At 70.9% G+C, this 57671-nt stretch carries 29 protein-coding genes; 13 read left to right on the top strand and 16 right to left on the bottom strand.

The features are described from left to right. The first annotated feature begins 1 nt into the window (after position 1). Complete coding sequence (locus tag H504_RS0118160; RefSeq protein WP_026423929.1) at positions 2-709, top strand: class I SAM-dependent methyltransferase; 708 nt, start codon at positions 2-4, stop codon at positions 707-709. Between the two features lie 8 nt (positions 710-717). Here the strand turns inward: H504_RS0118160 and H504_RS0118155 are convergent, their stop codons facing one another. Together H504_RS0118155 and H504_RS0118150 are read right to left on the bottom strand one after the other, a co-directional pair. Next, positions 718-6678: a WD40 domain-containing protein gene (locus tag H504_RS0118155; RefSeq protein ID WP_211239354.1), complete on the bottom strand. Its 5961-nt coding sequence runs from the start codon at positions 6676-6678 to the stop codon at positions 718-720. A gap of 149 nt (positions 6679-6827) precedes the next feature. Further along, entirely contained in the window at positions 6828-7562 is a 735-nt protein-coding gene (locus tag H504_RS0118150) for a hypothetical protein (protein WP_026423927.1), read from the bottom strand. Between the two features lie 216 nt (positions 7563-7778). On the opposite strand from H504_RS0118150, the gene H504_RS0118145 reads away from it, so the two are divergent. Beyond that, positions 7779-8960, top strand: a complete 1182-nt coding sequence (locus H504_RS0118145; RefSeq protein ID WP_211239353.1) for an ArsB/NhaD family transporter — start codon at positions 7779-7781, stop codon at positions 8958-8960. A 158-nt stretch (positions 8961-9118) separates the two neighbouring features. Here the strand turns inward: H504_RS0118145 and H504_RS35780 are convergent, their stop codons facing one another. Further along, positions 9119-9781: a hypothetical protein gene (locus H504_RS35780; protein ID WP_035304793.1), complete on the bottom strand. Its 663-nt coding sequence runs from the start codon at positions 9779-9781 to the stop codon at positions 9119-9121. A 129-nt stretch (positions 9782-9910) separates the two neighbouring features. Here H504_RS35780 and H504_RS0118135 point away from each other — a divergent pair, with 129 nt between their 5' ends. Next, a complete protein-coding gene (locus H504_RS0118135) occupies positions 9911-10219 on the top strand; it encodes a DUF6191 domain-containing protein (protein ID WP_026423925.1) in 309 nt (102 codons plus the stop codon). Positions 10220-10265: 46 nt separating this feature from the next. On the opposite strand, the gene H504_RS0118130 is transcribed toward H504_RS0118135, so the two are convergent. The 3 genes from H504_RS0118130 to H504_RS0118120 all read right to left on the bottom strand — a co-directional run bounded on the left by H504_RS0118130 (position 10266) and on the right by H504_RS0118120 (position 16074). Further along, positions 10266-13268 (bottom strand): DPP IV N-terminal domain-containing protein, encoded by a 3003-nt coding sequence (locus H504_RS0118130; protein ID WP_026423924.1) that lies wholly within the window; start codon positions 13266-13268, stop codon positions 10266-10268. A 66-nt stretch (positions 13269-13334) separates the two neighbouring features. Next, positions 13335-14927, bottom strand: coding sequence for an outer membrane protein assembly factor BamB family protein (locus H504_RS0118125; protein ID WP_157440497.1), 1593 nt, complete (start codon positions 14925-14927; stop codon positions 13335-13337). 385 nt (positions 14928-15312) lie between these two features. Next, positions 15313-16074, bottom strand: coding sequence for an SDR family NAD(P)-dependent oxidoreductase (locus H504_RS0118120; protein ID WP_026423922.1), 762 nt, complete (start codon positions 16072-16074; stop codon positions 15313-15315). A gap of 237 nt (positions 16075-16311) precedes the next feature. On the opposite strand from H504_RS0118120, the gene H504_RS0118115 reads away from it, so the two are divergent. Next, positions 16312-17094, top strand: a complete 783-nt coding sequence (locus H504_RS0118115) for a hypothetical protein (RefSeq protein ID WP_026423921.1) — start codon at positions 16312-16314, stop codon at positions 17092-17094. 172 nt (positions 17095-17266) lie between these two features. On the opposite strand, the gene H504_RS0118110 is transcribed toward H504_RS0118115, so the two are convergent. The 3 genes from H504_RS0118110 to H504_RS0118100 all read right to left on the bottom strand — a co-directional run bounded on the left by H504_RS0118110 (position 17267) and on the right by H504_RS0118100 (position 19891). Beyond that, complete coding sequence (locus H504_RS0118110; RefSeq protein WP_245614328.1) at positions 17267-18532, bottom strand: O-acetylhomoserine aminocarboxypropyltransferase/cysteine synthase family protein; 1266 nt, start codon at positions 18530-18532, stop codon at positions 17267-17269. Next, positions 18529-19524 (bottom strand): 2-oxoglutarate and iron-dependent oxygenase domain-containing protein, encoded by a 996-nt coding sequence (locus tag H504_RS43195; protein ID WP_084467852.1) that lies wholly within the window; start codon positions 19522-19524, stop codon positions 18529-18531. Before H504_RS43195 ends, H504_RS0118110 begins: the two co-directional genes overlap by 4 nt. A gap of 160 nt (positions 19525-19684) precedes the next feature. Then, a complete protein-coding gene (locus H504_RS0118100; RefSeq protein ID WP_026423918.1) occupies positions 19685-19891 on the bottom strand; it encodes a hypothetical protein in 207 nt (68 codons plus the stop codon). Positions 19892-20041: 150 nt separating this feature from the next. Between H504_RS0118100 and H504_RS0118095 the strand changes: the two genes are divergently transcribed. Beyond that, entirely contained in the window at positions 20042-21262 is a 1221-nt protein-coding gene (locus H504_RS0118095; RefSeq protein WP_026423917.1) for an exonuclease domain-containing protein, read from the top strand. Between the two features lie 10 nt (positions 21263-21272). Further along, on the top strand, positions 21273-21644 hold the full coding sequence (locus tag H504_RS0118090; RefSeq protein ID WP_026423916.1) for a VOC family protein: 372 nt from the start codon (positions 21273-21275) through the stop codon (positions 21642-21644). 101 nt (positions 21645-21745) lie between these two features. On the opposite strand, the gene H504_RS35775 is transcribed toward H504_RS0118090, so the two are convergent. After that, positions 21746-22336: a TasA family protein gene (locus H504_RS35775; RefSeq protein WP_051386008.1), complete on the bottom strand. Its 591-nt coding sequence runs from the start codon at positions 22334-22336 to the stop codon at positions 21746-21748. 159 nt (positions 22337-22495) lie between these two features. Here H504_RS35775 and H504_RS0118080 point away from each other — a divergent pair, with 159 nt between their 5' ends. The 3 genes from H504_RS0118080 (at position 22496) to H504_RS0118070 (ending at position 27524) form a co-directional block, all read left to right on the top strand. Further along, on the top strand, positions 22496-24196 hold the full coding sequence (locus H504_RS0118080) for a methyl-accepting chemotaxis protein (RefSeq protein ID WP_245614327.1): 1701 nt from the start codon (positions 22496-22498) through the stop codon (positions 24194-24196). 238 nt (positions 24197-24434) lie between these two features. Next, on the top strand, positions 24435-26999 hold the full coding sequence (locus H504_RS0118075) for an EndoU domain-containing protein (RefSeq protein WP_026423914.1): 2565 nt from the start codon (positions 24435-24437) through the stop codon (positions 26997-26999). Between the two features lie 3 nt (positions 27000-27002). Continuing rightward, complete coding sequence (locus H504_RS0118070) at positions 27003-27524, top strand: hypothetical protein (protein ID WP_026423913.1); 522 nt, start codon at positions 27003-27005, stop codon at positions 27522-27524. Between the two features lie 1187 nt (positions 27525-28711). Here H504_RS0118070 and H504_RS0118065 read toward each other — a convergent pair. Continuing rightward, positions 28712-29356, bottom strand: a complete 645-nt coding sequence (locus H504_RS0118065; protein WP_035304805.1) for a response regulator transcription factor — start codon at positions 29354-29356, stop codon at positions 28712-28714. 245 nt (positions 29357-29601) lie between these two features. On the opposite strand from H504_RS0118065, the gene H504_RS0118060 reads away from it, so the two are divergent. Then, the gene (locus H504_RS0118060) at positions 29602-30279 is read left to right on the top strand and encodes a CpaE/TadZ family protein (protein ID WP_084467851.1); all 678 of its coding nucleotides are present in this window, start codon (positions 29602-29604) and stop codon (positions 30277-30279) included. Between the two features lie 28 nt (positions 30280-30307). Here H504_RS0118060 and H504_RS38825 read toward each other — a convergent pair whose 3' ends face one another. The 3 genes from H504_RS38825 to H504_RS0118045 are packed head-to-tail and all read right to left on the bottom strand — an operon-like array spanning position 30308 to position 52543. After that, positions 30308-33220, bottom strand: a complete 2913-nt coding sequence (locus H504_RS38825; RefSeq protein WP_051386007.1) for a hybrid sensor histidine kinase/response regulator — start codon at positions 33218-33220, stop codon at positions 30308-30310. A 10-nt stretch (positions 33221-33230) separates the two neighbouring features. Beyond that, positions 33231-33713: a response regulator transcription factor gene (locus H504_RS0118050; protein WP_245614326.1), complete on the bottom strand. Its 483-nt coding sequence runs from the start codon at positions 33711-33713 to the stop codon at positions 33231-33233. Further along, a complete protein-coding gene (locus H504_RS0118045) occupies positions 33710-52543 on the bottom strand; it encodes a CARDB domain-containing protein (RefSeq protein WP_026423909.1) in 18834 nt (6277 codons plus the stop codon). Before H504_RS0118045 ends, H504_RS0118050 begins: the two co-directional genes overlap by 4 nt. A gap of 591 nt (positions 52544-53134) precedes the next feature. Here H504_RS0118045 and H504_RS0118040 point away from each other — a divergent pair. Beyond that, positions 53135-53968, top strand: coding sequence for an NAD(P)H-binding protein (locus H504_RS0118040; RefSeq protein WP_026423908.1), 834 nt, complete (start codon positions 53135-53137; stop codon positions 53966-53968). 15 nt (positions 53969-53983) lie between these two features. On the opposite strand, the gene cobS is transcribed toward H504_RS0118040, so the two are convergent. Further along, a complete protein-coding gene (gene cobS, locus H504_RS0118035; protein ID WP_026423907.1) occupies positions 53984-54736 on the bottom strand; it encodes an adenosylcobinamide-GDP ribazoletransferase in 753 nt (250 codons plus the stop codon). Further along, complete coding sequence (locus H504_RS0118030; protein WP_026423906.1) at positions 54736-55278, bottom strand: bifunctional adenosylcobinamide kinase/adenosylcobinamide-phosphate guanylyltransferase; 543 nt, start codon at positions 55276-55278, stop codon at positions 54736-54738. The genes cobS and H504_RS0118030 overlap by 1 nt, the downstream gene beginning before the upstream one ends. 48 nt (positions 55279-55326) lie before the next feature. Between H504_RS0118030 and cobF the strand changes: the two genes are divergently transcribed. Further along, entirely contained in the window at positions 55327-56094 is a 768-nt protein-coding gene (gene cobF, locus H504_RS0118025; protein ID WP_035304788.1) for a precorrin-6A synthase (deacetylating), read from the top strand. 267 nt (positions 56095-56361) lie between these two features. Next, positions 56362-57288 (top strand): M64 family metallopeptidase, encoded by a 927-nt coding sequence (locus tag H504_RS35765; RefSeq protein ID WP_035304787.1) that lies wholly within the window; start codon positions 56362-56364, stop codon positions 57286-57288. The last annotated feature ends 383 nt before the right edge of the window (positions 57289-57671 follow it).

Raw genomic sequence — 57671 nt, 5'->3', positions numbered from 1 at the left:
GGTGCGGCGAGCGCAGGCCAGGGCCACGGCGGCGAACCAGCGCGGTTACGCGGGCGGCGAGGTCGCGGGCTACCTGCGCGACCCGTACCACCGGCTGCGCGTCGGTCTCGCGCTCGACCTGCTCGGCGCGCACCTGCCCGGCGGCTCCACCGTGGTCGACCTCGGCGCGGGCGGCGGCGAGGTCTGCGCGCTGATCGCGGACCGGGGCCTCAACCCGATCGCGGCCGATGTCGTCGCGCTCGACACCGGGTTCCCCGGGCTCCGGTTGGACGTGGGCGAGGTGCTGCCGTTCCGCGACGGCGCGCTGGACGGGATCTTCGCCGGGGAGATCATCGAGCACGTCTACGACCCGGCCCTGCTGCTGCGCGAGTGCCACCGGGTGCTGCGGCCGGGTGGCGTGCTGGTGCTGACCACGCCGAACCTGGCCCCGCTGCAGGACCGGCTGCGGTTCCTGACCGGTCGGGCGCCGCGCCAGGTCAACCCGTTCCACGAGTACCTGCACCTGCACATCCGGCCGTTCACCTACCCCCTGCTGGCGACCGGGCTGCGGCTGGCCGGGCTGGTGCCGAGCAGGCCACGGTCCAACCAGGTCGTCTGGCGCACCCGGTTCGGCGAGCTGCGCTCCGCCTGGCTGGCGCGGCGGCTGCCCACCCTGGGCGGCTCGCTGGTGGTCGCCGCCATCCGCCCGCTGCGGCCCCGGCCGGGCTGACCCCGCGCTCAGAACGGCTCCTCGGGCGGTACCGCGTGCACCTCGCGCAGGACCGCGTCCAGCTCCCCCACCTCGAACCGGCACAGGCCGACGGCGTGCCAGAACTCGCCCGCGGTGGCGCCGTCGACCTTGTACCGGCCGTCCGGGGTGACCGCCGCCCACGCCTCGGGCAGGCCGATCATGGTCAGCCTTGGCAGCCGGATCGTGGTGTCGCCGAGGGGTGTGGTGGCGTCGAGCGTGGTGTCCCAGAGTCGGGTGGTGCCGTCGGCGGCGCCGCTGGCCAGGGTCCGGCCGTCCGGGCTGAACGCGAGCGACAGGACGCGCCGGGTGTGGCCGGACAGGGTCGCCAGCAGCTCCCCCGCCGTGTTCCACAGGTAGATCACCGCGTCGTCGCCCGCCGCGGCGAGGATGGTGCCGTCGGGGCTGAACGCGCCCGTCCACAGCCTGCCGCGCTGGGCGGTGAGCTCGAGCAGCCGGGTGCCGTCGGAGACCCGCCACAACACGGCCTTGCCGTCGTTGCTGACGCTGGCGAGGGTCTGGCCGTCCGGGCTGAAGCGGACGTCGTAGACGCGGTCGGTGTGGCCGTCGAAGACGGCGAGGCAGTCGCCGGTGTGCGCGTCGAACAGGCGCACTTTGCTGTCATCGCAGCCGGTGGCGACCCGGGACCCGTCCGGGCTGAACATGATCGACCGGACCCGGCCGCGGTGTTCGCGCAGCACCAGGGTCTCCCGACCGGTCGCCTGCCACCACAGCCGGACGGAGTCGTCGTCGTTGGCGGTGGCCAGCACCTCGCCGTCCGGGGCGAACGCGCTGGCCCACACGTATTCGGTCTCCACGTCGAGTTCCTGGTCGGCGCGCCAGGTGTTCAACTGCCACAGGTGGACGCCGCCGTCGTTGCTCGCGGTGGCCAGCAGCGGTTTGACCGGGTTGAACACGGCACCGGTGAGCTGGTCGTCGCGGCCGGTCAAGACACGAACTTGGCGCCCGGTGGTGGGGTCCCACAGCCGCACCACGCCGTCGTTGCCCGTGGCAGCGAGCAGGTCGCCCGCGGGGTTGAAGTACACCTGCGTCACGCGGCGACCGTGGCCGTGCAGCTCATGGCGCAGCCTTCCGCTGACCGGGTCCCAGAGCCGGACGGCGCTGTCGCGGCCGGTTGTGGCCAACTGGGAGGAGTCCGCGCGGAACGCCAACGGCCACACGGCACCTCTATGTGCCAAGACCTCATGGGTCTCTTGTCCCGTCGTGGTGTCCCACACGCGGAGCGTGCCGTCGCTGTCTCCACTGGCCAGCGTGCGGCCGTCTGGGCTGAACGCGAGGTGGTACACCGCCGTCGCGTGCCGGTGCTGCAAAGCGTTGAAGGTGGGCTTGCCTTCGGCCGGGAGTGTCCACAAGCGCACCGAGCCGACCGTGTCGCCGCTGGCCAGTAGCTTGCCGTTGGGGTGGAACACGGCGGAGTAGACGTGCCCGGTGTGACCGTCGAGTCGATGGACCTCGATACCGGTTTCGACGTCCCACAGCCGCAGTCCCGCGTGGCGACCACCGGCCGCGAGCAGCCGACCATCCGGGCTGAACGCGGCCGTGTAAATCGGCGCGGGTGTCTCCAACCGGTACTTCTCCTCGCCCGAGGCAAGATCCCAGACACGCACCACGCCGGCCTCGTCACCACTCGCCAAGAGGCCACCCTGGGGATGGAACGCCAACGCCCAGACACGCTCACCCAGCGCCGGGAACCGGAAGCGCAGGTCGCCGCTGGGTACGTCGCGCACGTAGGTCTCGCCGCTGCCATCTCCGTAGGCGACGGTCGAACCGTCCGGTGCGACGCGCAGCGGCCAGATCTGGGGGACGTGGTCGGTGATCACCGCGCCGGGCACCCCGGTCGCCGGGTCCCAGAACCGGACCGAACCGTCGGCCGAGGCGGTGACCAGGGCGGCGGCCCCGAAATCGACCGCGTAGACCCGGTCGAGGTGCCCGCTGAGGGTGCGCAGCGGCAGGCCCTTCTCCGGGTCGACCAGCAGCACACCGCCGTCGCCGCTGCCGACCGCGAGCAGCGAACCGTCCGGGTTGTACGCCAGCGGACGCGGCAACCGGCCGTCCTCGAACCCGAACTGCACGCCGACCCCGGCGGGCCGCAACCCGGTCAGAACGGGCTGACCAGGGGAGATCGCGGCGCCCGCGAGTTCGGGCGCGTCAGCCAAACCCGGGTCGGCGACCACGTTGATCAGCGCCGCGCGGGCCCACGTGCTGCGGGTGAGCACGGTTCCGCGCAGGTCGGTCTCCAGCAGCCGGGCTCCGGTCAGGTCGGCCTCGGTGAGGTCAGCGTCGCGCAGCACGGCCTGGTCGAGCCGGACACGGTGCAGGCGGGCGCCGCGCAGCACGGCGCGGGAGAGCTTGGTGCCGATCAGCAGCGCGTCGGTGAGGTCGGCGCCGGACAGGTCGACGCCGCTGAAGTCGCGGTGCGAGAGGTCCTCGCCACGCAGCACCGCGTCGCGCAGGTCGGTCTTGGCCGGGGTGCGCAACCGCTTGCCGATCTTGAGGGCGTTCGCGTCGGACACCGGGTCACCCGCGGGCCGGTCCGCCCACTCGGCCAGCCGCCGCGGCTCGGCCAGGTCGCAGAGGAAGTCCACGGTGAGCTGGGAGAGCTTGCGGCGGCCGAGCAGCGCGGGGCGGGCACCCGGGGTGTCGAGCTGCCGGGCGATCTCCTTGGCCACCAGCCACTCCATCACGGAGCTGTGGATGAAGCCGAACATCTCGTCGTCGGTGCGCACCAGGAGGCTGCCCGCGCCGATGGCGTGCGTGGCCTGCGGCGGCGACAGCGGCGTGTCAGCCAGCCCAGTGAGCGCCTCCGCGACCTCGGCGACGTCGTCGAGGCGCAGCAGCACGTCGTTGGACTCCCAGACCCGCAGCGCCAATGTGGTCACCGCGAACCAGAGCTCGTCGACCGACAGGCCCGCGGGGGCGCCCGCGGTGTGCGCGCGCTCGTACTCGTGGTCCAGCCAGGACCGCAGGATCTCCTGGTAGAGCCCGGCGGCGCTGATCGAGTCGCGGGCGGCGACGGCGGCCAGCCGCTCCGGGGCCAGCCCGGCGACGAAGCTGAGCATCCGCGGGTTGCGGGACAGGCCGCCGAGGTCCTCGACCCGGTCGATCAGCTCGACCCGCTCCCGGGCGGCGGCCTCGTCGGCGCCGAACCGGTTGAGCAGGTAGGCGCCGATCTGCTGCGGGGTGAAGTCCTCCAGCAGCAGGATCCGCCGCTGGGCCAGCACGCCGACCCGCTGGCCCAGCGCGGTGTGCACCTGGGCGTCGTTCTGGAAGTGCTGGGTGCGGCCGGTGACCACGATCTTGGCCCGGTCCTCGGCCGCGGCCAGCAACGTGGTCAGGTGCTCGGCGGCGCGGTCGTAGCTGACCCGGCTGGCCAGCTCGTCGAACCCGTCGAACAGCAGCACGACCCGACCCTGCCGCAGCAGGTAGCGGAAGGCGCGCAGGTCGATGCGGGACTCGCCGTGGTTGGCCAGGTGCGCGGCGACCAGGCCGTCGACGCTGTGTGCCTTGTCCAACGCGTGCAGCTCGATCAGGATCGGGATGACGCCGGGCAGCTTGGTGGGCAGGGTCATCGCGAGCTTGCGCATGGCGAACGTCTTGCCGCGACCGAAGTCGCCCATGAGCAGCACGAACCGGCCCTCGTCCGCGGAGAGCAGGTCGACCAGTTCGCCCACCACGTCCTCGCGCACGGCCACGTCCGATGACGTGGTCCCGGCGGTCTCGCGGAACCGTTGCGGCACATAGAGTTCTGGCGGGTACACGCGGTCTTGCCGTAGGCGGTCGGTTTGGGCGGCCACGTACTCGCGCAGGTCCAGCAGGCCTTGGAACTCGGTGAAGCTGCGCACTCTTACCCCGTCGCGCAGGGCTTCCGCGCGCAACGTGATGCCGGGGTGCTTGCCCTGGTAGACGAGTTCGGACGTGAGTTCTTCGCCGTTGCGCTGACGAACCCGGACCAAGGCGGCGACATCGCTCGCGGTCGGCTCGCCCACCTGGGCGGCGATGAGGAACTGCGGCACCAGGTCGCCATCGGGGTAGCTGACCCGCAGGACCGGTGGCCTGCCGGGCAGCCGCCGCACCCGGGCGCCGGGGTGGCGGACCTCGACGATCTCGGTGATCCGGCGCAGCAACTGGTCGACCGGGCTCTCCGACGGCTCCTCCACGACCCGTTCGCGCCGCACCTGCGGTCCGGTGTCGGCGTTGAAGGTTCGCGATGCGGCGTGCCAGCGCTGTCGGGTCTGTGCGACGCGCTGGAGGCTGTCGTGGTGCGGCAAGGACCAACTGTCCAGACCGTCTCGGGTGAGGTGCAGCAGGCGGGTTTCACCGGGCGGCGGTAGGACTGTCAGGCCGGACGGCAAGGTTGCGCTGTCTGTGCCGGTTGGGCCGTCACCCGCGAGGAGCAGGTTGAGATAACCGCCGAGGGTCGCGTCCAGCTCGTCCGTGTCTGCCAGCGCCCAACGGGTTTTCGCGGCTGCGGGTGTGTGGCTGGGGGTGTGGCCGACGACGCCGAGGCGGAGATAGCCGGCGTCGACGAACGGGGTGAGGGCGTTGGCGAACCAGTCGAGTTGCTCGGGGCCGAGCTTGCCGGGCTCGTCCAGGTTCAGGTGGGTGTGGGTGACCGTGGAGTTGAGGCGGGCCACCACGACCTTGAGGTCCGGCAACTCGATGAGCGACCACGGCTGGCTGGCGTCGAACACGGCACCATTAACGCCGTTTACTCCCGCGTAGAGCTCGTTGTGCAGGCGCTGGAAGTGCCGCCACTTGCGGAAGTACGGCGGTTCGGGGGCGAGGCCGTCGGCGCGGCAGTCGGCGAAGTACGCCTCGCACGCCGGTGCGGTGATGTCGCCGCTGCCCGGCACGATCATCAGCCGGTTGGCTTCGACGCCGAGCAGTGAGCGCAGACCGGTGAGGAAGCTCAACGCCTGGTCGAACTGTTCGCGCGTACCGGAGTCGGTGAGGCTACCGGCGACAATGACCAGTTCCGGTGCTGGCAGACCTGCCTCGTCGAGGTGGGCCAGTCCCCCGTCCAGTCCGGCAAGTCGCTCTACCGGGCCGCTGCCATCGGCGCCGAAGCGCGGTCCAGCCATATAGAGGACACCGAGTTGATGGCGCGTGTTGGCCGTTGGTGCTGTCTTGGGCGGGTACGTGATTTGCTGGCGTGGCGCGGGAATGGCGTCCTTAACAGGTGAACCGGGGAAGCGTGGGTTGTCGCCCGCCTTGGCACGACCGGTAAGCGCGTGTTCGAGCCTGCCCAACAACCGGTCCTTAGCGAGGGCGGGGTCATCGATGCCGACAAGGTCCACGAACGTGATGGGGGCAAGCAGTCCCTGTGGGAACACGTTCTCCACGCGCACCGGTAGCAGCAGCTTGGTCTCCGGCCGGTCGTGCGCGGCCTGCAACGCCGCCATCCACTCCAGCCTGCCGTAGCGGGACTCCAGGTAGTTGCTGGACAACACGGCGATGACGGCGGACGCCTCGCGGATACCACGGTCGATGAAGTCCAGGAAGTGCGTGCCCGGTACGAAGTCCCACGTCTGGATCATCACGTCGTAGCCCGCGGCCTCCAACTCGTGGGCGATCCAGGTGGCCCACTCCTCGTCGCGCAGCGAGTAGCTGATGAAGAAGTCGACCGGGCCGGACCGGGGTGGCCGCGGACCACGGACCGCCGCGCGGGGACCGGGCACCCGCGCGGGCGCCAACTCGGTGACCGGCACCGCCAACGCGGCCGCGAGCAGCGTGATCTCGTCGGCGGACGCCTCGCGCGCGCCGGACTCGATGGCGATGATGGCGGCGGCGTCCAATGAGCCCACTGCCGAGCCCGCAGAGTGCACCGCGTTGACCCGCGCGCACGCAGCGGCGAGGTCGGTGACCGCCCAGCCGCGCCCGGCCCTGGCCCGGCCGACCCGCTCCGCCAGTTCCGACTCGACCTCGGGCACCGGGCCTCCCACGGGTGGACGGTGTTCGGCGGGTCCGCACGGGATCGACTGCGTGGCCGCCCTGTCCGGCTATTCTCCGCCGGAACCGGGCGAAGAATGGCTGTTCAGCCTACCCGTCGCTTTTCCGCCAACGGATCCCCCGATCGGGGTCACACCGAAGGGTGCGGTGCCGAAAGGTGTGGTGCCGAGAGGTGTGGTGCGAACAGCGCGGTACCGAACAACGTGGTGCAGGTGCCGTGCGGGCTCATCCCGTACACGGCGAGTCCGGGCAGCACCCCGCTGAACTCGGCGGCGGGTGGCAGGTCCGCGAGGTCGACGGGGAACTCCGGGTCGATCGGCCAGGCCAGGGTGACGTGCGGGTTGAACCGGTCGGTCGCACCGCCGTCCCACGACTCGGTGATCTCGTCGTACCCGAACCGGGTGAGCTGGCCGCGTCGCGCCGGGTCCTGCGCCGGGTCCGCGATGAGCTCGGCGATCCGCTCCCCCGCCGGGTCGGTCTCGCGGAGCCTGCCGCGGCGCAGCGGCTCCACGCTCGCGACGACCGCGCGCTGCAACTCGATCCAGGCGCTGGACTTGCGGAAGTACAGCTCCGGCGCCCCAACCGGGTTGTGCCGGTAGAACTCACCCTCCGCGACAAGGGCGGGCAACTCCGCGGCGAGACGGCGGGTGGCGGTCACGACCTCGGGGACCTCGGTGCGGTCGACCGCGAGCATGAACAGCGACACGTGCGGCTCACACGGCCCACCTGTGCCCATCGGATCGCCGAGCCGGAACCAGGACGGGCTGCCCTGCTCGCGCATTCGCGCGGTAAGCCTGTCGCTGAGGGTTATAGCCGCGCTGTTCAGCTCGGGCGGCAGGATAGCGACGATGTCGACCGTCTCCATGGGGCTCTCTTTCCGCCGGGAGGGGAAACGCGGCCAGAGTAGTGCCGAGATCGGGCAGCGCACAGCGGTTCGGGGGTGGTCACAATCGCCAGTTCCCGCCTTGGTGGCCCGGATTACTGCATTCGTGGGACAGCCCTGTGGGAGGTCGTCGTGGGAGATCACGGTGACCGATGGGCCATCCCGGTGATGTCGGACCCGTGTGGCAGCATGACGCGCATGTCCAACGGCTCGCGCAGACTCCACCTGTTGGACTGGATAGCGCTGGGGCTGCTGCTCGTCGGCGTCGTCTGCGTGCTCGCGGGCGCTCTCCCGGTGTCGGACGCGAGCGCGACCGTCAAGCGGCTCGTCCCGCTGCTGCTGTTCCTCGGCACCGTCATCATCCTGGCCGAGTTGACCGCGGCGGCCGAGGTGTTCGACGTGGTCGCCACGCGGTTGTCCATTCTGGCCCGTGGGCACTACGCGGTGCTGTTCCTGCTGTGCGTCGCTCTTGCCGCGGGCACGACGATGGGCCTGAACCTGGACACCACCGCGGTGCTGCTGACACCGGTGCTGTTGGCACTGGCCACCAAACTCGCCGTGGAACCCTTACCGCTCGCGATGACAACGGTGTGGTTGGCGAACACGGCGAGCCTGCTGCTGCCGGTGTCCAACCTGACCAACCTGCTCGCGGCGAACCGGGTCGCGCTGGCGCCCGCCGCGTTCGCGGGCCGGATGTGGTTGCCGCAATTGGTCTCGATCGTGGTGACCGGGGTGTTCCTGTGGGTCTTCTACTGGCGCCGCGGCGGCTCCGAGTACTCGGTGCCGGTCCGGCATGAGCCTGCCGACCGGGTGCTGTTCCGGATCGCCGGGGTCGCGGTGCTGCTGTTCGTGGCGGGAATCCTGGTCGGGGTGCCGATCGGGATCGCGTCCTCGGCGGCGGCGGGCCTGCTGGTGATCGCGTTCGCCGCGCGCCGCCGGTCCACGCTGCGCTGGGCACTGCTGCCGTGGCGGCTGCTGGTGTTCGTGATCGGCCTGTTCCTGGTGGTCGAGACGATCAACCGGCACGGCCTTGCCGACTTGGTGCACGCGCTGATCGGGTCGTCGGACGGCGCGGCGGGTGCGGCGCGCGCGGCGGGCACCGGGGCGGCGCTGTCGAACCTGGTGAACAACCTGCCCGCGTATGTGGCGGGGGAATCCGTTGTGCCAGTGGGCAACCACAACCAGTTGCTGGCGCTGCTCGTCGGCACCAACGTCGGTCCGATCATCACGCCGTGGGCGTCACTGGCGACACTGCTGTGGTACGAGCGGTGCACAGCAAGTGGAGTACGCGTACCGATGAAGCGTTTCGTGTGGACGAGCGCGGGCCTCGCGGTGACAGCACTGACCGCGACCGTTGCCGCGTTGTTGGTGACGAGCTAGTGGCTCGACCCAGGGGGTTGGTTGGGTATCGGCCTGTCCACGGCGTTCCTGGCAAGGCGCCGCAACGGCCTCGTACTGGACGTACTTGGGCGTTTCGGCAACGCGGCCAGGGACGTCGTGGGCAGGTCGAGACCCGGCCAACCCCCTGGGTCGAGCCACTAAGTACCGCTGACGGGATGGGTGAGTGCGGTCAGCACGGTCTTGGCCGCTTTGACAGTCTCGTCGCGCGCGCAAACCTGACGGCGTACTCGGTGGCTCTTGGTGTGTAGGCCACCGAGGGAGAGGTCGGTGGCGTCGGGCACCATGACGCCGAGAGCGACTGTGGCGACCATGTCCTCGGTGTCGGGGACGATCGTCTCGTGGAAGACCCCGGCGGGCAGCGCGTACCGGTCACCCGCGCGGTGCGTGGTGGTCGCCACCGCCCGCGTGCGGACCAATCGATCGGTGGCCTCGATCGTGTCGCCCTCGGCGTCGCTGTTCACCCGGAACACCCGGTGCGTCGGCCGGGGACCGTCGTCGACGGCCAGGGTCTGGTTGCGCAGCCAGCCGACCAGGACCCAGCTCAGCAGTTCCCAACTGTGGCAGTGCGTCGGCGACGTCGTCGGCGGCGCCAGCCCCCGCGCGGGCTGCCACAGGTGCACGCACACACCCTCGGCGCCGTCGCGGACCACCGGCAGGCAGACGAACCCGAGCGGGTGCCGCACCGCGGACACCGGCAGGTCACCCGCGACGACCCCGTCCAGCGCCGCGCACGCCCAGCCGACCACCCGCTCGGCCGCACCGCGCTCGATCGCCCCGGACAGCTCGGCATAAAGCGTCATGGCAACGCCCCGGAGTTAGGCTCAAGGTGCGGAAAAGCCTAGCAACGCCCCGCCGCCCCCCGGAAGATCACCGACCGGATGTCCACGTTCTGTCCGGAACCCACGGGCACGCCCGGACGTTGACCGACCGTGGACACCCTGGAGACCGTCCTGACGCTGAGCGTCCCCGCGTCCAGCATCGGCCTGGTCGTCGCCGGGGTGTACGAACTGCGCCGCCAACGCCGCAAGGGCGGCACCGGCGCCCCGGTCACCGCGACCTACGTCAACGAGTTCACCGCCATCTTCTACGGCAGCAAACGCACCCAGCTCGACCACCGCGACTCCACCTCCCTGCTGCGCGACGACCAACACCAGGGCGACAAACCCTGGCCGGACGACCTCACCCAGGGCATCGTCCTGGAGCGCCGACCACGCCCGCCGGGAGACGCCCAGGCATGACGATGAGTGGGACACCAGCCGGTGTCCCACTCATCGCGTCAACGCCTTACTTGCGGAACGGGGCCGTCAGGTCCTCGACGGTGTGCGGGGTGCCGTTCTTGAGCACCCAGCGCACGTTGCTGAGGGTGTTGATGTCCTTGGAGGGGTCTCCGTTGACGATGAGGAGGTCGGCGAGTTTGCCGGTCTCCACGCTGCCCAGGTCCTTCTCCACGCCGAGTTGGCGGGCGGGCAGGAGGGTGGCGCTCTGCAGGACCTGGAACGGGGTCACGCCGTACTTGGCCATGGCGCGGAGGTTCCACTGCAGGGCGAGGGCGGTGACGTCCAGCGGGGCGTCGGTGCCCGCGAGGACCGAGCCGCCCGCGGCCAGGAGGTTCTTGATGACCTCGACGTCCCGTTTGGCGCCCGCGGCGTTGCCGTCGAGGAAACCGCAGGGGCCGGTGCCGAGGGCGCAGAGGACCTTGGCGTGCAGGGTGGCCTTGTCCTGCGTGGTGAACAGGGCGGCCACCCTGGGGTCGTTCTCCATCGCCGGGTCGTCGGCCAGGACCGAGGCGGCGCTGAACAGGGTGGTGCTGAACGGGAAGTGGCCCTGCGCGTTGAGCTGGATGACGTCGTTGTAGGGCCCGTGCACCGAGGACTCGCGGGAGAACCCGAAGCCCCACTTGGTGGGACCGTACAGGTGTTCCTTCATGTCGACGCCGTTGCCGATGCCCGGGTACAGGTAGTGCGACGTGGTGTTGACGCCCTGCTTGTGGGCGAACGCGGTCACCTGCGCCTGGAAGTCGGCGTCGAACCGGACGTAGGTCTTGACCAGGTCGTAGTCCAGGTCGTGGACCCGGGTGAGCTCCAGGTCGAGCTGCTTCTGGTCGCGGACCGGGCGGGCGAACTCCCAACTGAACCGGGTGCCCTCCAGCATCTCGCCGGTCATGAAGAACCGGGGGCCGACGCGGGCGCCGGAGGCCAGCGACTCGCGGTCCTCGACGCCCCGGTACACCTCGTCGCCGGTCGAGCGGGTGGAGGTGATGCCGTAGCTCAGCAGCAGCCTGCCCTGCCGGTCGCCGAAGATCTTCGACTTCATCTGCTGGTGGTTGTGGATGTCCCACAGGCCGGGGGTGACCGTCTGGCCGCTCGCGTCGATGACCTGCCAGCCGGTGGTGTCCCTGCCGTCCTGGTGCGGCTCGATCGACTGGATCCGGTCGCCGACCACCAGGATGTCCACATTGGACTTGGGTTCGGCGTTGCGGCCGTCCCACAGCCTGCCCGCGTGGATGAGCACCTTGGTGGTGGGGACCTGCTGGGTGTAGGTGAGCTTGGGCGTGACGTCGGTGGGTTTGCCGCCGGTCACCGGCACCGTGCGCAGGTTCCCGTTGTGCAGGTACAGGATCGTCTTCGAGTCGCCGGACCAGCTCGGCGCGTCGCTGGCCTCGCTGGTGAGGCGCCTGGCGCGACCGGTCGGGGTGCCGTCCGGGCCGACCGGCAGCACGTTGATCACGCTGTCCATCGAGAAGGCCAGCCAGTGCCCGTCCGGGGAGAAGATCGGGCCGTCGTCGCCGCGGGTGGACACCGAGTCCCACGGGGCGGGGTCGACGGTGCGCGCCTTGCCGGTGGCCACGTCGACCAGCTCGATCAGGTTGCGGTCGTTGCCGGACACCGCCAGCGCCAACGTCTTCCCGTCGGCCGACCAGCTCACCTTGCCGGGCACGCTGAACGCGCCGCCGCCGAGCACCTTGGTGACCTTGCCGGACGCGATGTCCACGGTCAGCGTCTGGTACTTCTCGTCCTGGAAGGCGATCACCTTGCCGTCCGGCGAGAACGCGGCGCCCACCTCGGCCCCGTCCAGCGAGGTCACCCGCTGCTCCTTCCGGGTGGCCAGGTCCAGCACGTAGATGTCCTCGGTGCCCGCCTTGTCCGACGAGTACGCGAGTTTCGCGCCGTCCCGCGACCACGCGGGGTCGATCTCGTAGTACGAGTCGTCGGTGACCTTCTTCGGGGTACCGCCCAGCGGCGACACCCACAGGTCGTTGAGCGCCTTGAACGCGACCGACTTGCCGTCCGGCGAGAGCTGCGGCCCGACGATCCCCTTGGCCTGCTGGGGTTTCGTCGAGTCGAAGTCGCGGACCTTCGGCGGGTACTTGTCCCGGTGCAGCGCGAAGGTCGCCTTGAACGGGACGTCGCGGGACTGGCCGCTGGTCGCGTTGGACACGACGATCTTGCCGTTGGCGCCGTAGAGGATATCGGTCGGCGAGGTCCAGCGGGCCGGGAACGGGAACACGTCGTCGTAGGTGCCGACCTGGTGCGACGCGCCCGCGGTCCACGCCCACAGGGTGCTGCCCCTTTGGCCGGATTGCAGGTACGACAACGACTTCCCGTCGGTCGACCACGACGGCGTGCTGATGAACGCCTGCTGCGAGCCCTGGACCAGCGTGGTCACCTTGCCGGACGCGATGTCCACCGACTCGATCGTGTTGCCCTGGGTGTACGCGATCTGCTTGCCGTCCGGTGACCACGCGGGCTGCGACTCGTCGGTCTTGGCGGTGGTGATCCGGTGCAGCGAGCCGCCGCGCACGTCGACCGTCCAGATGTCCTCGGTGCCGGAACGGGTCGAGGAGAACGCGATCTGCTTGCCGTCGGGCGACCAGGACGGGTACGTGTCGTCGTACTCGCCGCTGGTCAACGCGCAGGTGGACTTGCCGTCCGGGCTGATCAGCCGGACGTGGAACATGCCGTCGGCGAAGGACTGGAAGGCGATCTGCCTGCCGTCCGGCGACCAGGACGGCCAGTACGGTTCGAGCCGGTTGTCGCCGATGGCGGTCGCGGTGCCGCCGTCGCGGGGCACGGTGAACAACTGCCCCTGCAGGTCCATCACGATCGTGCCGTCCTTCGGCGACGCGGACGGCGCGATGTTCGTGCCCTCGGCGACGGTGACGTTGACGGTCTCGGTGCTGGTGGTCGGCGCGGAAGCGGGGTCCGCCTGGGCGGTGGTGATCGGCAGCACGGCGAGGATGGACACCAGTGCCGCGGCCCCCACCCGGCGGGGGTTCGCTGAGGTCATGTCGCTCCTAGACGCGCTCGGCGCACCGGTACCCGAGCGGGTACCGGTGCGCCGAGCTGTTCGGGGTCAGAGACCGAAGGCGAGAAGCACATTGCCCTTGTCGGTCGGGTAGTTGGGCCAGTAACCCGCCTGGACGTAGAGGATCCCGTTGGCGACGACGGCGCCGCCGTTGCCGGAGATCGCGCTGCCGTGGCCCTTCAGGCCGTTGACGCCGTCGAAGTCCTGCACGGTGTCGAAGGTCCACAGGACCTTGCCGTCCTTCGAGTCGTAGACCCGCATCTTGCCGTCGGTGCTGCCCTCGTAGACCAGACCGGGGCTGGACGTGACGGCCGGGGTGTGCGCGAGCTTGCACACGCCCGCCGGGGCCTTGGCCGCGCCACCGGTGGTGCAGCCGTCGGCCGGGTTCGCGGTCTGCCACACGATGTCGCCGGTGCTCGGGTTCAACGCGAACAGGGCGCCCGGGTTGCCGTAGTTGGTGGCGACGTAGATGTTGCGGCCGTCGAAGCTGGTGCCCCACTGGATGCCGGAGAGGCCACCGCCGGGCATCGGCGTCGACAACTGCCGACGCCACTTGACGGCACCGGTCTTCGCGTCGAACAGGTGGAACACACCGGACTTCTGGCCGACACCGACGTACGTGTGGCCCTGGACGTTGATCAGGGTCGGGGTGGCGCCGATGTCGAAGTCCAGCGCGGTGCCGTCCTTCTGGCCGGGGCAGAAGCCCTCGTTGTCCGGCTTGCCGCACAGCAGCCGCCACGTGTCGGCCTTGGTCACCTGCTGCTTCCACTTGACCTCGCCGGTGCGGGCGTTGAGCGCGAGCAGCGAGTCGAAGTCGCCGACGGTACCGGTGTAGAGCTGGCCGGAACCGACGTACAGGGTGCCGGTTCGCTCGTCGACGATCGGGCTGCTCCACACGCCCGCCCCGGACGGCTCGTACTTGACCGCCCCACTCGGCCAGGTGCCGTTGGCCTTCGGCTCCGGCGTCGTGTAGAATCGCCAGCTCAGCTTGCCCGTGTCGGCGTCCAACGAGTCGACGTGGCCGCGGAACGTGCAGCACGGGTAGTTGACGTCGTTGGTGATGTTCTCGCCGCTGGACGAGCCGATGTAGATGTGGCCGTCGTAGTACACCGGGGAACTCGTGTGCATGCCCGCCGGGTGGTCGTCGGTGTCCTTGGCCCAGGCCAGTTTCCCGGTGCGCTGGTCCAACGCGTAGACGTAGCCACCGGTGTCACCGAAGTACACCTTGCCCCGCGCGACGGCGGGACCGTCGATGACGACGGCGTACTTGTTGACGGTGCTGAGGTCGAACGTCCACTTCTCCTTGCCGGTGACGGCGTTGAGGGCGTGGAACTTGCCCGCCGGGTCACCGAAGTAGATGGTGTCGCCGACGACGGCGGGCTGGCTCTTGGCCGGGAACCCGTTCTGCGGGTAGGCGTAGGCCCACTTCAGGGTCAGCTTGCCCGCGGTGTGCGAGGTGATCTTGTGCTCGGCGGCGGCGAACCGGGACCCGCCGGTGTCGCCCTGCCAACTCGGCCAGTCACCGGGGCGGCTGCCGCCCGCGGTCGGGTCGCCCACCGCCGCGGCCTGGCCGCTGATCACACTGACCAGCAGCGCCGCGATGCCGGCGAACGCCACGACGCGGCGTTTTCTCTGCCACACAGGCACTCCTTCAAGGGGGTCGGGAGCCGGCCCGGCGCGCGGGCTCGGCTCGGCGAAAACCGGGCCGGGGTCTGGTGGGGTGGCGCCGGGAGCAGCGGCGATCGGCCACCCGGTGATCCAGTCTTGGAGCGGCCCGCGGTGAGCGCCCAATCACGAAACGTGGATGGGCGGGCGTTATCAACCGGCCGGGTGACAACAATGTTGGTAGCCGGGTGACGAATTCCGGCCGGCTCGCTCCAGGCACGCAGGCAGCCCGGGTGCGACAGCACGGGCGGCGGCCGCCAACTGGGAAAAACCGAAAGCGGTGATCATCGAGAGTCTCGGCGTTCAAGCTCGCCGTTCGAGTGGAACTTCTACACTCGGTGACGGAAGCGACGCGCTGACCTCAACTGACGGAGAAACCACCGTCTACGAAGATAGTCTGACCGGTGACGTACTCGGCCGCGGCGGACGCCAGGAACACGGTGATCCCGTGGAAGTCGGTCGCCAGCCCGTTGCGGCCGACCATGGTCCGCCCGGCCAGCGCCGCGATCTTCGCCGGGTTGTCGAACACGGCCTCGGTCAGCGGGGTCTGCACGAACCCGGGCGCCACCGCGTTGACCCGGACGCCGCGCGCGGACCACGCCTCGGCCTGGGACCTGGTCAGCCCGGTGATCCCGGCCTTGGACGCCCCGTAGGCGCCGCTGTTGCCGAACGCGCGGACCGCCTGCTGGGAGGCCACGTTGATGATCCGGCCCCAGCCCCGGTCCGCCATGCCGGGCGCGAACCGCTGCCCGAGCAGGAACGGCGCGTCGAGGTTGGCCCGCATGGTGCGGTCCCAGTCGTCCTCGGTCAGCTCCCCCATCGGCGGGCGCGGGTTCACCGCGGCCGCGTTGACCAGGATGTCGGGGACCCCGTGCCGGTCGACGACCTCGTCGGCCAGCGCGTGCACCTGGACGCGATCGGCCAGGTCCGCGCGGATCCAGTCGCCCCGGAGCGCGGTGGCGGCCTCGCGCAGCGGCCCCTCCCGCCGCGCCACCACGGTGACCCCGGCACCGGCGTGCGCGAGCGCGGCGGCCATCTCCCGCCCGATGCCGGAACTGCCGCCGGTCACCACCGCGCGCCGCCCGGTGAGGGAGAACAGCCCGTGCAGGAACTCGCTGGTCATCGTCGGCCCTTTCCGCAGGTCACCGCCGCCAGCCTACGGGGATTGACCCACCGGGGTCGGCGTTGCGCCGTTCGGCTGATCGGCGGCAGGTTTCGGCCACCTGGCAACGAGATCGCGTAGGAAAGGTGTTGGAGGACGGGACGATTGGCGCAACAGGCGGCCGACTGGAGGGGTGCATGCGCGGACGGGTGGTCGGTCGGCCGCGGGCCAGTGGCTCGACCCCTGGGTGCTGAGCCGGTGGAGTACACGACGCACACGGTCGAGGAGTTCCACTCGCTGTTGACGGACCTGGACGACCCGTTCCGGCTGGAGCAGCCACGGGAGTGGACCCCCGAGCGGGCGTTGGAGAAGTTCGCCCGCCTGGTGGCCAGGCTGGAAGCCGAGTTCGGTTCCTGCACGGTGGCCCCGCCGGACACGGTGGCGGTCGCGACGCTGCGCACGACCGTGGTCACCGACCGGTTCGCGACCGTGGCCGGGGCGCTGGTCAACGGGGAGGACGTGCTGCTGGACCAGGACTCGACCCTGGTGTCCGTGCTCTACGAGTGCGGCTACGGCTACCGCTACCCCGCCCGCCCCACACCCGACCGCCCCGACCGCGCCCACCGCAGGCTCCTCCGCGGCCGCACCCCCGACGACCTGGCCGACCAGGTGCGGCGCCTCCCGGTCGACCACCACCCCGAACTCGTCCGGCTGCGCCACCGCCTGTGCACGACGCTCCGGCTCCCCGTCCGCCCGCACCCGGCGCGGTCGCGGTGGGTGGACCTGCTCCCCGGGGAACGGGTGCTCGCCGAGGTCGAACGCCTCACCGCCTGCCTGGCCACCCTCGACCTGCCCCCGGACGCCCCGGAACGCCTCTGGCCCGCCATCGACGACGAGATCCTGGACCGGCGCAACATCCCGGCCATCAAGGCCATCAAGACGGTCTTCGGCATCGAGCTGAGCGAGGCCGTGCTCCGCTTCCACGACCACGTCACCGACCTGCGTCGCACCCGCCGCCACGGCTGGTTCACCCCCGGCTGACCCGGTAGCCCTCAAGATCGACGATCAGGTCCCCGCACCCGACCGCGTTCCGCGTTGTCCACATCCCGCCCCGCCACACACAGGCCCCTGGCGACGGCCCGAGTCCGTCGGCGCTGCCCACCAGGCTGGATTCGGGGGCTGCCGAGCCGGCTTTGATCTTGTCCGTGGCCCGCTACCCCAGTGCCTGGTCGAGATCGGTGATCAGGTCCCGCACGCCCTCCAGCCCGACCGACAACCGCACCAGGCCGGGTGTGACGCCGCTGGCCGCCTGCTCGGCCGGGGTCAACTGGGCGTGCGTGGTGGACGCGGGGTGGATCACCAGGCTGCGGACGTCGCCGATGTTGGCGAGGTGGCTGAAGAGGGTGAGGCGGTCGACCAGGCTTCGTCCGGCGGGGAGACCGCCTGCGAGTTCGAAGGCCAGGACCGCGCCGACGCCGAGGGGGTGGTAGCGCTTGGCGGCGTCGTGCCAGGGGTTGGCGCGGAGCCCGGCGTAGTGGACCTCGGCGACGCGTGGGTGCCCGGCCAGCCACTCGGCGACGGCGGTCGCGTTGGCGACGTGGCGGTCCATCCGGAGCGACAGCGTCTCGATGCCGTTGATCAGCAGGAAGCTGGTCACCGGGGCGACCGCGGGGCCGAGGTCGCGGACCAGTTTGGTGCGCAGCCGGACCGCGTAGGCCAGTTCGGCGAACTCCGGGGCGAACGCGAGACCGCGGTAGCTCGGGTCGGGTTCGGCGAACCGCGGCCAGGTCGAGAAGTCGAACCGGCCGCCGTCGACCACCATGCCGCCGATGCCGGTGCCGTGGCCGGACAGGAACTTGGTCGTCGAGTGGACCACGATGTCCGCGCCGTGCTCCAGCGGCCGCGACAGGTACGGGGTGGGCACCGTGTTGTCGACGATCAGCGGCACCCCGACCTGGTGGGCGACGTCCGCGACCCCGGCGACGTCGAGCACGTTGCCGCGCGGGTTGCCGATCGTCTCCGCGTAGAACGCCCTGGTGTTCGGCCGCGCCAGCGCCCGCCAGGCGGCCAGGTCGTCCGGGTCGGCGACGAAGTCGACGGTGATGCCCAGGTCGGCGAGGGTGTGGGCGAACAGGTTGTAAGTGCCGCCGTAGAGCGCCGCCGACGAGACGACGTGGTCGCCCGCGCGAGCGAGGTTCAACACCGCGAGCGCCGACGCGGCCTGACCGCTGGCGACCGCGACCGCCGCGACACCGCCCTCCAGGTCGGCGACCCGGAGTTCGGCGACTGTGGTGGTCGGGTTGGCGACCCGGGTGTACGCGTGGGTTTCCTGGTCGCGCAGGGCGAAGACGTCGGCGGCGTGGTCGCTGTTGTCGAACACGAACGACGTGGTCTGGTAGATCGGGGTGGCCCGCGCCCCGGTCGCCTCGTCCGGTCGGGCACCCGCGTGCACCTGCCGCGTCTCGAACGCCCAGGTCACGCCGACCACCACCGCTGCGCCACCCGCGGGTGCGAGCGGAGCCAGCCGAGCAGGGCGTTCTCGCCGTACGCGGCCAGCAGTGGGTTGTCGGCGTCCTGGCTGACGCCGCGCGCGGACGCGGCCAACTCGGCGGGCAATTCCAGCGGCTCGACCACCGCGTCCAGCCGCGGACCGAGGAAGAACGGCACCGAGTACCGGTCCACCCCGTGCGGCGGGCTGACCACCCGGTGCTTGGTGGCGACCAGGTAGCCCCGGGTGGCGATCTCCAGCATCTCGCCGATGTTCACCACGAAGCTGCCCGGCACCGGGGTCGCGTCGACCCAGCCGCCGCCGGGGAGCTCGACCTGCAGGCCGCCGACCTCGTCTTGCTGCAGGACGGCCAGGAAGCCGTAGTCCTTGTGCGCGCCGACGCCCTGGTCGCTGCCGTCGTCGGCCCGGCCGGGGTAGCGGACGATCTTGGCGTGTGTGGCGGCCTCGTCGTCGAACCATGTGTCGAAGTAGCCCTCGTCCTGGCCGAGGGCCAGCGACAGCGCGCGCAGCACCTCCCGGCTGACCCGCAGCGCCTCCGCCTGCCAGGCCAGCGTGATCTCGCGCAGCCGGGGCAGTTCCGCGGGCCACTGGTTCGGGCCGATCAGCCGCCGCCACGCGGGCTCGTCCGGTCCCACGTCCAGGGCGGCGCGCTCGGGGCCGACGTCGATCTGCTCGCGCCAGTCGCGGGCGCCCGCGGTGTACTCGTTGCCGGTGCGCGTGTAGCCGCGGAACTGCGGGGAGTTGACGTTCTCGATCGCCAGCCGCCGCTCCACCGGCAGCGCGAAGAACTCCTTGGCCACGTCGAGGATGCCGCCGGTCAGCTCCGGTGGGACGCCGTGGCCGACGACGTAGAAGAAGCCGACCTCGTGCGCGGCGCGGCGCAGGTCGGCGAGGAACGCGTCCCGGTCGACGGCCGGGTCGCGGAACCGGGACAGATCGATCATCGGCAGGGCGGCGGTCACCCGTCCGAGCCTAGGCCGCGGCACCGACCGTCCCACATCCCGGACACCCGTCCGGGGTATCCAGCCGGTCAGTGTCCACAGTGGAGCATCCAGGGTGCCCGACGACCGCCTGGGCCGAACAGGCCCAGGCGCCCGCTCCCCCGCATCGAGGGACTACCGGCTACCGGTTACCCGGCGCCACCAGCCCGTACTCGATGGCGGTGGCATCCGTGCCGTATTCGATGGCGGTGGCCTGGGCGTGGACGACCCCGTCGGTCTCCACGTGGATGACCCCGTTCTCGGCCTGCGCGGGCTGCCCCGCCAGGCTCATCGCCACCACCGCCGCGACGCCCAACCCCACCTTGACCGCGCTCGCTCTGCGACTCATCGGACCTGCCCCTTTCACCAGGTGCGCCAACCCGTACGGCCAGGCGGCGGCCGTACGGCACACCACTCGATACCCACCGAGGTTACGCCGCGGGCCAAGTGTCGGTTTGTGATCGAATGGAGCGGTCTGTTGGCAGGGAGGATGGCGTCGGTGAGCAACTCGGTCGGGTACGCGGTGGTCGACACGGAGACGACGGGGATCGACGTCGAGCACCGGCACCGGGTGGCCGAGATCGCGATCATCCACCTCGACCCGGACGGGACCGTGACCGACGAGTGGTCCACCCTGGTGAACCCGGAACGCGACCTCGGTCCGCAGGCCATCCACCGGATCACCGCGGCGGAAGCGCGGCGGGCGCCGAGGTTCGCGGAGGTCGCGGGGGACGTGGCGCACCGGCTGCGGGGCCGGGTGGTGGTCGCGCACAACTGGCCGTTCGACGCGATGCACCTGCGCGCCGAGTTCGCCCGTCTCGGCGTCGACACGCCGTTGCGGGACGACGCCGGGCTGTGCACCATGCGCGCGGCGAGCACCGCCATGCCGCACTCGCGGCGGTCACTCATAGCGTGCTGCGCCACCGCCGGTCTGCCCGCCATGCGCTGGCACACCGCCCGCGATGACGCGATGGCCGCGGGCGCGCTGCTCGGCCACCTGCTGGCCACCGCCCCCGACGTCGTGCGTCCCACCCCGGCGCACCTCGACGCCGCCACCTGGGCCTGGCCCGACTTACCCCGCGACCTCGTCTCCCCCGCCCGGCGCCACCCGGTCGACCTCGCCGAACCGCACTTCCTGGCCCGGCTGGTCACCGACCTGCCGCACGACGACGAACCCGCCGTCGACGCCTACTTCGCCGTCCTCGACGACGCGCTCCTCGACCGCCGCATCTCGGCCACCGACGCGGACGCGCTGCTCGCCGTCGCCCGCCGCCTCGGCCTGGCCCAGGTCGTCGCCATCCACCACACCTACCTGCGCGCCCTGGTCTCGGCCGCCGCCGACGCGGGCATGGGTCCCGCCGAACGCGCCGACGTCGACCTCGTCGCCCGCCTGCTCGGCCTCGGGGTCGGGGACGTCACCCAGGCCATGCCCCGGGCCGACCTGCCGCGCGTCCCGACCATCGGCGGCCTGGTCCTGCGGCCCGGCGACAAGATCGTCCTGACCGGCACCATGACCACCGACCGCGACGAGGTCACCGCCCGCGCCACCGCCGCGGGCCTGCGTGTCATGACCGCCGTGAGCAGGCAAACCCGCGTGGTCGCCGCGGCCGACCCGGACACCATGTCCGTCAAGGCCACCACCGCCCACGCCCTCAACATCCCCGTCGTGGACGAGCAGGCATTCCTGCGCGCTCTCGCCGCCCTTCTCCAGTCCACTTAGGATTGTCCACATGTTCGCCACACTCCAGTGCGTGGTCTTGGACTGCCCCAACCCCGCCGCACTCGCCGCGTTCTACCACTCCCTCCTCGGCGGCACCGTCGACCTCGCCGACCCCCGCTGGTCCCTCGACGAGAACTGGTCAACCCTGCACACCCCCACGGGTTTCGTCCTCGCCTTCCAACGAGTCAGCCCCTACCACCCGCCCCAGTGGCCAGACCCGTCCCGACCGCAGCAGTTCCACCTGGACTCGGAGGTCACAGACCTGGACCGAGCCCACACCGAGGCCCTGACCTGCGGCGCGACCCCGCTCGACACCACCGCCAACCGCTGGCGCGTCTACGCCGACCCGGCCGGGCACCCGTTTTGCCTAGTGCACCACTGACGTAGGGGCCGCTCAGCGGTTCGCGTGGTAGTGGCGTCGAATCCGCGCGTCGGCGGGACGTGCTACTGGCGCTACCTCCGCGAGTCACCGAGCACAGGGGCTCAGGAGCTCTGCGCTTCCCAGGTGAAGCCGATGCCCGCGCTCTTGTTCTGAGCACTGTTGTTGTCCTGCAAGGTGTAGGTGAACTGGAACGTCTTCTTCGTGCCCGCGGTGGACGGCGTCCACGTGCCGATGCCGTTGGCGAAGTTGGTGTAAGAGGACGCGAACGCCGCGAGCGTGCCATTGTGGATGGTGCCGCCCGAGTCGGCGACGAAACCGGTGCAGTCGGCGTAGGTGCCACCAGTGCCCTGCTTGACCGTGAAGTCCAAGTAGGTACCAAGCGTGCCCGTGTAAGAGGCCGCGGTGGTGTACAGCTTCACCGACGAAGCGACGCTACCGTTGTAGGTCACCTCGATGCACTTCGAGCCGGTGTCGCCCGGCTTGAGGCCGGACACGCTGAACAGCACGCCGTTCGAGTCGTCGTCGGAGATGGCCACCGAGCCGGAACTGAACGAGTTGCCGCTGTTGGTGGTGGTCGCGGTGAACGCCGCGTAGCTGCTGAACCAGATCACGAGGGCGCTGGCGACCAGTCCGGTTGCCACTACCGCCGCGGCCTTGACCCCGGACCTGTTCTTCTTGACCTGCATCGTCATCACCCTCCTGTCCGTCAGACCCACTAGGTCGGCTGATGACCCGGCCACGAATAGGTGACCCAGTTGTGGGGTGATTGCTACTTCGGGTGCAGGACGGTTGCCTATGAGCCCAAGTGAGGCTGCTCACAAGCCCCCATATGAGTTCCTCAACTCTGCTCAGTGACGGTCGATCAGGAGCACAGCACTCCCCCGCCCGCGTCCGCACCGGACGCGCGGCAGCGAGGGACCGTGAAGGGCGGCGGCACGATGTTGTTGAGCAGGGCGAAAGTCGGCACCAGGTTGGGCGGGTCTTACGCGGTCCTGGTGTTGTTCATCGTGTTCGCCGCCTGCGTGGGCTGGTGGAGCCTGGCCCGGCAAGACGACACGAGCACCCGGCTCGACCAGCTCCGGCTGGTCCAGGACGACGTCGACCAGGCCAAGTACGACGTCGCCGACGTCACCGGCTGGCAGGCGCTGGTCGTGGCGGACGCGGGCGCCTACGGCGCGGCCAAGGCACTGGGCGCCGACGCCTACAACCGGGGCGCCGAGTTGAAGTCCAAAGACGGCCTCTACGCGCACATCGACGCCGCGCACCTGCAGTACATGAGCGACGCCGAGAAGGCGCTGTTCGCCGAGTTGAAGCCCGCGTGGGACGACTTCTTCTCCTGGGACACCAAGGTCATGCAGTTGCTGGCCGCCGACACCCAGGTCGGCCGCGCGCAGGCGATGGACAGCATCAACGGCGGCGAGGCGTCGGCGGCGTACTCCAAGGTCCTCGACATCACCACCCAGTTGACCAAGTCCATCAACGGCCGGATGGACGCGCTCAAGGCCGAGGCGGCGAGCACCCGCGGCAGCAGCAACTGGGCGCTGGCGATCACCCTGACCGTCGCGCTGCTGCTGGCCGTCGTGCTCGCGGTGTGGACGACCCGCTCCGTGGTGCGGCCGCTGGCCAAGGTCGTGCGGGCGCTGGGCAAGCTGGAGCACGGCGACCTCACCGCCACCGTCGGCCTGACCACCCAGGACGAGATCGGCCAGGTCGGCAAGGCGGTGGACACCACGGTCGAGTCGCTGCGGGCCACCGTGACCGGCCTGTCCGGGCACGCCGAGTCGCTGGCGGCCGCCTCCGAGGAGCTGTCCCGGGTCTCCACCGAGATCGCCGCGTCGGCGGGCGAGGCGTCCGACCAGGTGGGCGCGGTCACCGTGGCCGCGGGCGCGGTGCTGCAGAACGTGGACATCGTCGCCACCGGTGGCACCGAGATGGGCGAGTCCATCCGCCAGATCGCGAACAACGCCAGCGAGGCCGCGGACGTGGCGGGCAAGGCGGTCACCGTCGCCGAGCAGACCAACCAGACGGTGGCGAAGCTGGGCGTGTCGTCCTCCGAGATCGGCAACGTCGTCAAGGTCATCACCAGCATCGCCGAGCAGACCAACCTGCTGGCCCTCAACGCCACCATCGAGGCCGCTCGGGCCGGTGACGCGGGCAAGGGCTTCGCGGTCGTCGCAGGCGAGGTCAAGGACCTGGCTCAGGAGACCGCCAAGGCGACCGAGGACATCATCAGCCGGGTCGAGGCCATCCAGTCCGACACCGCCAACGCCATCTCGGCGATCGGCCAGATCGTGAACACCGTCGGCCGGATCAGCGACTTCCAGATCGTCATCGCCGCCGCGGTCGAGGAGCAGACCGCGACGACCAACGAGATGAACCGCAACCTGGCCGAGGCCGCGTCCAGCAGCCGCGCGATCTCCGACAACATCACCGGCGTCGCCACCGCCACCAGCACCACCACCGCGGGCGTGCACCAGTGGCAGCGGGCGGCGACCGAGTTGGCCAAGATGAGCAACGAGATGCACTCCACGGTGGCCAAGTTCCAGCTCTGAGAGTTCCAACTCCTCGATCATGGGGAGAGCGTCGGCGCCCGCCGGACCTGTGCCCCGGCGGGCGCTGCCGTTCGTCCACTGTGCACCGTCTCCGCCCACTCGACGGTCGAGGCGTCCGGCACCGCCCGAACAGTGTCACCCGGACAGATCACGCGGCCCCTGCGATCTTGTCGTACCCACCGGGCAGAATGCCGGACACGGGCGGTTGAGCCCGTAGGACCGGATCGGGGGTCTGGGCATGGATCGACTGGTGCGCCGTCGGGGGCCGTTGGCGTGCGTGGTCATCGCGGTGGTGGCGGCCGTGCTGGTCGCGGCGTTCACCGGACCGGTCCGGGTGTCCGGCAGCCCGCGCGCGACGGCGGCAGCCGACCTGGGCACCACCGCGCTCGCACAACTGGCCCAGCTCCACGACGTGCGGCTGCGCGGGACGCTGGAAACCGAGAGCGGGGTACCGCTCGACGTCGACATCGTCACCCTGGCGAGCGGCGACACCACGGCGACGGTGTCCGACGGAGCGGGCGGGGTCGCCACCTTCGCCGCGGTCGGCGGCAAGGTCGTGGTCAACGGCAACAACGCCTGGTGGCTCAACACCGTCCCGGTCTACGCGTACCAGATCGCGGGCAAATGGGTGCAGGCCACCGAGAACATGGGCTTCCCCATCGGGATGCTGACCGCGCTGTCCGGCAAGCAGTTGGGCGAGAAGTTCGCGGGCGACGACTGGGCGGCCAAGCCCACGGTCTACGTCGACGGAACACCGGCGGTGGCGCTGTCGCCCAAGGACTCGCCGTGGACGATCTACCTGTCCACCGAAGGCGGGACCAGGCTCCTCGGCATCGGCGGCCCGCTCGCGGCGGCGGGCGAGAAACTGCGCGAGCAACCCGGCGGAACGGCGCAGAGCTTCCCGACCGGGTTGGTCAGCGCGAGCGCCGTGGACGACCCGTGCAAGCAGCGCACCGACAAGGCGCTCACCGACGCCAAACAGCAGGCCGCGACCGCGCCCGCCGCTCCCCCGGTGCCCGAGGCCAACCACGGCCCGGCGATCGAGGTCACCCTGGTGCCCACCGGCACCTGCATGACCCCGGCCTGCCCCACCCCGATCGAGGTCACCAACTCGGGTGACGAACCCGCCCAGGGCACCCTCTCGGTGACGTCCACCAGTGGCGGCGGCGGCGACCTGCCGATCAGCGTCGGCCCCGGCCAGACCGTGCAGCAGTCGGTCAGCGTGGTCAACCCGGCGTCCAGTTGCACCGAGACCTGCACCCGCTCGTACACGGTCACCGCGTTCGCCCAGGTCACCTCGGTCGCCGGACCCGACCTGGACACCGGGCGGCGGCTGCACGACCGGGGTGTCGACCCGAACCGGCCGGTCCCCGGCCAACCCGGGCTGGCCGGGCCGGACGTCAACTCGGTCATCGACAAGCTGTCCACCCCCGGCCCGGCGGTCGCCGGGTTCCAAGCCAACGGCGACCTGCTCGACCAGGTCATCGCCCTCGTCCGCGACTCCGGCGACGGCCGCGTGCTCAGCCTGCTCGCCGTACTGGCCAAGAACCCGGCGATCGCCGTCGCGGCCGACCAGCCCAGTCCGGTGGTCGCCCTCGCGCAGACCGCCGTGCGCGGCAACCGGGTCAAGCAACTGGGCGCCCGGCAGGCGCTGTCGCTGCTCGCGCAACTCGCCCAAGACGCGGGCAGACAACCGAACACGCTGCGCGTCGACCACGACCTGATCCTGGACAGCCAGAACAAACGGGTCTACTCGATCGCCTCCGTCACCAACCCGGACAACCGCGCCCAACGCGTCTACGACGCCGCCGACGCGGGGATCAAGGCGTTCACCACGGTCGACACCACCGGGTACGCCAAGGTCCTCGTCCTCGACTTCGGCGACTCGTACCCCGAGTACGGGCAGGTGCACCGCAAGACGCTGGTCGACCTGCTGTCGAAGCTGACGACCGGCGGCAGCCAACGCCTCACCGACCTGCTGCGCGACCCGTCCGGGCAACCGGTGGTCACCGAACTGATGGTCGCCAACAAGCTGACCCGGGAAAGCGTCCCCGGCGGCCGCTACGAGTTCACCGCCGACGACCTGCGCGCCATGGTCTACCAACGCGCCGCGACCACCCCGACCCGCAAACCCACGTCGAGCGACCTCGTCTACACCCAGGCCAATCTCGACCACATGCTGCACGGCGACCCGTACGACCCGGCCAACCCCGGCAAGCAGTACCCCGGCGGCCACCTCGGCGGCGCGGGCGGCCCCGGCAAGACCGAGTTCCCCAAGGCGTGGACGGTCGACGACATCAAAGCCGCCATCGCCCAGGTCGTCGACCGGGCCAACACCGTCGACGGCCAGGCCAACCCCACCGCCGCCCCCCGCGCCGACGTCAACCACATGAACGCCCGCGTCTGGTCGTGGCGTTTCCTCGGCCAAGCCACCGTCAAGGGCATCACCGCCGAACTAGACCTCTACATCTACGACGGCGGCACCTTCCGCAACGGCTACCCGTCACTCCGAGCAGGCGGCCCCAACCACGCCCTCACCCGCGACGACGTCTTCGTCAACCACTCGGCCACCTTCGACGACAAGGCGATCTTCCAAAACCCCGACCCACCCGCCACCCCACAACTCAACAACGCCCGCACTTTCCCGCCCCGCTACAACAACACCAACGACACCTGGGAATACCCCGCCGCCACCCCCGACGGCCGCCCCGCCGTCGACCAGGCGGGCACCCCCATCGTGTATAAGACGGACAACACCGGCGCCCTCACCCCGGGCTCCCCCACTCCCACCCCAGGTTGCTGACCCGTGCTGTCCACTTGGACCACCATCCTCCGCCACCTCGCAGGCCGCCTCCCCGACGACGACCTCGCCACCCTCCGCACCCTCCTGGCCGCCCGCGAACTCGAAGACCTCGAACGCACCCTCCTGTTCGCCCTCGCCGACAACGCCATCGGCCTCTCCCCCACCGACCGCACCCTGCTCGCCGAGGTCGACTTCCGCCTGGACAGCCCCATCATCGCCGACCTCCCCCCCTACACCCCGCCAACCATCGCCTTCCACCCCGACCCCACCCCGTCCACAGTGGACTTCAAACTCCGCTCCGCCGCCGCCACCTACCCCATCCGCCGCATCCTGCGCACCCACCGCACCACCGACAACAAGCCCCTCTACCTCGTCGAACTCGCCCCCGGCCAAGACATCCCCCGCACCCAAGCCGCCCTAGACCACTCCCTCGACGGCGCCCTCCTCGAAGTCATCCTCCCCAACGAGCCCCTCCCCCCCTACCAATCCGCCGCCCTAGCCGCCGCCCTCGACATCTCCCCCTAACCCCTCGCCCCCGCTCCTCCCCCACACACACACACGACGCCCACCGCGCCCCCAAGTCAACAACAGCAATTCCCCCACCCGCGACAACCACACCCGCAAGCCGCCTCAACACCCAACCACCCACCACATCCACAGCAACAAAAACGCAAACCCCGCCACTACCAAACAAGCACCACAAGGACGACATTCAGGCACACCGAGCTCAACCCACCACACCGAAACGCGACCAGCCACACCACCAAGCAAACGAACCCGCACCCACACCACCCCCAGCCCACCTCGCACCACACACCTCAAAACAACCGGCCTACATCAACGAAGCCCCACCCCTCCCCCACACGTCTCAAAAAGCCCAGCCCACATCAGCGAAACGCCACTCCCACCCCCCGCACGCCCCAAAAACCCCCGATCTCGCATCGACGAAGCGCCACCCCCACCCCAAGCGCCTCAACAAAGCCCGCCCCTCATCGACGAAGCACCATCCCCACCCCACGCGCCTCGAAACCCGCCCCTCATCGACGAGGGCCGCCAACCCGCCCCGCGCCCCTCGAAACCCGCCGACCCCTTAGGCGAAGCGCACAACCAACCAGCACCACGCGCCTCGAAACCCCACCCCACATCGACGAAGGCCGCCAACCCACCCCACGCGCCTCAGAACAAACCCCCCGCCCATCGACGAAGCCCACCAACCCGCACCGCGCGCCTCGAAACCCGCCGACACCAACCGCCCGCTGGGGTGAAGTTGTTTTGTTTGGGGGAAGCGGTGGCCTAAGCCGGCAGGCGGGTAAGGCCACGTCTTTCCAGTGGCCCCGCCTTTTAGCCTTACCCAGGCCACCGCTAGGGGCCCCAAACAAAACAACTTCACCCCAGCGGGCACCCCGTATTTATCTGGCGCCCGAGGCCGGCGTCGCCGAAGGCGACCAGGCCGAACCCCGAGGCGCAGCCGAGGCCCAGAGCCCCCTCACACCAAGATCAACCGAGCGCAAAGCCCCTAAATACACAGCCTAACCGACCCCACCGACAAGATCGCCCAGCCGCCCCAGCACCATGATCAACCCGACCTCGAGCCCCTGAATACAAAGCCTACCCAAGCCCACCGACACAACCACGCAAGATCACAAAGCAAGACCGCAGCAAAGTCGCAGCAAGATCACAGCAGAACCGCAGCAAGATCACAAGCCCAGCCCTCACCCGCCCGGCGCCGCCTCATAATCAATCAACCCAGTCCGCAACGCCGTCACCAACGCCTGTGCCCGGCTCGACGCCCCCAATTTGTCATACAACCGAGCCACATACGTCTTCGCCGTCGACTTGCTGATGTGGATCGTGCTCGCGATGTCCGGAATCGACAGCCCGTCCCGCAGCAAGGTCAACACCTGCCGCTCCCGAGGCGACAACGCGAACCGCGCCTCCTGCTCTCGCCGCCGCGTCAACGCTTCAAGCAGCCCCGTCGCCGTGAACGATGTCGCCGCGACGGCCGCGTGCCGGATGGCGCTGAGGATCTCGACCACCGGCGCCGTTTTGACCAGGAACGCCGAGGCGCCGTGGTCGAGGGCGCGGAACAGCACGTCGTCGGTGTCCAGGGATGTCATGACCACGATGCCGAGGTCGGCGTAGCGGTCGCGCAGGGAGCGGACCAGCGGCAGGCCGCTGCCGTCGGCGAGTTCCACGTCGATGACGACCACGTCGGGGCGGCGGTCGGCGATCACGGCGGGCGCTTCGGCGGCGGACCCGGCCTCGCCGACGACCTCGACGTCCGGATGGGCGCCCGCGAGCATCGACAACCCGTACCGCGTCAACGTGTCGCTGTCGACCACGACGGTGCGAATCACCACAGCCCACCTTCCCGTCACCCATATGGGCGATAACACTTGTGACTGTCGGTTTACCCCCGGCCAGGGTTACAGGAACCTGAAAAATGTGTCGCATCCCGATGGCCACCGGTCGGGCCATAACAGAACATGCAGGTCCGGACGTTATGTCGGGCGCCGGGCCGACGCGGGTCGACCGCTCGCCCGCTGCCGCGCACCGGGTCAGGTAGGCAACGCTCTGTGACAACACGAGCGGAGGTCACCCAGTGGGCGCACACATAGTGACGGTTGTGGCGGGTCGGGCGGGGGCGGGTACGTCCACGATCGCCGCTAACCTCGCGGTCACCCTGGCCCGCACGGGCGGCGGCCCGGTGTGCCTGGTCGACATCGACTTCACCGCGGGCGACATCGCCACCATGTTCGACGCCGAGGCCGACGACGACGGCGTCCCCGAGGCGCACGTCGCGACCCGGCTCGGCCGCGGCCTCTACGCCATCCTCGCGCCCACCGTCCTCGGCGACCCCAGCCGCGTCCCGGAGCGCATCGTCAGCGAACTCATCGCGTCGCTGTCCACCATGTACGCGCACGTGGTCATCGACGCCCCCGCGACGATCAACAAGCACGTGGTGACCGCGCTCGAGTACTCCCACCAGCAGATCCTGGTCACCACCGCCGAGCGCCCCGCCCTGCGCGCCCTCGGCAGGCTGCACGACACCCTCGACCTGCTCAACCACGACCACCGCCTGCGCACCGTCGTGGTCACCCGCGCCCACCCGGAGACCGGGCTCCCGGCGACCGACGTCGAACGCGCCGCCCGCGCCCCCATCGCCGCCTGGCTCCCGGCCAGCCCGGACATCCCCGTCTCGATCAACGCGGGCCAGCCGCTGGCGACCGTGGCCCCCGACCACCCGTTCTGCCGCCCGCTACGCGACCTGGTCCCCTGACGACCCGATCCCCCGACGGCGCCGTCGCTCAGGCGCGGGATTCGAGGGCGTTGACCAACCCGCCGATGGCGGGGAAGACCAGGGCGAGCTCGGCGTCGATCGGGGCCAGGATCGTGTCCGGGTCGGGGATGGTGCCCGCGCGGGCCGAGTGCTCGATGGCCATGAACAGGTCGGCCAGAGCGGGAGCACCGATGTTGGCTGCGGCGCCCTTGAGGGTGTGCGACTGGGTGACGACGTCCTCGACCTGGCCGGTGCGCATGGCGGCGACGAGGGTGTCGACCGCGGGACGGGTCTTGGCGGCGAACGAGTTCAGCAGCCGGACCATGAAGTCCCGTTCGTCGGCGGACGGGTTGGGGCCGGTCAGCTCGTCGAGCCGGGCGCGGAGCGCGGCCGTGCGGTCGTCGATGCTTCCTCCTGTGACGGGGACGCGCGGGCCGGGATCCGGGGTGAACGGCGTGCGGTCGGGATCCGTGCGGGCCTGCGGGACGTCGGAGGTCAGCTTACCGAGGACGGTGGCCAGGTCGGTGGGGCGGACCGGTTTGGCCAGGTAGTCGTCCATGCCCGCGGCGCGGCAGGCGTTGGCGTCCTCGACCAGGACGCTGGCGGTCATCGCGACGATGCGCGGCTGGCGGTCGGCGGGCAGGTCGCTGCGGATGATCTGGGTGGCCTCCAGGCCGTCCATGATCGGCATCCGGACGTCCATCAGCACCACGTCGTACGGGCGCAGCCGGACCGCCTGGACCGCCTCGCGGCCGTTGGAGACCATGTCCGCGCGGTAGCCGAGCTTGGACAGCATCAACTGGGCGACCTTCTGGTTCACCAGGTTGTCCTCGGCCACCAGGATGCGCAGCGCCGAGCCGCCCGGGTCGGGACTGGGCAGCCGCCCCTGCTCGGCGTTCTGCATGGCGCCGCTGAGGACCCGGGTGAGGGTGGTGCGCAGGACGCTGACCCGCACCGGTTTGGTCAGCACCGACTCGAACAGTTGGCGCTGCTCCACCGAGAGCGGGATGGTGACACTGCTCAGCAGCATCAGCGGCAACTCCGCGCCACCGGGCAACCGGCGCAGCTCCACCCCCAGGTTGACGCCGTTCATCTCCGGCATCTGCAGGTCCAGCAGCGCCACGTCGAACACCTCACCCGCCCGGACCAGCTCAAGGGCCTCGCCGCCCGACGCGACATCGACGGTCCGCATGCCCATCTCGGCCAACTGCGCGCGCAACACGCTCCGGTTCGTGTCGTTGTCGTCCACGATCAACCCGACCTTGTCGGTCAGCACCGTCCGACCCGGCTCGTGGTCGATGTCGGCCTCCGGCGACACCCGCAGCACCGCCGACACGGTGAACGTCGACCCGATGCCCGGCGTGCTGACCACGGTGATGTCGCCACCCATCGCCCGAGCCAGCCGGTGGCTGATCGCCAACCCCAGGCCGGTGCCGCCGAACCGGCGGGTGGTGGACGCGTCGACCTGGCTGAACGACTGGAACAGCCTGCCGAGGTGCTCGGCCGGGATGCCGATGCCGGTGTCGCTGATCACCGCGAACAGCCGCACCAGCTCCGCGGGCTCGCCCGGCACCGGCTCGGCCCGCACGTTGATCGCGACCTCGCCGCGCGGGGTGAACTTCACCGCGTTGCCCAGCAGGTTGAGCAGGACCTGGCGCAGCCGGGTCGCGTCGCCGCGCAGCACCGGCGGGCACGAGTTGTCGACGTAGCCGATCAGCTCCAGCTCCTTGTCCCCCGCGGGCACGGCGACCAGCGCCAGCGCGCTGTCGACCACGTCGGCGATGTGGAACGAGGCGTCCTCCAGCTCCAGCTCACCCGCCTCGATCTTGGAGTAGTCCAGGATCTCGTTGATCACCGCGAGCAGCGCGTCGCCGCTGTCGCGCACGATCCGCACCAGCTCCAACTGCTCGTCGGTCAGGTCGGTGTCCAGCAGCAGCCCGGTCATGCCGATCACCGCGTTCATCGGGGTGCGGATCTCGTGGCTCATGGTGGCCAGGAACGCCGCCTTCGCCTTCCCCGCCGCGACCGCCTGGTCGCGCGCGACCACCATCGCCTGCATGGACGCGTTGACCGCGACCGCCATCTGCTCCAGCTCCACCGGCCCGCCCACCCGCGCCCGGTGCGTGGTGTGCCCCAACGACACCTGGGTGGCCGCCTCGGTCACCCGCCGGATCGGCTTGATGACCTTGCGGGCCACCCACACCGCGGCCAGCGCGGACAACAGGCCGACGCCGATGGTGGTCCACAGGATCAACTGCTGGGTGCTGGTCCCGCTGTCGGTCACCAACTGCTGCTGCACGCCGAGCACCTGCTCCTCGTGCTCGCGCATGTCGGTGAGGATGTCGTCGATCGCGGCCATGTCCCGCACGCCGCGCCCGGTCGCCACCAATTCCAGCGCCGCGGCCGTACCCTGGGAGCCGCGCAACCGGATGGTCTCGGCCAGCTCCGCCAGCTTGTCGGCCAACACCGGCTCCACCGCGCCGTTGAGCTGGCGCAGGTAGGCGTCGTCCGCGACCAGCTCCGTCAACCGGGCCTGGGTGCCGTCGATGGCCAGCACCGCCGACGAGTACGGCGCCAGGTACTGCTCGTCGCCCGCGATGAGGTAGCCGCGCTGACCGCGCTCGGCGTCCTGGGTCTGCTGCCAGAGCAGCGCCACCTCGGTGAGCACCTGGTGGGCGTGCTCCACCGGCGCCCGGTCGGTGAGCAGGGTGTCGATCCGGACGAACGAGTGGAGGCCGACCACCAGCAACCCGCCGATGGCCAGCAGGTACCCGGCGGTGAGCAGCCTGCCCACCGTCCACCGCCAGAACCGCCGCTCGCGCTCCGCGCGCCCGGTCGGGAGCGGCGTCGGGACCGGGGCGGGCACCGCGACCAGGTCGTCCGCACCCGGCACCGGCACCCGGCCGAGGGCCGCGTCCGCGCCGGAGTCGTCCATCCCCATCAGCCCCAGGTCACCGATCCGGTGCCTCGCCGTGCGCGGCCAACAGCGCCTCGATCCGGCCGACCAGGTCGCGCGGGCTGAACGGTTTGAAGATGTAGTCGTCGGCCCCGCTGTCCCGGCCGGCCGCGATGTCCGACTCCAGGGTCCGGCCGGTCAGCAGCACCACCGGGGTGTCCCGGGTGGCCGCCACGCCGCGCAGTTCGGCGCACACCTGCAGCCCGGTCATGTCCGGCAGCGTCACGTCGAGCAGGAACAGCTGTGGGTCGACCGCCGGGGCGCCGTCGAGCACCTCCTGCCCGGTGCCGACGGCCGTCACGTCGTACCCCGCCTGGACCAGCTTGAACACCAGCAGGTCCCGCACGTCCGGATCATCTTCGGCGACGAGTATCCGCGTCACCGCGTTCCCTCCTTCCGCCCACCCGGGCACGCCGTGCGGGCCGCGCCGGGTCGGGCCGGGCGCCGACCGGGCTGTGAGCAGGACCGCCCCGCTCACGACCGACGACCTCGCCGCCGCCGCAGCGACTGGAAGACCAGCAGCACACCCGCCGCGGTGAGCAACAGACCGATGGTCACCCACCGCAGCACCGGGACACCGGTGTAGCTGAGGTTCTGCTGCTGGCTCGCGGTGGCCGACGTGGTCGTCGTGGTCGTCGTGGTCGGACTTGCTGTGGTTGTGGTGGCCGCCGAGGTCGACGTCTCGGTGCCGCCCTGGGCGGAGACCTCGGTGGTGGCGCTGGCCGTGTCATCGGCCGAGGCCGAGTCGAGCACGTCCTGGGCGGTCAACGACGCGATGTTGACCAACGAGCCCGCCTTGTCGACCCGGGCGGTCACCCGCAGCGTGGGCTGCTCGCCCGGGGCGATCGCGTCGAGCCGCCACGCGCCGGTGGCCGGGTCGTAGGTGCCGGTGCTGGTGATCGCGGTGATCAGGGTGACCCCGGCGGGCAGCTTGTCGGTGACCGACACGGCGGGCGCGGTGGACGGGCCGGTGTTGGACAGCGACACGAGCCAACTGATCTGGTCGCCGACGGTGGCCTTGGTCTTGTCCGCGGTCTTGACCACGGCCAGCGCGGTCTGCCTGCGGATCGGGTCGGTGGTCACCGCCGTGTCGTCCGCGGTGTTCGCGTCCGGCGACACCGAGGTCGCCACCACCGAGTTGGTGATGGTGTCCCCGTCGAAGCCCGGGTCGATCGCGGCGACCACCCGGACCGTCGTCGTGGTGCCCGCCGCGACCGTGCCGATCGAGCAGTGGACCACGTCGTCGGTGGCCGTGCAGGTACCGCCGGTCGCCGAGGAGTAGGTCGCGCCGGACGGCAGGGCGTCGGTGAGCTGGACGTCGGCCGCGGCACCGGTGCCGACGTTCTGCACCGTGATCAACCAGGTCGTGTCCTTGCCCGCGACGACCGGCCCGTTCTCCACCGCCTTGCCGACCACCAGATCGGCCTGGGCGTTGAGGGTGCTGGTCGTGCCGGCGAGGTTGTCACTCGGGTTCTGCTCGGCGGTGGAGGACGCCACCGACGCGGTGTTGAGGATGGTGCCCGACGTGGCGTCCGCGTTGACCACGCCGGTGACGGTCAGCGTGGTGCTGTCGCCCGCGGCGAGGTCGGCCAGCGAGCAGACCAGCGCCCGGCCGGTGAGGGTGCACCCGGTGGGCACGGTCACGTTGCCGACCGAGGCGGGCAACTGGTCGGTGACCACCACGCCGCGGGCCTGCGAGCTGCCGTTGTTGGTGATGGTCAGCAGCCAGGTGATCGGGTCGCCCGGGTGGTAGCCGGTCTGGTCGGCGGTCATCCCGATGGTCAGGTCGGTCAGCGGCGCCGCCGAGCCCGCGATGGACACCGTGTTGTCCGACGGGTCGGCGTCGGTGACGTCGGAGACGACCGTGGCGGTGTTGCTGACCTCGTTGGGCACGAAGGCCGGGTCGATGTCGACCACGATCGTGATGAACACGTCGTCGTCGGTGGTGACCGTACCGGGGGTGCAGGTGACGATCTGGCCGTTGATGGCGCAGTCGCCCAGGGTGGAGGTGGCCGACACCGGGGTCATCCCGGCCCCGATCGGGTCGGTGACCAGCACGTTGGTCGCGGTCGACGGGCCGAAGTCGACCACTTCCAGGGTGAAGGTGGCCTGCTGGCCCGGGACCACCGGCTGCGGCGACAGCGTCTTGTCGATGCCCAGGTCGACGACCTTGCGGACATCGGTGCTGGCCGTCGCGGTGTCGTTGGTGACGTCGCTGTCGTTGCTCGACGTGGTCACCGAGGCCGCGTTGTCCAGTTGGTCGCCGCCGAAGTCCGGGTCGACGTGCGCGGTGATGGTCAGCGTCCGGTCGGTGCCCTGGGTGAGGTTGCCGAGCGGGCAGCGGACGGTGCCGTTGTCGATGGCGCACGCCGGGTCGGCGGTCACCGGGGTGACGCCCTTGGGCAGCGGGTCGACCACCACGACATCACGGGCGTCGGACGGGCCGTCCACGTGCACCGCCAGGTTCCAGGTGATGTCCTGGCCCGCGGTGATCTGGCTCGGCGCGGTCTTGGTCAACGAGACGTCGGTGCTGTTGTTGACCGCCTGGCTGACGATCACCGACTCGTTGCCCGGCACCGGGTCCGGCGTCGGCGACTCGACCAGGCCGACCACGGTGGCGTCCCCGGCGACGTCGGAGCTGAACACGCCGTGCACCTCGACCGTGATCTCCGCGCCCGGCGCCATGTCGCCCAGTTCGCACTGGACGGTTGTGTCACAGGTGACGCCGTTGCGGGTGACGATGGTGATGTTCTGGAACTCACCGGGCAGGCCGAGCGCCAGGCGGGCCGTCTTCGCGGTCGACGGGCCCGCGTTGCGGGCCTTGGCGATGACGACCGCCGGGCTGCCCGCGGTGAGGCTGGCGGCCTGGAAGTTCATCACCAGCGACAGGTCGGCCTCACTGGCCACCGGCTCGGACAGGGTGACGGTGTTGTCGGCCTCGTTCGGGTCGTTGGCGTCCGAGGTGGCCGTCACGGCGCTGTTCAGCGGGGCGGTCTGCTCGGGTGCGACGGTGCCGGTGACCAGGATCTGCACCGACCCGTTGGGGGCCAGCGAGGTGATGGTGCACTTGACCGTCGTGTCGCAGTCGACCCCGGTCGGGGCGGTGACCACGTAGTCCTGCAGCCCGGCGGGCACCGGGACGCTGACCACGACGTTGTTCGCCGTCGACGGACCCGCGTTGGTGACGTTCGTGGTGATCGTCGCCGAGGAGCCCGCGACCAACCGGTCCGGCGTGATCTGGCTGGTCAGCTTCAGGTCGGCGGTGGTGGACACGGCGCTGGTGGCGGTCACCGTGTTGTCGCTGGGGTCGGCGTCCGGGGTGTCGGACGCGGCCGTGGCGGTCAGGTCGAGCGGGCCGCCCGCGTCCGGGGCGATCGTGCCCTGGATGGTCACCGTGACGGTCTTGCCCGGCGCCAGCGTGCCGATGGTGCAGGCGACGGTCGGGTCGCAGGTGACCCCGGCCGGGGCGGTGACCTGGACGTTCTGCAGGCCGGGCGGCAGCGGCACGGTCAGCGTGACCCCGGTGGCGGTCGACGGGCCGTCGTTGCGGACGGTGGCCGTGATCGTGACCGGCGAGCCCGCGGTCGGGTTGGTGGAGGTGACCGTGGCCGCGGCGACCAGGTCGGCCCTGGCGGCGATCGGGGCGTTGACCCCGGCGCTGTTGTCGGTCGGCGTCGGGTCCGTGGTGGCCGAGGTCGCCGCGGCGTTCAGCGTGAGGTTGCCGGTGGCCGCCGGGTCGACGGTGCCGCGCAGCACGATGGCCACGGCGGTGCCCGGCGCGACGTTGTCGATCACGCAGGTGCCGGTCGCGTCGCAGGTGACGCCGGTCGGGGTCTGGAAGGTGACCCCGGTCAGGCTGCTCGGCACCGGGATCGTGACGACCACGCCGGTCGCCGTGGACGGGCCGTTGTTGCGGACCGTCACGGTGGCCGCCTGCGCGGTGCCCGCGACCGGGGCGGTCGGGTCGAGCACCAGCGTGGTGGCCAGGTCGGAGCTGACGGTCAGCGGCGGGGTCGTCGTGACGGTGCGGTCACCCTGGTTCGGGCCCGGGGTCGGCGAGGACACGGTGGTCGTGAACGTCGGGGCCTGCGTGGTGGTCGGGCTGACCTTGCCGGTCACGACGATGGTGATGTCCGTGCCGGGTGCGACGTCGCCGATCGTGCACTTGACGGTGTTGTCGCAGGTCACACCCGGCGGGGCGGTGACCGTGACGCCCTCGACCCCCGGGGGCACCGGCAGCGTGAAGGTCACCCCGGTCGCGGTGGACGGGCCCGCGTTGCTGATCACCGTGGTGGCGGTGAACGGCGAACCTGCGGTCAGCGTGGCCGGGTCGAAGGTCGTCTTCAGCGACAGGTCGGCCGAGGCGGTGACGTTCGAGTTCAGCACCACCTGGTCGTCACCGTGGTCCGGGTCCGGGGTGGCGGAGCCCGCGCTCGCGGTGAGGGTGATCGCGGCCGGGTTGGCGTCCGGCGCGACCAGCGCGTCGACGGTGATGTCGAGCGAGGCGCCCGGCGCCAGGGTGTCGACGGTGCACCTGACCGTCGGGTCGCAGGTGACGCCGTTCGGCGCGGTCACCACCACGTTCTGGATGCCCGGCGGGATGGGCAGGGTGAAGGTGACCCCGGTGGCCGTGGACGGGCCGGTGTTGGTGATCTTCGCGGTGATCTTGGCCGGCGAGCCCGCGGTCAGCGGGCTCGGGGTGAGCGCCGCGGTCAGGGTCACGTTCGCCGAGGCGGACACGGTGGCCGTGGCGGTCGCGGTGTTGTCCGCGCTGCTCACGTCACCCGCGGGCGGCGTGACGTTGGCGACGAAGGACAACTGCGGGCCGGTGTAGTCGGGTGCGACCACCCCGGAGATCACGATGTCCAGCGAGGCACCCGGCGCCAGACCGTCGACCGAGCAGGACAGCGACCGGGCCACGCAGGTCACCCCGCTCGGCGCGGTGACGTTCACGCTGTCCACGCCGTCCGGGACGGCCAGGTTGACGGTGAACGCCCCGGCGGCCGACGGCCCGTTGTTCTTGATGGTCACCGTGTTGCTGATCGCCGTGCCCGCGGTGACGGTGGGCGAGTCGAGCGTGCTGGTGACCGCCAGGTCGGGGGTGACCGACGTGGTCGTGGTGGCGGTGGCCGTGTTGTTGCCCGGGGTCGGGTCCGGGCTCGGCGAGCTCAGCGCGCCGGTGAAGGTCAGGCCGGACCCGGTGTAGGTCGGCGAGACGGTGCCGGTGATCGCGATGGTGATCTCGGCGTTCGGCGCGAGGGTGCCCAGGGTGCAGGAGACCGTCGTGTCGCAGGTGACCCCGGCCGGGCCGGTGGCCTGGACCCCGGTGACGGCGGCGGGCACCGGCAGGCTGAACGTGGCACCGGTCGCGGTCGACGGGCCGTTGTTGCGCAAGGTCGCGGTGATCGTCACCGGGGTGCCCGCCGCGACCGCGGTCGGCGCGGTGAGCGAGGTGACGGCCAGGTCGGCGGCCACTGACACCGGGACGCCCAGTGTGGCGGTGTTGCCCGCCGAGGACGGGTCACCCGCGGCCGAGGACGTGGCACCGGTGAACGACAACCCGGGCCCGGTGAAGGTCGGGTCGACCGTGCCGCGCAGCGTGATCGCCACGGTGGCGCCCGCCGCGATCGAGTCGATCGTGCAGGCCACCGTGTTGTCGCAGGTGACCCCGGCGGGCGCGTCCACCGTGAAGTTGGTGAGCCCGGCGGGCACGGACAGGGTGACCTTGACGGCCGTCGCGGTCGACGGACCGGCGTTGCTGACCGCCGCGGTGACGGCGATCGGCGAGCCCGCGGTCACCGCGGTCTGGTCGGCGGTGACCGCCACCCCGAGATCGGCCGTGACCGCGACCGGGGCGGCGACGCTGGCGCTGTTGTCGGCCTGCGCCGGGTCCGGGGTGGAGCTGGTCTCGGTGGCGTTGAAGGTGATGGTCGAGCCGGTGTAGTTCGGCGAGACCGTGCCACGCACGACCACCACCACGTCCGCGCCCGAGGCGATCTGGCCGACGGCGCAACTGACGGTGTTGTCGCAGGTCACCCCGGCCGGGGTGGTGACCTGGATGTTCTGCGCGCCGACCGGGATCGGGAAGTTCAGCGCGACACCGGCGGCCACCGACGGACCGTCGTTGTGGATCGTGGTGGTCGCGGTGAACGGCGAGCCCGCGGTCAGCGTGCCCGGGTCGACCACGGTGTTGACCGACACGGCCGCGGCGCTCGCGGTCGCGGCGTCGTAGCTGGTCGAGTTGTTGCCCGGGGTGGCGTCCGGCGTCGGCGAGGACGCGGTGGCGCGGAACGGCAGCGAGTTCCCGGTGAAGTCCGGGGCGACCGTACCGCGGACGATGACCACCACGTTCGCGCCCGGCGGCACGGTCGCCGCGGTGCAGTTGACGGTCGTGTCGCAGGTGACGCCACCGGACGGCACCTCGACGGTCACGGTGCCGACACCGGCCGGAACCGGAATCGCGAAGGTGGCGTTCGTGGCGGTCGACGGGCCCGCGTTGGTCAGCGTCGCGGTCGCGGTGAACGCGGACCCGGCGGTGAGCGACGAGGGGTTGACGGTCAGCTTGGCCGCCAGGTCGGCGTTGACACCAACCGGCACCGTGGTGCTGCTGGAGTTGCCCGTCGGGTCCGGGTCCGGCGTCGGCGAGCTGACGTTCGTGTCCAGGGTCAGCGACGAGCCGGTGAAGGCGGGGTCGACCGTGCCGTGCACCGTGATCACCAGTTGGTCACCGGAGTTGATCGTGCCGATGGTGCACTTGACGGTGTTGTCGCAGGTGACGCCCGCGGGCGCGTCCACGGTCACGTCGGTCAGCCCGGCCGGGACCGGCAGGGTGAACGTCGCGCCGACCGCCTGCGACGGCCCGGCGTTGCGGATCGTCGTGGTGGCGGTGACCGGTTGCCCGGCGATGAGCCCGGTGGTCGGGTTGACCACGGTGCTCGCGCTCAGGTCGGCGGTCGCGTTGGTCTGCAGCGGGATGGTGGTCGTGTTGTCACCGGTGTTCTGGTCCGGTGTCGGCGAGGCGACGACGCCGGTGAAGACGATCTGGTTACCGGTGAACGACTGCGCGACCCTGGCCTGGACCTGCACGTCGACCTGGGTGTTCGGCGCGAGCGTGCCGACGGTGCAGGCGACGGTGTTGTCGCAGGTGACGCCGTTCGGGGCGATCACGGTGACGTTCTCGACGCCGTTCGGGATCGGCAGGTTCAGCGTGACCCCGGTGGCGGTGGACGGGCCGTTGTTGCGGGCGGTGAGGGTCACCGAGAACGGCGCGCCCGAGGCGACGCTCAGCGGGTTCGGGCTGACCACGACCTTGATGTCGGCGGCCACGGAGACGTTCGCGGTGACCGTGGTCGAGTTGTCGGTCTGGTCCGGGTCGGTCGTGCTGGACCCGGCGGAGGCGGTCAGGCTGATCGACGGGCCGGTGAAGGCCGGGTCGACGGTGCCGCGCACCTCGATCTTCACCGGGCTGCCCGGCGCGACCGCGCCCACGGTGCACTTGACCGTGTTGTCACAGGTCACGCCTGCCGGGGCGATCACCTCGATCCCCGTCACCCCCGCCGGGACGGGCAGGGTGAACGTGGTGCCCGCCGCGTAGGACGGTCCGCTGTTGTCGATCGTGGTGACGAACGAGAACGGCGAGCCCGCGGTGAGCGTGGTCGGGTCGAGCGTGGAGCTGACCTTGAGGTTGGCGGCGGTGCCGACCTGCGCGGTCGCGGTGGCGGTGTTGTCGGCGGCCGACGGGTCGGTCGCCGTGGTGGCCGCGGTCGCGGTCAGCGCGAGGTCCGGCTTCGCGTAGTCCGGCGCGATGGTGCCGTGCACGGTGATCTGCGCCGACGCACCCGGGGCGAGGTTGCCGAAGGTGCAGGACACGGTGTTGTCGCAGGTCACGCCGTTCGGGGTGTCGACCGTGACGTTGGTGAGCCCGGCGGGTACCGGCACCGACACGGTGGTCCCGGCGGCGGTCGACGGGCCCGCGTTGCGCACGACCACGGTGGCGGCCACCGGCGCCCCGGCGACCACGGCCCCCGGGGCGTAGTTCACGGTGACCCCGAGGTCGGCCGCGGTGGTGACGTTCCCGGTCGTCGAGAACGAGTTGTCCGCGGTGTTCGGGTCGGTGACCGGCGAGGACGCCGACCCGGTGAAGGTCACCGGCGCGGTCACGTTCGGCGCGACCGTGCCGTGCACGACCACGTTGACCGTGGTCCCCGGCGCGATCGAGCCGGCGGTGCACTTGACGGTGTTGTCGCAGGTCACGCCGTTGGGCGCGTCCACGGTGACGTTGGTGACGCCGTTCGGGACCGGCACCGAGAAGGTGACGGAGGTGGCGGTGGACGGCCCGTTGTTGGTCAGCGCGGTGGCGACCGTGACGGCCGTGCCCGCGGTGATCGGGTTCGGCGTGACCTGGGCGGTGAACGCCAGGTCCGCGCTGCTGCCGGTGGTGCCGGTCGCGGTCGCCGAGTTGTTGTCCGGCGTCGGGTCCGGCGTCTGCGAGGTGGCGGTGGCGGTCACGCTGACCGGCGCGGTCACGTCCGGCGCGACGGTGCCGTGCAGCACGATCCTGGTCGAGGCGCCGGGTGCCAGCGTGCCGACGGTGCAGAACACGCCGCTGTCGCAGGTGACGCCGGCTGGCGCGGACACGGTCACGTTGGTGATGCCCGCGGGCACCGGGATGTTCAGCGTGGCGCCGACCGCGGTGGACGGGCCGTGGTTGACCACGTCGGCGGTGATGTCGACCGCCTTGCCCGCGACCGGGTTGGTCGGGTTCAGCGTGATCGCGGCGCCCAGGTCGGCGGCAGCGGCGACCGGCTTGGTCACCGTGGCCGAGTCGTCGGCCGGGTTGCCGTCCGGGGTGTCCGAGGTGGACGAGCCGGTGAAGGTGATCGAGTTAGCGGCGTAGGCCGGGTCGACCGTGCCGGTCACCGTGATCACGACGTCGGCGTTCGGGTCGATCGCCCCGATGGTGCACCGGACGGTGTTGTCGCAGGTCACGCCGTTCGGCGCGGTCACCGTGACGGTGGTCAGGCCCGCCGGGACCGGGATGGTGACCACGGCGTTGGCCGCCGTGGACGGCCCGCCGTTGTGCACCGTGGCGGTGGCGGTGACCGGGGTGCCCGGGGTGACGGTGGCCGGGTCGACGACCAAGTTCATCGCCAGGCCCGCGTTGGCGCCGACCGGGGTGGTGGCCGTGGTCGAGTTGTTGGCCGGGGTCGGGTCCGGGCTGCCGGTGTTCGCGGTGCCGGTGAGCGCGATGGCCGGACCGGTGTAGGTGGGCGCGACCCGACCGCGCACGGTGATCACCGTGTCGGTGTCCGGGCCGATCGTGCCGACGGTGCAGGACACACTGTTGTCGCAGGTCACGCCGTTGGGCGCGACGACGGTGATGCCGACGAGGCCCGCGGGCACCGGCAGGGTGAAGGTGACACCGGTGGCGGTGGACGGACCCGCGTTGTGCACGGTCGCGGTGACCGTCAGCGGCGACCCGGCGACCAGCGGGTTCGGGTCGACGGCGAGGGCGACGCTGACGTCACCGGCGACCCCGACGCCGGCGGTGACGGTGCTGGAGTTGTCCGCCGGTGTCGGGTCGGTCACCGGCGAGGTGACGTTCGAGGTGACGGTGAGGCTGCTGTCGGTGACGTCCGGCTTGACCCGGCCGCCGACGACGATCACCAGGTCCTGCCCCGGGGCCAGCGTGGCCGCGGTGCACTTGACGGTGTTGTCGCAGGTCACGCCGCTCGGGGCGGACACGACGACGTCGGTGAGCCCGGTGGGCACCGGCAGGCCGAACACCACGCTGGTCGCGGTGGACGGGCCGTCGTTGTGGATCCGCGAGGACAGCGTGACCGGCGAGCCCGCGGTGAGCGGGGTCGGGTCGGCCGTGGTGACCACGGACAGGTTGGCCGACGAGTTGGCGGCCGCGGTGATGGTGGCCGTGTTGTTGGCGGTGTTGTCGTCCGGGGTGGACGAGTTCACCGACGCGGTCAGCGACAGGTCGCCGTCGGTGTAGTCGGACGCGAGGGTGCCGCGCACCGTGATGGTCGACTCGGCGGCGGGCACCATCGTGCCGATCGAGCAGTTGACCGACGGGTCGCAGGAGACGCCGTTCGGGGCGGTCACCTGGACGTCGCGCAACGCGGGCGGGATCGGCAGGTGGAAGACCACGTCGTTGGCGGTGGACGGCCCGTTGGCCTTGACCGTGGCGGTGATCGTCACCGGCGAGCCCGCGACCAGGGTCGTCGGGTTGACCGACGCGGTGACCCCGAGGTCGGCCTGGATCTCGGCGTCGGCCGTGGTGGTGATCGTGTTGTCGTCGGGGTTGCCGTCGCCCGCGTCGGAGGATGCCGACGCGGTGACGGTCAGCGACTTGTCGGTGTAGGTGGGCGACACGGTGCCGTGCAGCACGATCTTGATGTCGCCGACCGGCAGGTCGCCGACCGTGCAGGCAACGGTGTTGTCGCAGGTGACCCCGGCGGGCGCGTCGACGGTGACGTTCTGCACGCCGTTCGGGACGGGCAGGGTGAACGTGGTGCCCGGGGCGTGCGACGGGCCGCTGTTGGTGACCGTGGCGGTGATCGTCACCGGACCACCGGCGACGATCGGCTGCGGGGTGACGTCGACCGCGACCTTCAGGTCGGCCTCGGGGCTGACCGGGGTGCTGGCGGTGGCGGTGTTGTCACCCGGCTCCGGGTCGGTCTCGTTCGCGGCCACCGAGGTGGTCGCGTCGAGCACCTGGTCGGCGAAGGACGACGGCACGTCGGCGCTCAGGGTGAACTCCGCGCTGCCCTTCTTGCCCGGCGTGAGCGCCGGGACGGTGCAGGTCAGCGTGGCCGCGGTGCAGGTGGACCCGGCGGGCCCGGTCAGCGTCACGTTGGTGGTGCCGGTCGGCGCGACTGCGGTGACGGTGACGTTGTGCGCGGTGGACGGACCCGCGTTGATCGCGGTGACCGTCCAACTCGCCCGGGTGCCCGGGGTGATCGTCGGCGAGTTCGCCTCGACCTGGATGAACGTGTCGGCGGACGGGCTCACCGTGCTGGTGGCCGTCGCGGACCGGCCGTCCGGCTGGGCGTTGGTCGGCTCGGCCACGGTCGAATCGAGGCCGGCGTCGGTGGTCAGCGTGGGTGTGGTCGTGTCGGGGTCGATGATCCCGTCGACCCCGATGGTGACCGTGCCGGTGGCGCCGACGGTGCCCAGGTCGCAGCGCAACTGCTGGCCGGTGACGGTGCAGGTGCCCTGCGAGGTGACCACGGAGATGTCACCGACGGCGGTGGGCAGGTCCTGCACGAGGGTGACCGGCGCGTCGGACGGGCCGTGGTTGACCACGGTCAGGTCCCAGTGCGCCGGGCTGCCCGGGGTCACGGTGCCCGGCCCGGCCAGGGCGAGCGCCAGGTCGGCCTGCGGGACCACGGTGGTCTCGGCGTTGGCGGAGTTGTTGCCCGGGTTCGGGTCGTTGGTCGACGCCTGCACCGACAGCGTGTTGACCAGGTTGCCGCCGCTGTACGACGGCGACAGCAGCACCGGGATCTGCACCGTCGACACGGCGCCCGGGACGATCGGGCCGAGGTCGCAGACGATGCTGCGGACGATCACCGAGCAGGTGCCCTGGCTGGACGTGATCGGGCCTGCCACGTCGGTGCCGTCGGGCAGCGGCGAGAAGGTGACCACGGCGTCGACGGTGGACGGGCCCTGGCTGGTGATGGTCGCGGTGTAGAGCAGGGTGGTGCCCGGGACGGCGGGCTGCGGGTCCACCGAGAAGGTGGCGCCCAGGTCGGCCGACGAGGTGACGTCGACCCGGGTGGCGACCGAGTTGTTCCGGCCGTCGGGGTCGGCCACGGTCGAGCCCGTGTTGATCCGCGACTCCAGCGTGCCGGTGGTGGTCGGGTCGACGGTGCCGGTCAGGTGGACAACGACCGTGCCGTTGGGCGCGATGTCACCCAGGTTGCAGGTGGTCAGGTTCAGACAGTTCGGGTTGTCGCTGGTCACGTTGGTCAGCGCGGCGGGCAGCGTGCCGGTCAGGTTCGACCCGGTCGCCGTCGACGGGCCGTTGTTGGTGACCGTGACGGTGTAGGTCAGCGGCAGGCCCGCGGTGACGGTGCCCGGCGCGGTGACCGTGACGCCCAGGTCGGCCGAGCCGGTGGAGGACGCGGTGACCGAGCCGGAGTTGTCGCTGTTGTCGACCTCGGGGGTGGCGCTGGCAACGGTCGCGGTGTTGGTCACGCTGGTCCCGGCGCCGTCGGCGAGCACACCGCGCAGGCTGATGGTGACCGGCGGCGAGCCCGCGGCGACCGTGCCCAGGGCGCACCTGAGGTCCTGGCCGGTGATGGCGCAGGTGCCCTGCGGTGTGTCGGCGACGAGACCGCTGACGGCGGTCGGCACCGAGTCGGTCACGATGACCGACTGGGCGTCCGACGGACCGGCGTTGCTGACCTCGATGGCGAACGCGATCGGGGCGCCCGCCACCGGCACGCCGCTGGTGACGGCCTTGGCCACGTGCAGGTTGGCGGTCGGCTTGACCGGGGTGCTCGCGGTCGACGCGTTGTTGGCCTGGTTCGGGTCGGTCACCGTCGAACTGGCCGAGCCGCCCACCACGACGGCGGGCGCGATCACGTTCGCGGCGAGCGTGCCGGAGATGTTGACCATCACCGTGATCCCGGGCGCGATGTCGCCGACCGGGCAGGTGATCGTCGTGCCGCTGACCGAGCAGGTGCCCGCGGCGGTCGTCGCGGTGACGCCGCTGAGGCCGTCCGGCAGGGTCGCGGTGAGGGTGGTGCCGACGGCGGTCGACGGGCCGAGGTTGCGGCTGCCCAGCACCCAACTGACCTGGGTGCCCGGCACCGCGCTGTCCGGCGCGGTGACCTGGCTGACCAGGTCGGCCGACTGGCTGGTGGTGGACACGGTGTTGGCCGAGTTGTTGGCCAGGTTGGGGTCGTTGGTCTGGGCGACCACGTCGGCGCCCACGGTGAGCGGGCCGTTGTAGGCCGCGTCGATGGTGCCGGTGAGGGTGACCTCGGTGGTCTGCCCGGCGCCGACGAGGCCGAGCGGGCAGGTGGCGGTCGCGCCGGAGACGGTGCAGACGCCGCCCGGCCAACTGGCCGCCGCGTTGTACAGGTAGGCCGGGACGCTGATGGTCAGCGAGGTGCCCGCCGCGTCGGACGGACCGGCGTCGCTGACCCGGACCGCCCAACTGGCGGGCTGGCCCGCGACCGCGTTGGTCGGCTGCACGACGCTGACCGAGAGGTCGGCCTGCGGGTTCGGCGAGGTCGCGGTGGTCGCGGTGTTGTCGCTGACGTTCGGATCCGCGGTGCCGCTGGTGACGGTGGCGGTGTTGCGCAGGGTGTTGCCGCTGAAGTTCGCGGCGAGGGCGCCGCGGATGGTGGCGGTCGCGGTGCCGCCGGTGGCGATGTCGCCCAGCGTGCAGGTCACCCGCTGGCCGGAGATCGTGCAGCCCGGCTGCGGCTGCGGAGTGATCCCGGCGGGCAGGTCGTCGGTGACCACGACGCCGCGCGAGGTGGACGGGCCGTTGTTGGTGACGGTCGCGGTCCAGGTGACCGGCTGGCCCGGCACCACCGGGTCCGGCTGGGCGGTCATCGCCAGCCCGAGGTCGGCGCTGCTGGAGGTGTCCGACACGGCGGACGAGACGTTGTCGCTGGTGTCCGGGTCGGTGGACGTCGTCGTCACGGTGACGGTGTTGGTGACCCCGGTCCCGGTGTAGTCGGGGGCCAGCGCGCCGATCAGGGTGACGGTGGCGGTGGCGCCGGAGGCCAGGGTGCCGACGGTGCAGACAGCGGCGCCGCTGCCGTTGATGGTGCAGGTGCCCACGGTGGACGACACGCTGCTGTAGGTGACACCGGCCGGGGCCGGGTCACTGGTGGCGATGCCGTAGGCCGAGGACGGACCGGCGTTGCGGATCACCGCCTGCCAGGTCATCTTGCCGCCCGCGACCGGGGGGCCCGAGGTGAGCGTCTGCGTCACGGACACGTTGGCGACGGCGCCGACGGTCGCGGTGGCGGTCGCCGAGCTGTCGCCCGGGTTCGGGTCCGGCACCGAGGAGGTGGCGGTGGCGGTGTTGCCCAGGCTGGTGCCCACCGGGGTGTTGCTGGCCACGTTGAGCGTGATGTCGGTGGTCACCGTCTGCCCGACCGCCAGCGACGGCCAGGTGCAGCGGACCGCGCCGGAGCTGAAGACGCAGGTGCCGCCCGAGGACGGGCTCGCGCTCACGTAGGTGGTGCCGCTGGGCACCGGGTCGGCGACGACGACCTGAGGCGCGACCGACGGCCCGTCGTTGGTGGTGGTGACCCGGTAGGTGACCGGGGTGCCCGCGACGACCGGGCCGGAGGTGATCGCGATCGCGGTGCGCAGGTTCGCGTTCGCGCTCACCGACTGGGTGGCCGTGCTGGAGTTGTTGGCCGTGCTCGGGTCGGTGGTCGGCGAGCTGACCGTGGCGGTGTTGGCCAGGGTGGGCGCGCTGTAGTTCGGCGCGACGACCAGCGTGACCTTCACGGTCTTGATCGCGCCCTGGGTCAGGTCGCCGACGGCGCACTGGATCGCGGTGCCGACCAACGAGCAGCCCGGGTCGGCCGAGACGAAGCCGGTGCCGCTGGGCAGCGGGTCGGCGATGACGACCGACCGGGCCACCGACGGCCCGTTGTTGGCGACGGTGATCGTGTAGACGTCGTTGCTGCCCGCCTCGGCGTTGCCCGCGGCGGTGGTGGTGATGGCCAGGTCGGCCTCGGTGCTGACGGTCGAGGCCAGCGACACGGCCCGGTTGTCCGGGGTCGGGTCGGTGGTCGGCGAGCCGATGGCCGCGGTGTCGGTGAGCACCGTGCCCGCGGCCGTGTCGGCGGGCACCAGCGCGCTGACCACGACACTGGCCGAGGCGCCGGGGGCGAGGTTGCCGAACGAGCAGTTGAAGCCCATGCCGTCCGGGTTCGCGGTGCAGGTGCCGGTTTGCGTGGCCAGGCTGCCGGACAGGATGGTCAGCCCGGTGGGCAGCGTGTCGGACAGCACGACGTTGGTCGCGGTCGACGGTCCCGCGTTCGACGCGGTCAGCGTGTAGGTCTGCGCGGTGCCCGCGCGGACCGGGTTGGCCGACGTGGTGCCGGTCAGCACCAGGTCGGCGCTCTGCACGACCTGGGCGTCGAGCGTGTCGAGCTGGTTCTCGCCGCCGGGGCTCGGGGTGAGCGTGTCGATCTGGGCGTGCGTGGTCACCGTGCCGGTGGCGGTCGAGGACACGTCGGCCACGATGGTCAGGTTGTCGGCCGTGCCCGCGGGCAGCCGGTCCAGCACACAGGTCACGGCCTGGCCCTGGATGGTGCACGGGCCGAGGGAGCTGACCGCGGACACCAGGTGCAGGCTGGTCGGCGCCGTGTAGGTCAGGGTGACCGTGGTGGCGTCGGACGGGCCGTCGTTGGTGCCGATCACCGTGTAGGTGGCGCGGGAACCCGCGACCAGGGTCGACGGGTCGACGGTCTGGTCGATGGACAACTGCGCGTAGGCGGTGACGGCGGTGGCCGCGGCCACGGTGTTGTTGGCAGGCACCGGGTCGGCGGTGGTCGAGCTGATGGTGGCGGCGAACGTGCGCGGGCCCGGCGGGCTCGACGCGGCGACCCGGCCGGTCACGGTGCCGGTGAGGGTCTGCCCGGCGGTCATGGTGCCGATCGGGCAGGTGACCCGGCCGCCGTTGACGGTGCAGGCGACGCCGCCGAGGGAGACGGCCAGGTCGAGCACGCCCGCGGGCAGGTCGGCGACCAGAACGGTGCCCTGTGCGTCGGACGGGCCGGAGTTGGCCACGCTGAAGGTGCGGCTGAACGGGTCGCCCGCCCGGAAGGTCCCCGGGGTCTGCACGTTGGCGATGCGGACGTCGGCGGCGGTGCGCACCGCGACCGGCGTGGTCGTGGTGTTGTTCGAGGTGGTCGGGTCGGTCGTGGTGGACGCGACCGTGGCCACCGAGTTGGTGGTGGCGGGTGCCTGCCCGGACGGGACGGTCACGTCGACGGTGACGGTGGCCGCCGCACCCGTTGCCAGGGTGCCGAAGTTGCAGTTCACCTGGCCGTTGACGACCTGGCAGGTGCCGCTGGTCGGGGTGATGGCGCTGATCACGAACCCGGTCGGGATCGTCTGGGTGGAGGTGACCCCGGTGGCCACCGAGGGACCGTTGTTGAGGACGGTCATCGTGTACCGGGTGCCGGTACCCGCGACGACCTGGGCGGCGGTGGCGACCTGGGTGACCGAAAGGTCGGACTGGGCGGTCACGGTCGACACGTAGGTCGCGGAGTTGTTCGCCGGGTTCGGGTCGGTGCTGGCCGAGGTGACGGTGCCGGTGTTGCTGAAGCCCGCCAGGGGCACGATGCCCGGGGTGTCGGCGGTGATCGTCACGGTGGCGGTGGCGCCGGGCGCCATGGTGCCCAGCGCACAGGTGATGGTCTGGACCACCACGGTGCAGGTGCCCTGGGTGGATTGCTGGCCGGTGGTGGTGAGCCCGGCGGGCAGCGTGTCGGTGACGACGACCGAGTCCGCCGTGGACGGCCCGTTGTTGGCCACCGCCAGCGTGTAGGACAGCGGGGCGCCCGCGATGACCGGGGACGGGATGGCGGACTTGCTGATCGACAGGTCGCTGATCCGGGTGACCGTGGTGGTGACGCTGGACGAGTCGTTGGTGGTGACCTTCTGGGTGGTGCTGGTGGTCGCGGAGGCGGTGTTGGTCAGGGGCCCCGCGGCGCGGTTGACCGCGATGCCCACCCGCAGCGACACGGTGACCGTGGTGCCCGCCGGGATGGTGCCCAGGGTGCAGGACACGGACGCGCCCACGGTGCAGGTGCCCATCTGCGGGTTCGCGCTGACGACGGTGACCCCGGGCGGGACCGGGTCGGTGACCACCACGTTGGCCGCGTCCGAGGGGCCCTTGTTGGCGACGGCGATGGTGTAAGTGGTCCGGGTGCCCGCGGGCACGGGGTTGTCGGCGACGGTCTTGGTGACCGCGATGTCGGCCAGCGGCGCGGTGTTCGCGGTCGCGGTGGACGAGTTGTTGCTGTTGTTGCTGTCCGGCGTGCTCGACGATGCCGACGTGGTGACCGCGACCGTGTTGCCGGTGTAACCGGAGTTGACGCCGAGCACGACGGTGACGGTGGAGGACGCGCCCGACGCGAGGGAACCCACGACGCAGGTGACCGTGCCCGCGGCGACGGTGCAGCCGTCGGACGCCCACGCGACGTAGGTGTTGTCCGGCAGCGGGATGCTCAGCACGACACCGGTGGCGTCGGACGGGCCGTTGTTGGTGACCGTGCTGGTGAGCGTGGCCTGTTCGGTGCCCGGCACCACCGGGCCGGTGAGCGAGCTGGTGACCGCAAGGTCGGCGGACTGGGTGACGGTGATCGGGGCGGTGGCGGTGTTGTTGACCGACACGTCGTCGGCGGTGCTCGCGGACGCCGTCACGGAGTTGATCACGACACCGCCCGCGGTGTCGGAGTTGACCTTGGCCACGACCGGGATGGACACGGTCGCGCCGTTGGCCACCGTGCCCAGCGCACAGGTGAGTATCTGTCCCAAGGGGACACACGTCACCCCGGCCGGTGGGGTGGCGGAGACGTAGGTGGTGCCGGTGGGCAGGGTGTCGACCAGGGTCGCGCCGGTGGCCGCGTTCGGGCCGTTGTTCGTCGCGGCGATGGTGTAGGTGACGTTCTGGCCCGCGTTCTGCGTCGAACCGGCGACCGTCTTCGAGGCGGCGAGGTCGGCGAGCGCGCTCACCGGGGTGCTGACGTCGTTGCCCGAGAACGAGTACGTGCGGCCGAGCGTGCGGGCCTTGTAGTCGAGGATCGGGGTGTTGACGATCGAACTGCCCGCCGCGGCGCGGTTCACCGTGGCCCGGAAGCGGGTGACGACCGAGCCGCCGGGCGCGATCGTGCCGCCCGTGGACGCGGTGGCCCCGGACCCCACCCGGAAACGGACAGTTCTGTCCGCTGATGTGTAGTCGGCGGTGTCGTCACCGGTCGCGTCGGTCCTGGTTCCGGTGGTGCCGCCGGTGTCGGTGAGCACCGACAGGCTGCCCGGCAGGTAGGTCAACCCGGTGGCCAGGACATCGCGCACCACCGCCGTGTCGGCGTAGTCGGCGCCGGTGTTGGCGAAGGTGATCTTGTATTCGAGCGTGTCGCCGGGCTGGGCCGGGTTGTTGCCGTTGAGGTTGGTGACCGTCTTGCTCACCGCGTTGAACGACGGTGTGAACAGGTCGATCTGGCTGGTGACGATGCCCGGGTAGTACGAGTCGCCGCTGGAGGTCAGGTTGATGGTGGCCGAGGTGCTGCCGTTGGCGAGCACGTTGGTGGTGGCGATGCGGCCGATGTCGACGCCGAAGTTGTTCAGGTTGGCCGGGTTCCGGCCGAGCTGGTCGACACCGCCGTCGCTGATGCGCGAGTCGAAGAAGTTGTTCGCGGGTCGCGTCGCGTCGGACAGCGTGGTGCCCGCGAGCTTCAACGCGTCGCCGGTGGTGCCGTAGTCGCCCTCCCAGGCCACGACGCCGACCGAGGCGTTGACGTTGCCGGTGGTGGGGGTGAGGAAGCCGGACACCGGGATGTCGACGCTGCTGTTGCCGGTGGCCGAGGTGATGTCGGCGAAGCCCTCGAACACGCGCAGGTTGCGCAGCGGCAGGGCCGGGTTGCGGTAGGCCACGACCAAGGACCAGCCCGCGTAGCGGTCCTGCCCGGTGGCCGCGCCGATGTCGGCGACGCTGTAGACGCCCGCGCCACCGGCCTGCACCGCGCTGGTCACATCGATGGACGCCTGGTACGGACCGCCGTCGGTGGCGACCAGCGCGGTGGGCTGGATCAGCGAGGTCGCGGTCAGCGTGGAATAACCGCTCGCGGCGGGCGGCTTGAACTTGACGGTGTTGACGGCCTTGGTGGGAGCCACGCCGTTGGTGCCCGCGACGCTGCGCCCACCCCAGATCAGACGCGCGTTGAGGACGGTGGACCCGACCGGCATGTTCAGCGTGGCGGTGGACGAGTTCGAAGTGGACGAATCGCTGTCCACGTCGACGAACGCCATGTTGAACACGTTGTTGTTGTTGGACGTACCGGTCGCGGTGCCCAGCCGCGCGGACGTGCAACCCGACGACAGCGTGGGGCAGTCCATGTTGCTGGCACCGGTGAGCGTGATCGCGCCGTTGTCCTCTGTGGAGAACACGGCGTCGAACGACCTCTGCACCGAGGCCCGCGCGACAGACGGCGCGACGAGCGGCATCAGGGTGGCCAGCAGCACAGCGGTCAGGCTGAGCACACCCGAGCGGGTGTGTCGCTGGACCCCGGATCGAAACACCGCGCCCATACCAAATCCTTTGGCGTCGCAGAGGCAAACTGAGATCACCTTAGACAGAGTTAAGAAAAACGGCAGGGGTCATCCCCGGAAGGGTGGGGATAACTGCTTTTGGTCACTCACGGCCGCGTCGACCCGCCGACTGTCCACTTTCGAGCAAGAAGGCCCTGATCGACAACCGTGAGCCGCCACCGATCGTGATTTGGCTGACTGCCGGTGACCGCATATCCGGCGGGCGCCCGACCCGTGATCGTCCGTCGCGGCCGGGTTCACTCGATATGACGGAACCGAGGGGAACGACCACCACACGTATGAACCGATTTGTGCGCCCCGCATCACCGACGGCGCGCATTCCCCGGGATTTCCCGCCGAAAACCACCCTGTCGGGTTAGGCGGGTGTGATGACAACGCGGGCCGCCGTCCGATGCGTGGCCGAATAGTCCTCAGTGGACAGATGAGCCCGGCCGGTCCGCTGGGACGGACGGTCGACCCGGCGTCCCAGCGAACGGGCAACTCGGTGTGCGAGTGCAAATTACCCTGTGCGCGCCGACCCGGAGCCTGACTAGCGTCGACCGGGTTGTGATCTTGCAGGGAGGACGAGACATGCGAGTACTGGTTATCGGTGCCACCGGGACCGTCGGGCGCGGCGTGGTCGACGGCCTGGTCGCCGCCGGGGAGGACGTGCGCGCCATGACCCGGCGCCCGGGGGAGGTGGCGTTCCCGGCCGGGGTCGAGGTGGTCGCGGGCGACCTCACCGACCCCGACTCGGTCACCGCCGCCGTCGAGGGCGTCGACCGGCTCTACCTGCTGGCCACTGGCGAGACGGCCGCCGTGCTGGGCAAAGCCAGGGCGGCCGGTGCGACCCGCGCCGTGCTGCTTTCATCAGCCGCGGTTGGCCACGGCGGTGAGTTCGAGGGCGGCTCGCACGCCGCCGCCGAGGCCGCGGTCGAGGGGTCCGGCCTGGAGTGGACGCATCTGCGGCCGGGCATGTTCGCGTCGAACCTGCTGGGCTGGGCACCGCTCATCCGCGCCGAGGGTGTCGTCCGCGAGCCCGTCGCCGCCGCGGCGCAGGCGCCCATCCACGAGCTCGACATCGCCGAGGTGGCGGTGGCCGCGCTGCGCACCGACCGGCACGTGGGGCAGGTGCTGACGCTGTCCGGACCGGAGACGCTGACCAAGGTCCAACAAGCGGAGACGATCGGCGCCGCGATCGGCCGGGAGATCCGGTTCGAGGAGCTGTCGCCGGAGGAGTGGAAGTCGGTGTGGGTGGCGCAGATGCCGTCGTACCTGGCCGGGGTCGCCGATTGGCTGCTGGGGATCTGGGCGAGGTCGGCGGCCACGCCCGACACGCCGAGCACCACGGTGGCGGAGGTGTTGGGCAAGCCCGCGCGCACGCTGGCGCAATGGGCGGCTGACCACGCCGAGGACTTCAGGTAGGCCTGTCGAGTTCGGCTAGCCGATGGTGCAGACGAGGAGCACGGCCGTGGTGGCCAGTTCCGCGTTCGCGCCGAAAACGTCACCGGTGACGCCACCAAAGCGGCGGTGGAGGTGGTGGGTCAGCGCGACCACCACCGCCGCCGCGACGACGACGCCCGCAGGTCCCAGCAACGGCCACCCGGGCACGACGAACACACCGGCCACGCACAGGGCGAACGCCCAGACAACCGGTACGGCTACCGGCTGCGTACCAGCGACCAGTGCCCCGAAACCATCCGGCCGGGCGGGCGGGATGCCGTGCCTGCAGCACCAAGAGAACGCCGCCCGTCCCACGGTGAGCGCGAGCACCACGGCGAACAGCCGGTTGGACCCGCTCAAGGCCGCGAAGGACACCGCCTGGAGACCGAGCACGATGACCAGGGCGATGGCCGCGAACGCGCCGATGCCCCCCTCCTTCATCACCGCGAGCGCACGCTCAGGCGGCCCGTAGCAACCGAGGCCGTCTGCCGTGTCGGCGAGTCCGTCGAGGTGCATACCCCGGGTAAGCAACGCGCCCAAGCCCACGGCGAGGAACCCGGCAAGAAGAGACGGTAGGCCTACCTCGCGCAGGCAGAACAAGAACAACGCCGTGACGCAGCCGAGGAGCAGCCCGACTACAGGAGCCAGTGTGATGGCCCACCTGCGCGTGTCACCGTCAGTGTTGTCGGCGCGCACTGGCAACACGGTGAGCCAGTGGAAGGACAGCTTTAAACCGTCGCCTGCGGACATCAGCGCAACCTCAGTGGGATACCGGCGACGAGCAGCAGCACCTCGTCGCAGTGTTCGGCAAGAGCGGCGTTGAGCGCACCCAGTTCGTCGCGGAAAAGACGGCCCGCGCTCGTGGCGGGAATGACCCCGAGACCGACCTCGGCGGACACCAGGACCAGCCGAGCAGGGCAGGCCGCGACGGCGTCGACCAGGTCGGCCTTGGCGCGGGTGGGCGGCGTGGCCCGGTCCCAGCCCGTGTCGTCGAGGGCTCCGGTGAGCCAGGTGGCGATGTCGTCGACCAGGGCAGGCGGGGCATCGGGGCGGGCGGCGCGCAGGTGGGCGGGCAGGTCACCGGCGGCGGGGACCTCGACGGTGCGCCAGTGGTCCGGCCTGCGGGCGACGTGGGTGGCGATGCGGGCCGACCACTCGACATCGGCCGGGTCGCGGCGGGCGGTGGCCAGGTAGTCGACGGGGCCGTCGGCGTCGAGCAGGCCCTCGGCGTGCGCGGACTTGCCGGAACGCGCCCCGCCGAGCACGAGGGTCCGCCGGTGCCCGCTGTCCATGGCGCCATCCTGTCACCCGCGCCCCGACCTGCAGGTTAGGGTCTGGGCATGGGCGCGACGCGGGTGGAGATCATCGGGATCGGGGCCGGGGATCCCGGGCACGTGACGGTGGCGGCGGTGGCCGCGCTGAACCGGGCCGACGTGTTCTTCTTCCTGGACAAACCGGACGCGGCGCGGGAGTTGTCGGACCTGCGGCAGGCGATCCTCGACGCGCACGTGCCCGGGGGCGGCTACCGGCTGGCCCGCGCCCAGGACCCGGAGCGGGTGCGGACCGAATCCGGCTACGGCGAGGCGGTCGCGGACTGGCGCAAGCGGCGGGCCGACGTGTGCGAGCAACTGATGGTCGAGCACTTGGCCCCTGGGGAGACCGGGGCGTTCCTGGTGTGGGGGGACCCGTCGCTCTACGACAGCATCATCTCGGTGGTCGACGACATCCGCGCGCGGGGGCGGCTGGACTTCGACGTGGTCGTGCACGCGGGGATCAGCAGTGTGTCGGCTTTGGCCGCGCGGTGCGGGACGACGCTGAACCAGGTAGGCGGTGCGGTGCAGGTGACTACCGGGCGGCGGTTGGAACAGGCCTGGCCGGATGGTGTGGACGACGTCGTGGTGATGCTCGACTCCCGTGACGCCTACCTGCACTTCGCGGAAGATCCTGACGTGCACGTCCACTGGGGCGCTTACGTCGGCACAGCCGACGAGATCATCGTGTCCGGTCCGCTGACGGAGGTGGCCGAGCAGATAAGGGAAACGCGCGAGAAGGCCCGACAGGACAAGGGCTGGATCATGGACACCTATCTGCTACGCCGTAGGCGCTAGCGCACGAGTTGGCGTACTGCTTCGCGTAGGACCGGGGAAGCGGCGACGGAACGACTACCGCGATAAGGTCGCGGATCGAGTCGGCGCTGCCTGAGGTGTAGCGGACGCGTGGAGTGAATCCGCTTGTTCGCAGGCCGCGTGGAAGTAGTCAGGCCACCCCGCCCCATCCGGCGGTGTCATCACCCACGTGCGGTCCGCCAACTACGGTGGGGCTACCTCGTGCGTCGCCAAGGAGTCGGTGGCGGACAACTCGTCCCCGGGGGCGCTATGCATATCAAGTCTCTATTAGCGGTGACAGCGGTGGTTGCGGCGGCTGTGCAGCCGGTTGGCGTGGCGGCGGCACAGCCGACAGTGGTGCGGGAGGTGTTCTCGCCGGACGGCACGATCAGCCGGGTTCGTATGCCTGCACGGCCTGTTGCGGTGGCGTTGGCACCGGTGTCGGCGTCGGTGGTCACGATCCAGCAAACCGGGCCGTCGAGCTCGAAGTTCGACTTGGTGTTCGTGGGTGACGGGTACACGTCGAGCCAGATGGCGGTGTACCACCGGCACGTGCTGGACAAGTGGGCCGAGTTGACGCAGGTCGAGCCGTACAAGTCGATGAAGAACTCGTTCAACGTGTGGCAGGTGAACGTGGTGTCAGCGCAGTCTGGTGTGGACAACGATCCGAGCCAGGGGATGTCGCGGAACACCGCGCTGGACATGTATTTCTGGTGCGATGGGTTGGAGCGGTTGCTGTGTGTGGATGAAGCGAAGGCACAGCGGTATGCGGCGTTGGCGCCGGGGGTGGATCAGGTGTTGGCGGTGGGGAACAGCACGAAGTACGGGGGTGCTGGGGGGACGGTGGCCACGGCCTCGGGCGGGAACGCGCAGGCGGGGCAGATTGTGGCGCACGAGTTGGGGCATTCCATTGGGGGGTTGGCTGACGAGTACGATGTGCCGAATGACCTGTACACGGGGGGCGAGCCTGTGGAGCCGAATGTTTCGACGTTGCCGGGGCGGGTGAAGTGGTATTCGCATCTTGGGGAGGCGACGCCGGATGGGGGGGTTATTGGGGTTTATGAGGGGGCTTATTATTGTCGGCGGGGGGTTTATCGGGCGTCGGAGAATTCGTTGATGCGGACGTTGGGGCGGGGGTTTGATGTGGGGGGGTTGGAGGTGATGGAGGCGGCGATTGCGCGGAGGGCTGGGGGGTAGGGGACGCGGGTGGGCTGCGGTTTGTCCGGGCTGACTGGGTGTGGGTGGCGAGGCTGTCGGGTTGGCGGGATTGTCAGTGGGTCGGTCTAGGCTGTGTATTCAGGGGCTTTGGATCGGGTTGATCATGGATCGCTTGGGCTGTCGGTGGTCGTCGCTAGGCTGTGTATTCGGGGGCTTTTCGGCTGGTTGATCATGGCGTGAGGGGGCACTGGGCCTCGGCTGCGCCTCGGGGGTCGGCCTGGTCGCCTTCGGCGACGCCGGCCTTTGGCGCCAGATTAAAGCGGGGGTGCCCGTTGTGGTGAAGTTGTTTTGTTTGGGGCCCCTAGCGGCAGCCTGGGTAAGGCTAAAAGGCGGGGCCACTGGAAAGCGTGGCCTTACCCGCC

This window comes from Actinokineospora inagensis DSM 44258, assembly GCF_000482865.1.
GTDB lineage: Bacteria > Actinomycetota > Actinomycetes > Mycobacteriales > Pseudonocardiaceae > Actinokineospora > Actinokineospora inagensis.
This window is presented reverse-complemented; position numbering and strand designations above follow the sequence as displayed.

What these genes read in the sequence shown, in the direction of transcription:
- H504_RS0118030 (WP_026423906.1), bottom strand. Translation starts at nt 55,278, where the DNA reads ATGGACAGCGGGCACCGGCGGACCCTCGTGCTCGGCGGGGCGCGTTCC.
- H504_RS0118145 (WP_211239353.1), top strand. Translation starts at nt 7,779, where the DNA reads ATGTCCAACGGCTCGCGCAGACTCCACCTGTTGGACTGGATAGCGCTG.
- H504_RS35775 (WP_051386008.1), bottom strand. Translation starts at nt 22,336, where the DNA reads ATGACGATGCAGGTCAAGAAGAACAGGTCCGGGGTCAAGGCCGCGGCG.
- H504_RS35780 (WP_035304793.1), bottom strand. Translation starts at nt 9,781, where the DNA reads ATGACGCTTTATGCCGAGCTGTCCGGGGCGATCGAGCGCGGTGCGGCC.
- H504_RS0118130 (WP_026423924.1), bottom strand. Translation starts at nt 13,268, where the DNA reads ATGACCTCAGCGAACCCCCGCCGGGTGGGGGCCGCGGCACTGGTGTCC.
- H504_RS0118045 (WP_026423909.1), bottom strand. Translation starts at nt 52,543, where the DNA reads ATGGGCGCGGTGTTTCGATCCGGGGTCCAGCGACACACCCGCTCGGGT.
- H504_RS0118040 (WP_026423908.1), top strand. Translation starts at nt 53,135, where the DNA reads ATGCGAGTACTGGTTATCGGTGCCACCGGGACCGTCGGGCGCGGCGTG.
- H504_RS35765 (WP_035304787.1), top strand. Translation starts at nt 56,362, where the DNA reads ATGCATATCAAGTCTCTATTAGCGGTGACAGCGGTGGTTGCGGCGGCT.
- cobF (WP_035304788.1), top strand. Translation starts at nt 55,327, where the DNA reads ATGGGCGCGACGCGGGTGGAGATCATCGGGATCGGGGCCGGGGATCCC.
- cobS (WP_026423907.1), bottom strand. Translation starts at nt 54,736, where the DNA reads ATGTCCGCAGGCGACGGTTTAAAGCTGTCCTTCCACTGGCTCACCGTG.
- H504_RS0118120 (WP_026423922.1), bottom strand. Translation starts at nt 16,074, where the DNA reads ATGACCAGCGAGTTCCTGCACGGGCTGTTCTCCCTCACCGGGCGGCGC.
- H504_RS0118075 (WP_026423914.1), top strand. Translation starts at nt 24,435, where the DNA reads ATGGATCGACTGGTGCGCCGTCGGGGGCCGTTGGCGTGCGTGGTCATC.
- H504_RS0118090 (WP_026423916.1), top strand. Translation starts at nt 21,273, where the DNA reads ATGTTCGCCACACTCCAGTGCGTGGTCTTGGACTGCCCCAACCCCGCC.
- H504_RS0118100 (WP_026423918.1), bottom strand. Translation starts at nt 19,891, where the DNA reads ATGAGTCGCAGAGCGAGCGCGGTCAAGGTGGGGTTGGGCGTCGCGGCG.
- H504_RS38825 (WP_051386007.1), bottom strand. Translation starts at nt 33,220, where the DNA reads ATGGGGATGGACGACTCCGGCGCGGACGCGGCCCTCGGCCGGGTGCCG.
- H504_RS0118150 (WP_026423927.1), bottom strand. Translation starts at nt 7,562, where the DNA reads ATGGAGACGGTCGACATCGTCGCTATCCTGCCGCCCGAGCTGAACAGC.